The following is a 55,413-nucleotide window of genomic DNA, read 5'->3' as shown; positions in this document are numbered from 1 at the left end:
CCTGCTGATCGAGACCCGCGAACTCGGCGGGGCCACACCGGCCGCGGCACTGCGCCAGGCATCCGGCCAAGTCCGGATCGTCGTTCTCGGAAACATCCCTCCGGCCGAACTCGTGCTCCTCGCAGGGGCAGGAGTGACCGGCGTGCTCGGCCTCTACCTCGAAGCCGACGAATTCCTCACCGCGCTCGACGTCGTCTGCCGCGGCGGAATGGTCATCTCTCCCGCGCCCTCCCCGCCCCCGGCGCCCGCCCCCTCCGTGGCACTTGCGCCGCTCTCGCGGCGTGAACGCGAGATTCTCGCTCTCGTCGCCACCCAGCCGGACAACACCGCCATCGCCCACGCACTCGGCCTGAGCCCTTTCACTGTCAAGACGCACGTCCACCGGATCATGCACAAACTCGGAATCTCCAGCAGAGCCCACCTTGTGACCCTCGCCTACGAAAGCCGACTGATCGTCCCAGGAAACCGGCCCATCCCCGACGCGGCAGTGACGAGCGCGAACCACGCCCCTCTAGCGATCCGGCTCCCCCCACCTGAACCGAACGAAGAGCCCTAGCCTCGTTCGTTCACGAGTTCTCGCCGTGTTCTGACGGGAACTCTGTTGTTGCAAGGTGTTGAATCCTGAGGTCGGAACAGGCCGATTCTGCCGTCCTGACCTCATGTCTGGCGCGACGTCGGTGGGGTGTGCAGGCCGGCAAGCAGGATGTCGAGGAGAGCGGCCGCTCGCTGTCCGGCGGCTGCGGCGTTTCCCGTCAGGAGCTGGTACAGCAGAGCGCCGATCAAGGCGTCTGCGACGGCTTCCAGATCGGTGTCGGCCCGGAGGTCTCCCGCGTCCACCGCGGAACGCAGCCGTTCGGTGAGCGCCTGGTGCTGAGGGCCGGCGAGTTGCCGGTACAGCACCTCGGCATCGTCCGGGTTCTCAGCCGCCGCGGCGGTCAGCGCCAGAAGCAGTGGGACATTGCGCGGGTCCGCGGTAACCCGGGCGTACTCGCGGTGCCAGATCCTCAGGTCGTTCTCGATATCACCGGTGTCCGGCGGCTCCGCAGAGTGCCCCGGAGCGGTAGTCAGGATGTTGTGACGGAGTGCGTCGGCGACAAGAGCGCCCTTGGAGGGCCAGCGCCGATACACGGTCGGCTTGCCCACTCCGGTGCGCGCGGCGACGCCTTCCATCGACAGCCGGGCATAGCCCTTCTCGATGACCAGATCCCGGGTGGCTTCGAGGATGGCCCGGTCCGCGGTCGTGTCGCGTGGTCGGCCCGGCCGACGTACCTCTCCCATTTCTTCATCCTAAGCCCTGGTGTACGCTTCAGTTACGAAACGGGTCGTAACGTATATGGAGGGTCTTCTCATGAGCGCCAACGTCGTGGTCGTCATCGGTGTCGGTGGAATGGGGCAGAGCATTGCCCGGCGGCAGGGAGCGGGCAGGAAGGTGTTGCTCGCCGACTTCAACGAAGAGCTGCTGAGCGCCGCCGCCGAAACGCTGCGGGGCGAAGGTCATGACGTGGTCACGCGCCCCGTCGATGTTTCCTCCCGTGCGTCGGTGACCGCCCTCGCCGACGAGGCGGCGGCTCTCGGCAGTGTCGTCGAAGTCGCGCACACGGCGGGCCTCTCCCCGGTCCAGGCGCCTGTTGCCGCGATCCTGGAAGTGGACCTGGTGGGCGTGGCCCTGGTCCTGGAGGAGTTCGGCCGGGTCGTCGCTCCGGGAGGGGCGGGAGTGGTCATCGCCAGCATGGGCGGCTACATGATCGCGCCTCTCGACGCCGCGCAGGAACAGGCCCTGGCCCACGCCCCTGCCGACGAGTTGCTCAAGCTGCCCTTCGTCGCCCCGGAGACCAGTGCCGGTGCCTACAGTCTGGCCAAGCGCGCCAATCAGCTCCGCGTCCAAGGGGCCAGCGTGCAATGGGGAGTGCGCGGCGCCCGGATCAACTCCATCAGCCCCGGCGTCATCTCCACCCCCATGGGTCGTGAGGAACTCGAGAGCGGCAACGGCGCCCAGATGCGCGCCATGATCGACGCGTCAGCCGCCAAGCGGCTGGGCACGCCGGGTGACATTGCCGAGGCGGCCGCGTTCCTCCTCGGCCCGACCGCCACGTTCATCAGCGGCACCGACCTCCTCGTCGACGGCGGCGTTGTCGCCGCCATCAGGGCGAGCCGGCCGAGCGTGCGCGGCTGACCTACTGAGATTGGCCGCGTGGTGTCGTAGGGGGTGACGGCTGGCCGGTGGCTGCGGTATCACCCGAGTCATGCGGATCCACAAGGGGGCGGGCTGACCGCCGAACGGCAGTAGTTCCGCGAGGAGTTACGGCTCCAGGCTCCCGAGCGGTTCACCCAGGGTGAGGGCGGTACCGCGATCGCCAGAGATCTGCGGGCCGGTGTCCGTTCGGTCCAGCGACGGCGGCACGCGGGGGCCGAGGGCGGCCCACGATCCCTGCGGTCGCAGGGGCCGGCGTCCCTGCCGAGGCTCAGCGATCGGCAGTTCGCTCAGCTGGAGGCGGAGCTGGCCAAGGGGCCGGCCGCGCATGGCTGGGAGGACCAGCGGGTGTGGCCCCGCGCGGAAGGCTAGCGGCGGCCCGTGGAGCGTGGCTGGTCTTCGCGGACGAAGCCGGCTTCTCCATGACGCCGCCGCACGCCAGGACCTGGTCACCACGCGGCCGCACCCCGGTGGTCCGGGTCCGCGGCCGTCCCCGCCGCCGACTCTCCATTGCCGCGCTGACCTGCTACGAACCCGGCCACCGATCGAAGCTGATCTACCGCCGCGACGGGACGACGGCAACCGTGACGGGCGCAAAAGTTTCTCCTGGCGCGACTACCGGGACCTGCTGATCGCCGCCCACCAACAACTCGATGGCCCCATCGTCCTCATCTGGGACAAGCTCAACGTCCGCAAAGCCGCAGGTCTGCGGGAGTTCGCCGAATCCCGCGACTGGCTGACCATCCACTACCTGCCGCCCTACGCCCCCGACCTCAACCCCGGCGCTGGAACGTCGCCTGTGTCGAGGCGGTTTCCCCTGCCACGGTGACGCTGCACGTGCACGAGCTCCGTCAAGCTCAGGTGTACCGTCCGGCGGACCTCATGGGCACGGTCTTCTCTGCCGAAGATGTTTCCCGGAAGCGAGGAGGGCCTCACAGCCTTCTTTGACCAGGTCCTTCTGCACACAGATCCGCGCGGCATTCGCCAATGCCCCGGCGTGAGGGCCGCGGCCCAGGCGGCCAAGCGCCGCCTGGGCAGGCACGCAGGAGGGGACAGGGCTGAGCCGGCTTGCCGGGCTCTACCTCGGGGCGTTCCTCAGTACCTACCTTCGCCTTCAACGCTTGGTGACCACGATCTGGCGATTTGTTGCCGAAGCCGGTGGGTGAAGCGACGTAGGAGGTCCAATCCCGGTGGGCTCGGGCCGTGGTCACCATCCCTTCGAGAGTCTCCCGGGCCTGCAGGAGATCGTTGATCTGCGCTGTGATCCGCTCGCGTTCGCGGGCCGTCCGCTCCAGCAGAGCCGTGAAAGGGGGGCGACTGAAGACCACGTTGGCTCCATCACGGCACAGACGTTGGACAATCGCCCGACCGATGCCGCGGGAACCACCCGTGACGACGGCTGCCATACCTTCCAGCACTGCCCCTCCCAACGACGTGCATAGAGACTATCTAGGGAGTCTGAATCACGCCGTGCGCCTGGACCTGGCCGAGCCAGGTGGAGCAGAGCAGCTCATGGAGACCGCTGAGACGCATCTTGGCGGCCTGGACATCTTGGTGAACAACGCCGCGATGTCTCATGCTCCAGTCCCGCTCGCGGAGACCAGCACCGCGGTGTTCGACAACGTGATGGCGGTGAACGCCCGATCGGTCTTCATGACCATGCGTCACGCGGCCCAACGGATGCGCGACGGCGGCCGGATCGTCAACATCTCCACGATGAACACGGTGCGGCCTGCTCCAGGCATCGGCCCCTACGCCGCCAGCAAGGGCGCCGTCGAGCAGCTGACCGCGATTGCAGCGCGGGAACTCGGGGCACGCCGCATCACGGTCAACACTGTCTCTCCCGGAGCCACGGACACCGAGATGTTGCATGCAGCCAATCCCCCGCAAGCCCTCCAGGCCGTCGCCGGCATGACACCCCTCGGCCGACTCGGACAGCCCGCCGATGTCGCCGACGTCGTCGCCCTTCTTGTCGGCCAGGACGGCCGGTGGATCACCGGTCAAAATCTGCGGGCAACCGGCGGCCTGGCCTGATCGGGAAGGTCTGCTACCTGGCGACCGTCATCGACCTCGCCTCGCGCCGTCTGGCCAACTGGGCGATCGCCGACCACGTGCGCACGGACCTCGTCACACCGACGCCCTGGCCGCGGCGATCCGCACCCGCGGCAGCCTCGCCAGATCGATCATGCACACCGACCACGGGGCCCAGTGCACCAGCAGGGCAGTCGCCGAAGCATGCCATTCAGCAGGAGTCCGGCGAAGCATGAGCGCAATCGCGGGTCCAGCGCGGACAGCGCACTCACCGAGTACTTCAAAGCGAGACACTCCAGGGCCGGAAAGGGTCGCCCGACGAGCGCCAGCCCCGACGCCTTCCGATGACTCCATCGCTACAACACCCGACGCAGACATTCCCGCCGCGGACCACGATCGCCGATCGACTTCGAGAAGGCCGGCCCGAACCGGCTGTGGGTCACCGACACCGCCGAACACGCCACGGCTGACGGAAAGTCGTATCTGTGCGCGGTCAAGGACGCCTTCAGCAGGAGGATCGATCGTGGGTTACTCCATCGACGCCCGGATGATGTCCCGCCTCGCCGTTGCAGCTCTCGACAATGCGGTTGCCCCGACGCCGAAGACAAGCCTCATCCGGCCGGCTGACCCCCGTCGAGTACGAAACCGTCATGACCACACCGGCCCTCCAAGCCGCGTGACTGACCCTGACACCCAACCCTGCATCAGACCCCTCTCCCACAGATATGACCCGTTGAACGGGCCTCAGGGTTCAGGCTTGGCGAAGCGGTGCGAGCGCGTTGGTCCAGGCGATCACTTCGGTGAGCATCTGCTGGAGCGCATTGTCGTGGCGTGCGGCAGGCTCGAACGTCGTGAATTTCTCGAAGTCGGTCGCGAGTGACAGGTTGACCTGGGTACGCACGGTTGCCAGTTGCAGCGCTCCGGCGATGAGTCGCAGGTGTTCGACGGCGCGGGCGCCACTGACGTTGCTGCCGTACGCGACGAAGCCGGCGGCTTTGTTGTTCCACTCCCTGTAGAGGAAATCTATGGCGTTTTTGAGCGCCGATGGGATCGACCGGTTGTACTCGGGGGTGACGAATACGTACCCGTCGAGCTCAGCGACCCGGGCGCTCCAGGCGCGGGTGTGGGCGTGCTCGTATTCGCCCATCAGCGGGGATCGTGGCTCGTCGAACAGGGGCAGGTCGTAGTCGGCGAGGTCGACGAGTTCGAAGTCGGCGTCCTCGCGTGCCCTGGCCGTCTTCTCGATCCACTGCGCGACCTGAGGTCCAACGCGGCCGGGGCGGGTGCTGCCAAGGATGATCCCAATTCTGGTCATGTGCATCTCCATGTCGTGGTGAGGGGGAAGGGGCGCGTGAGCACGCCAAAACTTACTATCAGTATGAACTGAGGGTGCCAGGGCTGGCCCCGGCACCTCCTTACGCACTTCGAAGTCAGTTACGCACCTTCAGGGAGGAACCTCGCTGGCGTTGGCCTGTGCGCCGCATGTCATGTGAGCGAGGTTGTCTTCCTCGGCGTGTGGGGTGATTCGAGAGCCGCTACAAGGCCGTTCAACCGCAGACGTGTCCCGCCGCGAACATGCAGTAGGTCGTCGCTTCCGTCGCCTGTCGGTGCGACGAACGCGACTTGCTCCGTCCAGGCGAGCTCGGCCCCACCCGGCTCGGCGTGCAGCTCGACGGTCGCGAGGGAGGTCCAGCGCAGCACTCCGTCGACGTGAGACTCGTAGACGTACACGATTCGGACATCTGGGGTGATGTCGATATACCGTGACCAGAACTTGAGCTGTTGCGGGGGCGTATCGAGGGTTGTGAAAGTGCTGTACGCGGTCTCACCACCGCCCACGCGGAAGTCGTGTTCGTACGTTGCTCCGCTGCCGGGGAGCTTGAACCACCGCCGCCGGAGGTCGGAGTCGGCGAACGCACGGAACACCTCGGCGGGGGACGCGGAGAGGCGCAGTGTCACCGTGAACGTATCGTGCCGGACACCGCTGGGGACCGACTCGGACGGTGTGCCATGGGTCTGCTCTACTGCGCTGTCTTGGTTTTCGGTCATGACTGTGCGCTCCTGTCTGCGAGTTACGATCAGTAGGAAACGGCATGATCCCGCGGATTAGTCCGGCGCGGAGTCACGCACTTTGACGTCACTTGCGTACGCGGGAGGAAGAATCGTATGGCCGCACCCCTCCGTTCTGATCTCGTTGCCAGGGGAGTCGCCCCGGAATGCATCGAGACCATCGAACTCGTGCGGGACGTGCTTGCCCGAGTGGGAGACAAATGGACCGTCCTGGTGATCACCGCGCTCGTGTCCGGGCCGCTACGCTTCACCACCCTGTACGAACAAGTGGCAGGCATCTCACAGAGGATGCTCAGCCAGACCTTGCGGCTCCTGACCAATGACGGGCTGGTGACGAGGACGGCGTACGCGGAAGTCCCACCCCGCGTCGAGTACGCCCTCACACCGCTGGGCCGGTCGCTCAGCGACGCCGTGGACGGCATCGTCCACTGGGTCCGGGAGCACCAAGGGGAGGTCATCCAGAACCGAACCGAGTTCGAAGCAGAAGGCCGGCGAGCCGGACGGCTGCGCTGATTTTCGGCCCAGCATGAGCCCTGCCGACATCCACGCCCTCTCAGAAACCGAGCATGCCCGGCGCACAGGCGTCACTTGCTGCAGTCACCCGCCCCAGCCATGCGGCAGCACAGAACCGCGTCGCGAACTCCTAAGCTTGTCCTACGGTTCTAGCGCGGGCGTTCGAACGACTCGTGGTGCTGGAGGCAGTAGTAGAGCTGGCCGAGCATGCGGTTGCAGAGGTTGCGTTGTGCTGCCGCGTGCCAGTCGCCGTGGTCATCGCGTCGGCGCCGGTAGTGGGCCTTGGCGCCGGCCGAGGCCGTGATGGAGACGAAGGCCCAGAGGTAGTCGGCGGCGTTGAGCCGGTCGTTCTTGACCCATCGCCGGGTGATGCTCGACTTCTTGCCGGAGGCCCTGGTGATGGGCGAGGCGCCCACGTAACGCTTTCAGGCCGCGGGCGTCGGCGAAGCGGGTCTTGTCGTCTCCGATCTCGGCAAGCACCCGGGTGCCGAGCTGGACGCCGAGGGCGGGGAAGCTGAGGATGATCTCAGCGCCCGGGTGCTGAGGGAAAGCCTCTTCGACCGCCTCGGCGAGGTCGTCGGCGGTGGGCGTCGAGAAGCAACGTGCTTTTGACCTCAAGGTCAAAAATGGTGCTACGGTAGCGCCATGGGCAGGCCGAAGCAGTTCGATCCGGATGTGGCGGTGGAGCGCGCGATGGGCGTGTTCTGGCGCAAGGGGTACGCGGCGACGACGCCGCAGGACCTCGTGGACGAGGTCGGCATCGGTAAGGGCAGCCTGTACAACACCTTCGGCAGCAAGCATGCCTTGTTCGAGCGGGCGCTCATGCGCTATCGCGACTCGCAGGCCGCGTGGCTGGAGTCGCTTCTCGATCATCCCGGTTCGGCGAAGGATCGACTGAGGGGTGCGCTGGAGGCGTTGGTCGAGCTCGACTTGGGTGACCCGGATCGGCGCGGCTGCATGGCGGTCAACACTGCCGCCGAGTTGGCTACCTCGGACGCCGGGGCGGCTGAGACGGTGCGCAAGATGTTCGCGCGTACGGAGAGTGCGTTCCGGGCGACCGTTGAGGAAGGTCAGCGGGCCGGCGAGATCGCTGGTGGCCGCGACGCGGCGGCGATGGCCGCCTGGCTGCTCGCGACGGTGATCGGCATGCGGGTGTTGGCTAAGACCGCCGAGGACGCGACGCAGTTGAGGCGGGTCGTGGACGCGGCGATGGCGTCGCTGTAGTCCGGCACCGCCGGTCAGCGGCTCTCTCTTTTTGGCCTAATTTTGTACCTGTAATTCAAATATATTCAAGGAGTCCGACATGGAGCTCGATCTCGCCGGGAAGACCGCGGTCGTCACCGGGGCCAGCCGAGGCGTGGGCCTCGCGATCACACGGCAGCTCGTCGCCGAGGGGGTCCGCGTGGTGGGTGCGGCCCGTACGATCACGGCCGAGCTGAAGAAGGCCGGCACGCACCCGGTCGCGGTCGACCTGAGCACGTCGGGAGGTGCCGAGGAGTTGGGGGCACAGGCGCTCGCGAAACTCGGTGGGGTGGACATCCTGGTCAACAACCTGGGCGGCGGCGACACGTTCACCCTCAACGGGTTCCTCGCGACCGACGACGCCCTGTGGGCGCAGAGCTTCGAGGTCAACCTGTTCGGCACGGTCCGGGTTACCCGTCGACTGCTGCCGAGCCTCTTGGTGCGCCGCGGTTCGGTGGTGAACATCTCGTCGATGAGCGCACGCCTGCCGGGCACGGGCCCCATCGAGTACGGCGTCGCGAAGGCCGGTCTCAACGCGTTCGGCAAGGCGCTGTCCGAGGAGTTCGGGCCCCAGGGTGTACGTGTGAACACTGTCTCTCCCGGTCCGACGCGTACCGGTATGTGGGAGGACGCCGACGGCTTCGGTGCCCGCCTCGCAGAGGCGAACGGTATCGGGCACCGCGACTTCGTGGCCGGGGTGCCCGCGGCGATGGGCATGACCACTGGCCGTATGGTCGAGGCCGATGAGGTCGCGGCCGTCGTCGCGTTTCTCGCCTCGGGCCGCGCGGCAAGCGTCACCGGCGCCGATTACGTCGTCGAGGGCGGCGGCATCAAGACGGTGTGAGACGACTGCTGCGCTGGGACGGTGAGGAGACGTCCGCCCCAGCGGATGCCCTTCTCGCTGCGGACGCGGGCGCGTTCGCGTCGTTGTGCGGCAAGGACGTCGGGGTGCCGGGCATTCTGGTTGCGCCAGCGCAGATACCGGTGCAACTCCCGTGTCTGCACGGTGTGGTTGGGGTGGTGGGAGTTAGCGAGGGTGAACTGCCGTAGTGGCCCGAAGCGCTCCTCGGTCGGGTTCGCCCAGGACACGTTCGTCGGTGTGAAGCACAGCTCGACCTTGTTCCGGACCGCCCAGCGTGGAACGCGCACGATCTTGTGGGCGGACAGGTTGCCCAGGATCACGTAGATCGGGGCGCCGTCGGGACTCGCTGCCCGGATGTTCTTGAGCGCGGCCCAGGTCGGAGCGATGCCCTTACGGCGCCGGTTGATGCCCGAGAGCGGCGCCGGCGGCGTGTTTCGGCCGGCTTCCGACGATCACGTCGCACCGGGACGGGCAGTGGTGCCGGCATGCTGGTGCCGGCGCACCATGGAGTTGGCGATCGCGATCCTCCGTCCCCAGCTGGACCGGATCTTCGCGCGGGGAGCGAGGGGAGTGACGGAGGCTGATGGCGCATCGCGGTGCTCAGCGCTCGGCCGCGGCCTGCTTCAGCGCCCTGTGCGTGGGCGAGTCTTCTTCCGCGGTGAGCACGACGAGCTCGAGGGGCTGGGCGCCAGGGACGACGTAGGCGGTGTAGCCAAGGTCGAGCCGGCCCGCTTGCGGGTGGCGGAAGCCATGGACCCCGGTGGTCGGTCCACGTACCTCGTGTTCTTCCCAGATCGCGGCGAAGTCGCCACTACACGCGGTCAGTTCGGCGACGATCCGATGGCCGCGTCGGCTGTGAGGATCGGCGGCCAGCGCGTGGCGCAAGCGATGCACGTTGCTGCGGGCCACTTTCTCCCAGTCAGCGAGGAGGCGCGGGGCGCGGGGGTCGCAGAAGGTGAACCAGGCGAAGTTCCGGTGCTGGACCGGTAGCTCGGCGTAATCGAAAAGCAGCCACGTTTCCGGATCGTTCCAGGCCAAGATGTCGCGCATGGGGGTCACGACGTGCGCGGGCCAGAGAGTCAGCGAGTCGAGCAATCGCAGGGTGCCGTCCGGAACCCGCGGGGTTTGGGCGGTGGCCGGGCCCGTCTGCTGCGCCGGGGCGCCGGTGAGATGGTGCAGGTGGTGGCGGGCGTCGATGTCGAGTTGCAAGGCGGTGGCGATAGCATCCAGGACTCCGGGCGACGGGTGACGCTGGCGGCCTTGTTCGAGACGGGTGTAGTACTCGGGACTGATGCCGGCCAGCGCGGCGACCTCAGCACGGCGTAGTCCCTTCAGCCGTCGTGTGTCACTGCGGGGAAGTCCGGCTGCTTCGGGGGTCAGGCGCGCTCGGCGTGAGCGCAGATAGTGAGCCAGGTCTGGCAGGGGTGCGGGCGATGCCATGCGTCGATTATCGGTACGCCATCTGTCTTCTTCACGTGCTGGGGGTGGTCCTGCGAGGGCTACCCCCGGCGGGGCTTGCCCGCAGCGGTGTCTCGTGGCGCGTGAGTGGTGCGACAAAGACTGGCCGCAGACAGTGACCGCGACGCGATCGGCACCACCAACGAGGATGGGCTCGACCTGCGTTGCGACCTCCGCACGCTCTCTTGGAGCCCTTTCATGTCCACACCTTCTGACGAAGGGCTTTCGTCGGCCCTGTCCTGCTCGCCTGCGCCCGCTGCTCCGGTACGAGCGACGCGGCCGGGCCGGGGCGTGCCCGTAGGGCCACGGCTGAGCCGGTACACGCCGCTGGCTGTGCTGAGCGCGGCTGCCGGACTGGATGCCGGTGGTGTCGCCGTACTCAACAGCGCTCTGCCCTCTGTGGGCGCGCGGTTCGCCACATCGGCACAGAACCTGTCCTGGGCCGTGACCGGGTACGCGCTCGCCTTCGCCGGCCTGCTGTTGTGCGGGGGAGCCCTGGCAGACCGGCTGCGACGCCGGCGTGTGCTGGTCTGGGGTCTGGCGGTGGTCGTGGCGGGCGCTGTGCTGGCCTTGATGGCGTCGGCCTTCTGGATGGTTGTGGCGGGACGCGTTCTGCAGGGAGTTGGTGCGGCGGTCACCATGCCGGCCGCTACCGCGCTGCTGATGTCGGTGTATTCCAGCGGGCCGATGCGCTCGCGGGCGTTGGGCGTGTTCTCCGCCGCACAGGCGAGCTGCTACGGGACTGGTCTGGTCCTCGGGGGGATGATCACCAGCGCGCTGGGTTGGCGTTGGGTGTTCGCCCTGCAGGCCGGCGCAGCCCTGACCACGGCTCTGGCCGCGCTGCGCCTGCTACCGCCGGGAACCCAGGAACACCGGACCGGGCACCTGGACATGACAGGAGCCGGCGCGCTGGTCGCAGCCCTCGTCATGACCGTCCTGAGCGCAGACACGGCGACCCGGCCGGGAGGCGGCCTGCCCGCGGTGGCGATGATCGTGGCCGCCGCGGCCTGCGGATATCTGTGGTGGCGCCGCGGCCGCACCCGCACGGGGGAGTCAGTCCTGCTGGACCGGAACCTGCTGCGCGAGCGCGGCGTACGGACCACCGCGGTGGTGGCTGTCGCCTTCTACTTCTGCGTCACCGGATCGCTTTTTCTGCTGCCGCTCTACCTCCAGCAGTTGCGCGGCATGTCCCCGGCCACGTCAGGTCTCGCTGTTCTCCCGGTCAGCCTCGCCGTGGCGGCAGCCGCGCTCCTTTCCGGCCGTCTGATGAAAACCCGCGGCCCGCGCTCGCTCCTGGCCGTGGGCCTCCTCCTCACTGCCGGTGGCGTACTGCTGTGGTGCACAACCGGAACGCACAGTCCCTACGCGGGCCCGGTCATGGTCGGCCTGATCGTCACCGGCATCGGCCAGGGCCTGGCCTTCCCCGCTCTCACGGCCATCGGCCTGCGCAACGTCCCGACCCATGCCCACGGCACCGCCTCTGCGATCACGACCACCGCGTTGCAGATCGGCAGCGCAATCGGGCCCGCCGTCCTGGCCGCAACCGCTCAGGCCACCACTGGATCAGCGCGCCACGGCACACTGTCCCTCTCCGGTCACCACCTCGCCTACGCTGCGGCAGCCGGGCTGCTGCTCATCGTCGGCTTCGGAGTCATCGCGCGCCGGGGAGGGCGGGTGGCTCGCGCGGGAGGGGCGTAGTCAGGTACCTGGGCCGCGGATCGATGCACCACAATCCTCGCTGGACAGACACCCCAGGGCTTTAACTCGTCAAGCTTCGGTGCTCAGGCCGCCATGTGTTCTGTCGATCTGTTCGAAAGAGGCCACGGTCAACCGTGTAGACGGAGCCAGCAGGGGAGTTGACCTGCTACGCCGTCGCCGGCGCCAAGGGTGCGGGTGGTACTGCGCTGCGCTAGCGTCCGTCATTATGACGGATGCCTCCTTGAAGGAATTGCGTTCCGAGCTGCGGGATCTGGCGGAGCCGAATGTCCGCGCCCAGCAGGTGAGGGTTCTCAGCCCCGCAGACGACGACGAGCTGCTCGGCGTACGTGTTCCGGTGATACGCAAACTGGCCCGGAGGTACCGGGAGTTGTCCCTGGAAGATGTCGATGTTCTCCTGCACAGCCGGGTGCACGACGAGCGGTTCGGCGGTCTGCTGATCCTGGCCGAGCAGGTGCAGATCTCTCGGGGCGCCGACCGGAAGGCACTGGTCGATTTCTATCTGGCGCGCACCGACTGCGTGGACAACTGGGATCTGGTGGACGGTTCCGCGCATGTCGTGCTGGGTCCCTGGCTCCTGGACGGACCGTTGGATGTGCTGGACGAGCTGGCCGGGTCGGCTTGGCTGTGGGACCGCAGGATCGCGGTGCTGGCCACGCTGGCGCTGATCCGTGCGGGCCGCTTCGAGCCGACGTTCCGTCTTGTTCTCACACTGCGCCGGGATCCTCAGCCGCTGATCCACAAGGCGTTGGGGTGGATGCTGCGGGAGATCGGCCGCAGGGATGAGCGGCTGATGGTGGACTTCCTCGACCAGCATCTGGCCGAGCTGCCGCGGATCACCGTGCGGTACGCGACCGAACGGCTGACGCCGGGCGAGCGGGCCCGGTTCGTGAAAAGGCGTTAGCACGCCGGACCCGATCGGCCCGGAACGGACGCCAACGGAACTCAGCCCCAAGTCAGCACGAGCCTTGACGCGGCCGCTGGCCGTCTGTCACGTCAAGCCTGCGACCTGCATGGTTGTGCGGGAGGGTGCCACGTGCTGAGTGGCGCCCTCCCATGGATCTACCCCGCCGTCTGCGAAGAGCCGGTACAGCCGGGGTGGAGCCTGATGCCGTCGGTGAGTTCGGTGACGGGCTGGAGGGCGGCTCTGGGGATGCCCAGCTGCCGGCGTGCCCGGTGGACGGCGGCGAGATGGGCGGCAGCCGGTGGCCCCCAGTCGAAGAGCTCCGAGGCTTGCTCGGGGGTCGCCAGGATGCGGGTGTAGGTGTGGCCTGTGGCCGGGTCGGGCCGTGCGGGGCCGACGCCGGTGAGTGTCGCGGCGTGGCGAAGGTATGCGCGCCGTCCTGGAGGGTCGGTGACGTGTCCGAGGAGCAAGGGGCTTCCGAATCGGGCTGCTGCCTCCTCCTCGGCTTCGCGGCGCAGGGTGGACACGGGGTCGCCCTGATCCTGCTCCTCGGGCTTGCCACCGGGCAGGAGGGCGCTTCCTGTGTCGGGGTCGAGGAGGATGAGGACGCGCCCGTCCGGGGCGAACAGCCATGCCCACACCTGGGCCACGGTGAGCTCTTGCGGGGCCGGTCCCTCGTGCCAGGGGTAGTGGTACTTGGGGCGGGTGGTCTGCAGGACGGCGAGGCGGTCGAGGACGGTGGGGGCGATCGGAAGGCCGTTCTCCAGGAGCACTGCGCCGGCGGCGTTGATCCGGGCGCGGAGCGCGGACAGGGCGCGGCGGGCGTCGGCCGGGGCGAGCAGCTCGGGCAGCCGGGCGGGTTCGACGAACTCGACGGCGGTGATCTCGCTCGGAGGCAGGCGGATCTCGGCGATCCGGTCGTCGTCCCAGGTGCCGCCGTCGAAGACATGCAGGATCTCGCCGGGAAACCTCATGACCGCGGGCGTGTTGACGGCGCCGGTGGAAACCCAGTCGACGGCCAGGCCCCGGTCGACGTGGGCGGTGACCCCGAGTTCCTCCATGAGCTCGCGCGTGGCGGCGTGGGCGGGGGACTCGCCCTCGTCGACGGCGCCTCCCGGCAGGAGGCAGGTGTCGCGGTAGTCGACGTGCTGGATCAGGACCTGCCCGAGCGTGTTGGTGATCAGTACGGACGTGCCGACCCACAGGGCGGCCGAGGCGCGCAGGGCACCGTAAGCCTCGTCGCTCATCGTTGTGTTGGGCGGCTCGTCGGGGATGGATTCCGTTGTCATGGTTCTCCGATCGGGGGAGGGAGCCGGCCGGGCCAGGGAGGAGGGACGCGGCGGCCGGCGCTGTCAGGTGGTGAGCTGGTGCGGGTGGTCTGCGACGGGCCCTGGCGTGAGCCGGGTGAAGTGCTCGGTGGCGATGATGCTTGCGGGCGTCGCCATACCCCTTCGGCCGGCAGGGCCTCGGCAGGGCAGTTGAGCCCCCCTTCGTGCCCACCACCCGTACCCCGTTGCCTGCCGCAACAACAGGCACTCGCGCGAGCCATGGCAGTCCGGGAGGGGTCCCGGCGGCACCCACATATGATGAGCCGCCAGTCACCGAGGTCCAACAAGGAGGCCCGCTATGACGCCGGTGCAAGTTGATTGGCTGTCCGTACTGCTCGGTCCTGTAGTCATCGTCGCGTTGCTGGTTGCCTTCTTCGCCGGGCGTTCGGCATCCAAGGCCGGTGAGCCGATGCCTGGTTGGGGAAAGGCTGTCCAAGGTGTGGCCATTGCCCTCGCGCTGTTCGTGGCCTTCATGAACATGGTTTGAGGCCGTCAGTAAGTGGACTGACGACGAAGCGTGAGGCGGACGCAGGACTCGGTCACGTGCGCTGGGTGCACGACGAGCGCTGCTGGAGGCGACGCCCTGGTGTGCCCTGAGCTCGGCGACTGATCACGGCCTACGATTTCGCGGAGCACCGCGGCAAGCAGGACAGGTACGGGCGGCGGCGCGGGCCCGGGAGAGGTTGCCGAACCAGCGTATACATCCCTCACCCCGACGGAGCAGGGCGACGTGTCATTCGCCCAACAGGCGCAGGTCTGACTTGACGATCGTCGTGGTGACCAGCAGATCGGTGATGAGGTTGTGGTTGAGCGCGTTTCCGACCGGCTGAGGGACCTCTTCCTCCAGGAGTCCGGGAACGCCATCCTCCTTGCTGAGTCGTTTGCGCGCGCCTGCGACGATGTGGGCGGCCCGCTTCGGGCTCCACCGCTCCATCGGCCTCAACTCGCCCAGTTCGAAGCTGACCTGGGCCCATGTCAGGGGCTGCGGCTGGGGATCGAGCCGCAGGTAGCGCTGAGCGAGGCAGACGAGCACCAGCTTCTCTTCCGGGCTCAGCTGCCGTACCTCGCCGTGTGTCTCCTCCTCGTGTGGCCCCTGCGCGATTGCCGGGCCGGGCGACGGTGCCGACGAGGTGATCCGGACCTCCAGGAGGTGCTCCTGTCGAGCGGAGACGACGAACAAGGGCGTGTACCCGGCCGGCAGTTGCGCCTGGTCTCCGCCGAGTACCAGCCGCGGTCCGGGAAAACGGATGGGTAGTCTGCCGGTGTTGTGCAGCATCCAGCAGGAGGATTCCCGGGTGATCAGTCCCTGCCGTCGGCTGACGCGCGTGTCGCCCGCGCCGACGCAGATGTGGACATCGGGCTTGTTGCGTCCGAACAGCAGCGTGAAGTCCGCGTCCGGCGCCACGCTCATGCCCCCGTTCGAACCGAGCGCGAAGAGCGTGCCCGGGAGGGCCGGAGGAATGGTGTGGCTGAGGCTGCCAATGTGCTTCGGCAGAAGGCTGACCCTGCTCGCCGAACTCGCCATGATGCCCTCTTCGTAGTCGGTGAGGCCGATCCTAGACGCCGGCGTCCGGGAGGGGGCCCGGGATCGCGATGGATCCGCCCATGTCCACGTCGTAGGGATAGAGGTTGGGGAAGTCGAGAGTGGCTGGTGTGGGGTAGCTGCCGTCCGTGGTCTCCGCTCCGTCCCGCAAGACGCGGATTCTCACCTTGCCCGAGGGAAAGGTGAGACGAAGTCGCCAGTCGACACTTCCCCTCGGGCGCGGCACCTCGACGGTCCGGCGCCAGGACAAGGGAACGTTCTTCAGCGTGGTGGGCCGGCCGTTCACCCAGTAGGTGAGCGAGCTGAGCGGCCCGCCGCCAGTGATCACGAATTCGAGTGTGACGGGTTTCGCCGGAGGCGAGGGTACGGGGGACGGAGACGTGGGGGCCGTGGCCGCGGGTCCGGCGTTCCGGGACTTGCGGGAGTCCTCCGCCTCCGGCTCGGACGGAGACTCCTCCCCGGTTCCGGTGAGCACGGCGCCCGCGCCCCCGGCCACGGACAGGACGATGGCCCCGCCGATGAGCAGCGTGCGCCGCCCCGGCGGCGCGGACGGGCGCATCGGCGGGTTGGCGGCGGCGCTCGCCTGCCTGTCGATCGCCGCCATCACGGGCTGCGGCAGCCGGGCGGCGTCCGAATGCTCCGCGTACGGCGTCAACGAGGCCGAACGCCTGGCCAGTTCGGCGGCGGTCGGCCGGGCGGCGTCGCTGGCCCGCCGGCAGTCCGCTATCAGTGCGCGCAGCTTCTCGTCGGTGTGCTGCGGACCGCACGCGTAGTCCAGCGTGGCGCCCAGCGAGTAGACGTCGCTCGGCGGGCCGGCGTCACCGTCCATCTGCTCCGGGGACATGAAGCCCCGGGAGCCGGCCGGGCCGTTGGAGCGCGTACGTGCGGCGATGCCGAAGTCGATCAGCCGCGGCCCGTCGGCGGTCAGCAGCACGTTCGCCGGTTTGACGTCCAAGTGAACGATCCCCGCACGATGGATCGCGGCGAGTGCCTCCGCGAGTCCGGCGGCCAGCTGCCGCACGGAGGCGGTGGGCAGCGGACCGTACCTCTCCACCGCGTCGCGCAGCGTCACCGACGCCAGGAACTCGGTCGACATCCAGGGCGTCTCGGCGTCGGGATCCGCATCCAGGACCGGCGGACTGTAGGTGCCGCCGACCGCCGTGGCGGCCGCCACTTCGCGTCGGAAGAGGGTCCGAAATCCGGGCGCACGGACGTATTCGGCATGCGGCACCTTGACCGCCACCGCCCGGCCGCCCCGGGACCGTCCGAGGTAGACCACCGCCATGCCGCCGACCGCGATACGCGCCAGGATCCGGTAGCGCCCGAGGCTGCCCGGATCGCTCTGCTCAAGCTGCTCCACGTGTACCTCCGGTGAGCCGACCGGGCGGGCTGACGGCCTCGACGTGTCCGTCCAAGGTGCCCAGGAGTACGAGCCCGCCGGCGGCCAGCGCACCGGACCCGGAGGCGGATGCCGAGCCGATGGTCGCCTGGGCACCATATGTCCACCGGACGCGCCCGTCGGCCGTGTCCAGGGCGTACACCGCCTGGTCGGGGCCCTGCACCCAGAGCGTGCCATCGGATATGCCGAGCGTGCCCGACGTGCCGTACGACGTGCTCTCCCCGCCCAGCCGACTTGACCATACCGGCTTGCCCGTACTGGCCCGGAACGCGCGTACCCGGCCGTCCACCTCACCCACGTAGAGGAGGCCGTTCCCCGCGTGCCGTACGGAACTGCGGTAGTCGAACGCCTTCTGCCACGCAACCGTCCCGTCGTCCGCGCGGACCGCGTACACGGTCCCGGCGTTGTCGCCTGCGAAGACCATGCCGTCGCTGATGACGGCGGACACAGCGGACTGCGCCAACTCGCGCCTCCACCGGATCCGGCCGCTACCCGCGTTCATCCCGGTCAGGTCGTCGCCACCCGCCACCACCAGCCCGGCACCGGCGGTGAAGGACGCGTTGGCGGTCGCCTGCGCGGTCCAGCGCCGCCGCCCGTCTCCGGCCTCCAGTGCCCTGATCTCGTTGCCGTGGGCGACGTACAGCAACGACCCGGTGGTCGTCGTCCCCCACGGGAAGAACGGCACACGCGATGTCCAGGAGGTGGCACCGGAGGCCGGGTGGACGGCGCGAAGAACGAAGTCCTGTGTGCTGTCCCCGTCCCGGGCGTCGAACAGATACACCGCATTGGTCCCGGCCGTGACGAAGTCGTCGCCGGACGTGTCGGCGGCCCGTGACCAAAGGATCCGCCCGGTCCGCGGATCGAAGGCGCGGACGTCGTTCTGCCCGCTGCTCGCGGCGACGACCACGTCGCCCGCGTTGTAGAGGTCGGGGTGGTGCCGGTCGTCGTCGACGACCCTCGTCTTCCATTGACGGGTGGCTGACGCGGGCCGGGCCGTGGTTGCGCGGGACTGCGACGGCGAGCGCGACGACGACGAACGTGATGGCGCCTGCCCGTCGTCGCTCGCCGACAGGACCGTCTCCGCCAGCGCCACCGCGGCACTGGCGGCCACGGGCATGCCGGCCGCGGCCAGGAGCAGACTGCGGCGGCTCGGGCTCCGGGAGCCCACGTTCCCGGAGCCCGCGCAAGCCCCGGCCGTCACCGCGGTCGGCTCGGCGGTCGTCTCGCTGGGCGGTGCCGCCCGCACCGCCAGGTCGGCCATCGCGGCAGCTGGGTCGGGCGGGAGATCGGGCCGCGTCACGCAGCGGTCGATCGCCTCCGCCAGTGGCGCCGGCAGCCAGCCGGTGCCGTGCACCGAGGCTGCGGGCTCGCCGAGCCGGTGCAGCACGGCGGCGGCGGAGGGGCGGCGCTCCGGCTCGCGGCGCAAGCAGGCCGTGACCAGGGCGCGCAGCCCGCGGTCCGTGATTCCGCCGAGATCCGTACGCGCCACCCGCACGCGTTCCAGCGTCGCCGCCCTGTCTTCGGCGGTGAATGGCTCCTGTCCCGTCGCTGTGAACACCAGCACCGCACCGAGCGCGAAGACGTCGCCGGCCGGTCCGGCGAAGCCGCCGGACGCCTGTTCCGGCGACATGAAGCCCGGCGTGCCGAGGAGCGCCCCGGGGAGGGTGATCGCCGTGGCGTCCTCCGGCCGTGCGATCCCGAAGTCGATCACCCGGGGGCCGCGGGCGGTCAGCATGATGTTGCCCGGCTTCAGGTCCCGGTGAGCGAGACCCGCCCGGTGGATGTCGGCGAGCGCCTCGGCCAGGGCGGCGGCCAGGAGACGCAGGGCGGTCGGCGGGAGTCCGCCGTAGGACCCGACGGCCTGCCGCAGCGACTGCCCGGGTAGGTACTCCATGACGAGCCAAGGCACCTCGGCGTCCGGAGCGGCGTCCAGCAGTGCGGCGGTGAACGCACCGGTCACCGTCTGGGCGGCGGTCACCTCCCGACGGAAGCGGGCACGGTAGTGGGCATCGCGGCTGAACCGCTCCTGCACCAATTTGACCGCGACCTGCCGGCCTCCCGGCGAGCGCCCGAGGTAGACAGTGCCCATCCCGCCTGTGCCGAGCCGGGCCAGCAGCCGGTAGCCGCCCACTTGGCCCGGATCATCTGGCTGCAGTGGCTGCACGGCCTCCCTCTCCGCCCTCACCCCGATGCGAGGAGCAGAGTAGCGGACCGGTGGCAGCTCACAGGCTGGTGCCGGGCTGCCGGGGGGCGACGTTGACGCAGAGGCGTCCGGCCTCGTTCGGGCGGTCTGTGTCAGCCAGGCGGACGTCAAAACCGGGACGGTGCTTCAGTGTTGTGGGCCCGAAGCCGCCGCCGGGAGGGGTCCCGGCGGCAGAGCCCGATGATGCGGGTACCGAGAACCGTTTTCGCGACCAGGGGAGATCAGGATGAGTGACCCGACGTACGCCGTGCCCACCGGGCCTGAGCCCGTGTCTCCCGAGGTCAGGGCACACGACCCGCTGGCCGTCGCACTCGGTAACGCTTCCATGCTCGGCGTCGGCTACCTGATGATGCGGCGGCGTAGGCTCGCCGCCGTCGCCGCACTCGTCACCTTCGTGCTCGTCTCCATGCTGGCCTCGACCAGCCGGCGGTCGTACGAGGTCGCCGTGCTCCTGTGGTGGGCGGCCGTCATCGCCCACGGGTGGTTCCTGGCGCGCAGAGGCGCCGAACGGGTCGCGGTGCGCAGCCGACGCCTGGTCGCGCTCGCTGTCACGCTGCCGGTGCTGCTGGCCGTGGGGCTCCTGCGATTCGACGCCTCCAGGATCGGGCGCAGCGTCACCGAGGCTCGTGAACGTGGCGACTGCGCACAGGTGTTCAGCGCCCAGGGCAGGTTCTGGTTGGGGCACCGGATCGCCGATGCCCCGCTGACCGCCCGCGGTGACGAGACCGTACGGACGTGCAACCGGCTGCAGGCGGCCGGGGCCGAGCTGGCCACTGCGCTGACCGGGGACACCGATGCGATGGAGGAGGGCTTCGACACGCTCGCCTCGGTCCTCACGGAACACGGCAACGAGCAGACGGTCGAAGCGACACTGAACGGGTTCCTCGGCAGTCTGCCCGCCGAGGACGCCTGCGACACCGTCGCCGTCACCGACTGGCTCCGCGACCGGAAGCGCAGCCATGACGTGCTGGACCGGGCCGTGGTCGCGGTCAAGCGGACCGCGCCCGCCGCGCTCGTCGGATGCGGTGATGACCACCTGGCGGACAGCAGCTGGGAGAAGGCCCAGACGCGCTACGAGCAGCTGCTCGACCAGTACCCTGGCGACGGCCTCGCGGACAGGGCGCGGAAGGGATCCAGGCAGGCCACTCAGAGCATCGAGCTGGCCGACGTCCGCAGCCTCCTGGTCACGCAAGGGCCCGGCTCGCAGCCCGAGTACTGTTCGAGCCCGGCGAAGTACAGCGGCGCCAAGCCATTCGGCAAGGGAACCAACCGTGCGCTGTTCTACGGCGGCGACGAGTACAGCGACCACTCGGACAAACTTCCAGGCTCCTGGAAGACCGACGACCCCACCGTCGCGGTCCTGGTGGTCTGCATGGGCGAGCAGACCTTCGGCACGTCCGTCCGGACGTGTCCGTACAAGGGCAAGACCTCGGGATCCACCACGTACGTGACCTTCTCGAAGATCGCGATCCCTGTGAAGGTCTACGAGTTGCGCACCGGCAAGCTCGTCGTCAACCGCAAGATCCAGATCGGTGGTACCAGCTGCCCAGCGGTCATCACGTACTTCACCCGCGGTGACTCCGACTCCGGGCCGCCGTCGGCCAGGTACGTCGACGCGTCCAAGTCCGACGTGCGGACGGCGTTCCGGCCGCTGGTCATCCGGTGAGCCGCGGCGCGGGGGTCGTGGTGGGCGTGCGGCGAGCACCGGTCGCTCCGGGCCCGGAGCGCCGGGGCCATCCAGGCCCGCGAGCAGGGGAACTCGCTGAGAGAGGCGGCCCGCTCCACAGTGATCACGAACGCAGACTCGCTCGAGCTGATTGTCAAGATTTCCTGCTGCAGCCTCGTTGTTGCACCGTATGTACGGATGGAACGCCACAATGTTTCCTGTCGCCGTGGGCCGCGCTCGCGCCCGCCGAACCGAGGTGGAGCCCATGCGCTCGATGACCACATCCTTGCGTCACACCACCCTTGTCGTACTGGCCTCCGCCGTCGCCCTGCTGCTCACGGGATGCGGAGGTGACGGCGACGATGATTCGGACAGCGCCGCTCCAGAGAAGTCACCCGCGCAGACCCGATCCGTTGCCCCGCCGTCCAAGGCCCCCACCTCGCCACCACCACCCGCCAAAAGCTCGTCCCTCCCGAAGGCGGCGGACGGCACCGACCTTGCTGCCTGCGGTGACGGCACCTGCGAGGTCGAGGTCAGGATTGGCGACGTGATCAGCGTCAAAAGCAGCTCCGGCGCGAAGGAGTTCATGATCACGGGTTTTGGTGAGGGAGGGGTGACGGTAGCCGTCGGCCCGTTCGACAACCCCTTGACCACGACCGTGAACGGTGGCGTAGAGATCAACGGGGTCTCGCTGGAGATCCATCCGCTGAACGACAAGCGTGCGATCGCCAAGGTCTCCTGAGGCGGTGCGAAACAGGCAGGAAGACTTCGGGCCGCGCATGTCTGCCGGTTCGCCGGTGTCGTGCTGACAGTCGGCGGGCAGCCGACGGAATCGCCCACGGGATGTCCCACAGACGCTCGCGCCGACGGAACCGTTTCACCGGGCACCTGTGAAGGGGATGAGCGCCTGGGGCAGGTACGTGAGGGGGCACGGTCAGGGGCTCGAGTCATCGGCCTGCCGCCCGTCACCGCCCCAGCCCCCGCAATGACCGGCGCAGGAAGCCACTTTGCACAGGGGAAACGCAACTTCGACGCGGCCCGCAGAGGCAGCTGCCTTCACCTGGTCCTCGACGATCGCCCACGGTCGCACAGAAGCTCCTCGAGGCTGAGCCACCCGCGAGGCCTGGACCGCGTCATCTCCGTACGGCGCGGAGCCGCCTCGACGGCGGGGATCCGGCGGTGTGAAGATGCGGGACCCGGCGAACCGAGCTGCCCGGGCGCCAGGCAGACTCTCCGTACTGTAGTTCCTTCACCAGAGGATGATCCACGCATGATTACGCTCACCAAAGAAGACGGGCCGGCCGACCTGGACGGAGTCACGCACCTGTCCATCGGCGTGTCCTGGGACCCCACCGCCGGTAGCAGCGGAGGCGTCATGGGCGTGCTCCGCCGTAAGACCGGCACCGACCTGGACCTGATCGCCATCGCCGTACAGGGCGGTGACCCCGTGCGTCTGGCTGGTCTGGACTCGCTGGACCCGATGGGCAACGGCTCCCTGGTACACAGCGGCGACAACCAGACCGGGCGCGGCGAAGGCGACGACGAGACCGTCACGGTCGAGTTCGGACGGGTCCCCGCCAACATCACGTCGATCGTGTTCATCGCCGCCGCTTTCAAGAAGGGCAGCTCCTTCCAGAAGGCCCGCAACATCAGCTTCAAGGTGTACGACGCGACCGGCGGCACCGTCCAGCAGGTGGCGGACATCTGGCCCAGCCTGCTGACCCAGGACAACGGCTGCGCCGTCGCGAAGGCCGTGCGGGCCGGCAACTCCTGGAAACTCGAAGTGATCAACACGACCGGGAAGGTCAAGCAGGGTGACGAGCACGCCCTGATGCGCTTCGCCATCAGCAAGTAGCTCTCTCGCCGTACACCGCTGGACCGGAACACCCCCGCGCGGCGGCTACCAGGTGACGGGCAGGGCGTGCAGACCGTAGATGACGGCGTCGTACTTGAACGGAACGGTGTCGAGACCGTCGACCGTTCGCAGCGTGGGGATGCGCCGGAAGAGAGTGGGATAGATGACCTGGAGCTCCATGCGGGCCAGGGGCTGGCCCACGCAGTGATGGCTGCCGGCCCCGAATGCCTGGTGGTGACGGGCGTCGCGGGTGATGTCGAGGCGGTCGGGGTCGGGGAAGACCGCCGGGTCACGGTTGGCGAGTTCGCCGAGGAGGATGACGCCCTCTCCCGCGCGGATGGTGCGACCGGCGATCTCGATGTCCTCCAGGGCGGTCCGGCGGCGGCCGAGATGGACGATGGAGAGGTAGCGCAGGAGCTCTTCGACCGCGTCGCGGACGACGGCGGGATCGTCCGTATCGCGGATCACGGCGAGTTGCTCGGGGTGCTGCAGGAGCAGAAGTGTGCCCAGGCTGATCATGTTCGCGGTGGTCTCGTGCCCGCCGAGGAGGAGGAGCACGCCCATCGCGGCGGCCTGGCGGCGGGTGAGTTCGCCGTTTTCGATCTGTGTACAGAGGCCGGAGAGGAGATCGTCGCCGGGCTCCGTGCGCTTGCGGCCGACGAGCTCGTCGAGATAGGTGGCGAGGTTGGTGTGGGCCGTCCCGCGTTCCTGGGGTGAGGCGGTGGCGGAGACGATGGACTTGCTGTTCGTCTGGAAGAACTCGTGGTCCTCGTAGGGCACTCCGAGCATTTCGGAGATGACCAGGGAGGGGAGGGGCAGGGCGAGGTCCCGGACGAGGTCTGCCGGCTCGGGGCCGTCGAGCATGGCGTCGATGAAGTCGTCGGCCATCTTCTGCACGCGGGGGCGCATCGCCTCGACCCGCTTGATGGTGAAGGCGCCGCTGACCATGCGGCGCAGCCGGGCGTGCTCGGGGTCGTCCATGCCGACGAAGCTCAGGTCCGCGCTGCCGGCATGGGCGTGGGCCGGGTCCACGGGGCTGGGAAAGCCGGGCCGGGAGAACTCCACGCTCAGGCGCGCGTCGGACAGCAGCGCCTTCTGCTCGGCGTGCCCGGTCACGGCCCAGGGGGTGCTGTCGCCCCAGGAGCGGACCTGGGTGAGCGGGCCGTACCCGGACAGCGCCCGCATGCCGGGCGAGGGGGCGAAGGGGCACTCCGAGGAGCGCGGCGGGGGGAAGCCGGGGATGTCGAGGGAGCTTGCCTCGGAGGTGGAGGGCGTGCTGGTCATGGTCGTCTCCGGTGGGGTGGGCCGCCTACGCCGTGGTGGGGACGGGAGGCGTGCGCGGATCGGTCGGCAGTGGGCGACGGAAGCGGGCGGGATCAGGGTGGGCGAGGAGTGCGGGATGCCGGGCGGTGACCGCCGGTCACCGTGGAGCGGCAACGGGGCGGGGGGTGTAACGGTCGAGGAGGTACGGGCGGTGCAGGCGGGCCTGTTTGGGCATGTTCCAGCCGAGGACGGCGACCGGGCGGCCCTCGCCGTCGAGGTACCGGGCGACGAACCGGCCCTGCTCCGTGTCGCCTTCGACGACGTGCGTGGTGGCGGTGGGCGTGGGCAGCCCGTACACCTGGATCTTCACGCCGAGCTGGTCGGTCCAGAAGTAGGGGACGGGGCTGTAGGGGCGGTCCGCGCCCAGGATGTTCGCCGCGACCGCCATCGCCTGCTCGGTGGCGTTCGTGCGGTTCTCCAGTCGCAGCGACCGGCCGAGTGCCTCGTGGTGGAAGCGGGCCACGTCTCCCGTGGCGTAGACGCCGTCGGCGGCGCGGCACCGGGAGTCGCACACCACGCCGTCCTCCAGGGCCAGCCCGCTGCCGGCCAGCCAGTCGGTGGCAGGGGTGCTGCCGACCGCCGCGACGACGAGATCGGCGGGGATGGTCTCCCCCTCGGCCGTGCGGACACCGGTGACGCGTCCGCCGGCCGTTTCCAGCGTCGCCACCAGGGTGTCCGGGCGCAGCCGAACCCCGTGCGCGGTGTGCAGCGCGGCGAGCAGTGCGGCGATGTCGTGGCCCAACTGCGCCCGCATCGGCGCCGCCTGCGGACCGGTGAGTGTTACGTCGGCGCCCATGAGACGGGCCGTCGCCGCGATCTCGGAGCCGAGCACCCCGTCGCCGACGACCACGACCCGTCGGGCCTCGAGCAGTTCCCCGCGCAGTCGCACGGCGTCGCCCAGGGTTCGCAGCACATGCACGCCCGCCACGCCTGACAGCTCCGGCAGTCTGCGCGCGTGCAGCCCGGTGGCCAGCACGACGGCTTCCGCTCCCAGCTCCGCTCCGTCCGCGGTGCGCACGGTGCGGGTGGCGGCGTCGAGGGACGACGCGCGCTCGCCGAGGACGAACTCGGCGTCCAGGGCGTCCAGGACCTCACGGGTGCGCAGTTGTGTGCGCTCGGCCTCCCATGTCCCGGCGAGTACCTGCTTGGACAGGGGCGGGCGGTCGTACGGTGCGCCGGTCTCCTCACCGAGCAATGTGATCCGCTCGCGGTAGCCCTTGCGGCGCAGGCTCTCCACCACGGCGAGACCCGCGGCGCCGGCCCCGACGACGAGCACGTCCGAGGGCGTGTTCACGCGTTCTCGTGCAGGCGGATGGCGGCGGCAGGGCAGACGTCGGCGGACTCGCGGACCGCCTCGTGCCGGTCGGCGGCGGGCATGGCGTCGAGGAGGACGACGATGCCGTCCTCGTCACGCTGGTCGAACACCTCCGGTGCGATCAGCACACACTGGCCCGCACCGCAGCACTTCTCGTCGTCCACGGTGATCTTCATGGTGTCTCCCTCTGGGGATCGGTCGGTTCCGGGCGGTCTTTCAGCGGCGGGTGGTGGGTGCGGCGAGCAGCCCCACCAGCGCGTCCTCGAGCGCGTCGCCCGTGTGCTTCCACGAGGAGCCGGGCTCGGCCCGGCCGGCGGCCAGGGCGCGCTCCTGCTCCGCGCAGGTGTGGGTGATCAGGTGGCGGGCCATCCCGGCGCGAGCCGGGCGGACCTCGGGGGGCACGACGTCGTACAGGCACCTGCCCAGCCCTCCGAGGGTGCGGCGCAGGCTGTCACGGGTGAGGGACTCGTCCTCCACCAGCGTCCGCATCAGCGGGTCGGTCATCACCTGTACGGCGAACCGGGCGTGCCAGGAGGGGACGCCGAGGGCGGCATGGTGATCGGTCACCGGGCGCAGCAGGCAGCGCACCCAGTCCCGCAGGTCGGTGCTGTCGCCGGCGGCCTCCACGTAGTGCGCGCGGATCGCGTCGACGTCTGTGCCGTGGCGGGTCATGATCGCCCGTACGAGCGTCGTCTTGCTGCCGAAGTGGTAGCTGACGGCCGTGGTGTTGCCCTGGCCGGCCGCCTCGCCGATCTGCCGGTTGGAGACGTTCGACAGGCCGTGCTCGGCGTAGAGGCGCTCGGCCGCCGTCATGATGGCCTCGCGTGTGCCGACACCGCGGCCGGTGCGAGGCTCGGTTCTGTTCACCATGTCATCGCTGCTTCCTCGGGTCCGTCTTCCCGAGCACTAGACATCAGCTCTCCGTTTAAATCAATCGACTGACTTAATCGGATGCCGTGGCTGGCCGGAAACACGCGCCGATCGGCGTGCGTCGGTCCAGCCGATGGCCGAGCGGCTGCCGGACGGGAACATGCAGGCCCCATGCAGGCCCTGCGGCAGTTCGTGAACCAGTCGCCGCGGGATCCGTCGCCGGTGCGGCGACGGATCGCCCGGAGACCGTCCGAGGCGATCACGCCACAGGTGTGGGTGATCGACGACGTGTCGTTGCCCAAGTGCGGCCGGGCCTCGGCCGGGGTCGGGCTGGGCCCGCTGACGCCTGCCCGATACCGGACGGCACCGCGAGCACTTGCCGTCCACGAGGCCGCTGCCGCCAGGCCACTTCACCGAGGTGGCCTGGCGGCAGGGCAGCAAAGGCACGATGACCTCACGGTTCGCGGTCCTGACGGTTCGAACGGCGGGCAAGCGGTCCCTGGCCGCCGCCCGGGCGGCAGGTGGCGGACGCGACCAACGGGGCGGTGTCCTGCCCACCAGGAAGCCCCGTTCCTGAGACGCGGCCCGGCCCACGACGGTGCCGCCGGGCCCCGGCTGCTACGCGCCGGACCGCACCACGATCTTGCCCGCGGCCTCCCCCGCGGCCATGCGGTGGAATCCCGACGGCACGATGTCCTCCAGGCCGATGACCGCGTCCACGGCCTCGGACGCGATGCGCGGGTGGTCTCCGAGCAGTGAGAGTGCGTCGGGGAGGTCCTGGTCGCAGATGTGGACCTTGGACGTCGAGATCCGGATCTCGTCGAGCACCAGCCGCGTCAGATCCAGCGGCGAGGGATCGCGGTGCAGCCCGACCAGCCGGATGTGCCCGCCCCGGCTCACCGCCCGCACGGCCGCTTCGAGCCCCCGCGGTGTCCCGGACGTCTCGACCACGACGCCCGCCCCCTCGCCTCCTGTGGCGCGGCGGATCGCCGCGGCGGCGTCCTCCTGGGACGCGTCGATCAGTGTCGTGGCCCCCATGCGTCCGGCGACCTCGAGGCGTGCGGCCGAGACGTCGACCCCTATCGTGTCCACGCCCCGGGCGGTGCAGGCGGCGACGACCAGCGAGCCGATCCCGCCCAGTCCGATCACCGCCAGGCTCGTGCCGGGACCGGCCCCCGTACCCCGGACGGCGTGCAGGGCCACGGCCAGCGGCTGGGCCATGATGGCGATGTCCGCCGGGAGGTCCCCGACGTGCCGGCTGATCCGCGCCGGGACGTTCACGCGCTCGGCGAGCCCGCCGTCCACGTGCAGCCCCACGGTGTAGTAGCTGTCGCACAGGTTGGTCCGCCCGGCGAGGCACAGCCGGCACGTCCCGCAGGAGACCCCGGAACCCGGCACCACGACGTCCCCGATCCGGAAGCCGGAGACCTCGGCCCCCACCGACGCCACCCGCCCGACCATCTCGTGCCCGAGCGCCAGCGGGCCGACGTGGCCGCTGGCGGGGTGGGGCGCCGTCATCGGTACCAGGTGGGGACCCGAGACGTACTCGTCCACGTCCGTGCCGCAGATGCTGGCCCGTACGATCTCCAGCTGGATCTCGTGAGCCTCCGGCGGCGCAGGGTCCGGCCACTGCTGGACCCGGATGTCTTTTTGCCCGTGGTAGACGGCAGCAAGCATGGACAGCGTTCTCCTGGTCTCGTGCGCTGTGGCGGTGGCAGGCGGGTGCCCGAGGTCATTCGATTCCGAGTGCGTGGAGCATCGGCCGGAGTTTCGCGCAGGTCTCCTGGTACTCCTCCTCCGGGTCGGAGTCGGCCACGAGCCCGCAACCCGCGTACAGCGAGGCGACGTTGCCGTGGACCAGGGCGGAGCGGATGGCCACCGCGAATTCGCCCTGGCCCGAGATGTCGCTCCAGCCGACGCCTCCCGCGTACCAGCCACGGGCGAGGCCCTCGTTCTTGGCGAGCCAGTCCAGGGAGGCCGCCCGCGGGTGCCCGCCGAGTGCCGGTGTGGGGTGGAGCCGTTCGGCGAACTCCAGTATTCCGGGGGCGTCTTCCGCCAGCTTCCCCTCGACCGGGGTGGACAGGTGCTGGACGTTGGCCAGCTTGAGCACCGTGGGTGAGGGCGCCACGGTGAGGTCCGCGCACGATCCCGTCAGCGCCTCCCGGAGCATCCGCACCACGATGTCGTGCTCGTGAAGGATCTTCGCGCTGCCTGTGAGGTCCTTCTCGTAGACGGCGTCCTCCTCGGGGGTGGCGCCGCGCGGTGTGGTCCCGGCCAGCCCGAGTGTGTGGACGGTGCCGTCGGTCAGGCGTACCAGGTACTCGGGCGTGGCTCCCACGAACTCGAAGCCGCCTTCGCGCACCGCGAACAGGGTCGCCTCCGGATAGGCCCTGCTGAGCCGGTCCATCGCCGCGGGAACGTCGAAGTCGCTGTCGGCGACGTACCGCACCTCGCGGGCGAGCACCACCTTCTCGAAGGCGCCTTCGCGCATCCGGCGCACCGCGCGGCCCACCAGGCTCTTCCAGTCGGCGGCTGACGGCAGCTCGACCGGCTCGTGCACGAGGGGCGGGTCCGTCGGGCCGCCGTCCGGTGCGCCGGGCAGCGGCGACAGGCACCGCTCGGCCAGGTCCAGCAGATTCCGCGAGACCCGCACCGGATCGCTGTCCCGGTCCACGACGGCGTTGAGCCGCAGCTCACCCAGGGGCGTGCCCCAACCGGTGGCGGCGGCGGCGGTTCCGCGTATCTGGACGGCCGGTACCCACATCAGGGCGTCGGGGAACGGAGGGCGCGCCGTGCCGGTCGCAGGGGAGAATGCCACGCCTCCCACCAGCAACGGGCCCTGTCCGGTGGGGAGTTCACCGGTGGGGCCGCCACCTGTCACAGCGCCCTCGGCCAGGTCGGCCCAGGCGGCGCGCACGGCGCCGATGCGGTCCTCGCCGTCCTCGGAGAGGTCGTGCGCCGTCCCTGCGGCGACGAGGAAGGTGCTGTCCCAAGCGGAACGCCAGAGCATCGCGCGATCCGCCACGCGCCGGGAGCGGCGCCAGACCTCGAGGGCGTCGGTGTGCGGTACCGGCATCGCCCAGCTGGTCAGCACGGGACGCCCCCGAAGGCGCGCGGCGTCGACGGCGCGCCGGCAGATGTCGAGCAGGTCCTCCCTGGAGGCGAGGTCGAGTGCCGACCGGTCGGCTTCGGGCAGAGCCGCCAGGTACAGGACGGAAGCGCTGCTGGCCATGTCAGTACACCCCTTCGACGACGGACGTCGCGCCGGCCGAGGGAAGCGGCCGTACGTCGGCCACACCGTCCTGCGGGTAGGCCGCGTTCGGCCGGATCCGCAAGGCGTAGTCGCGCTCCAGGGTCCAGGGCAGGAACAGATCGCGGGAGAGGAGGCTGATCCGCGCCTGTCCGCGTTCGCCGTAGGCGACCTGGGTGGTGGGGTGTTCCGGGTCCACCAGACGCACCCGGCTGTACGGCTCGTACGGGATGAAGACGCACTGTTCGTCGGCGTCGGCAGCGGCGGGTGTCCGGGGGCGCTGCGGGGCGATGCCCATCATCGTGTTCCCGTACAGGCCGACGACGGCCGCGTCGGGGAACAGCTCGTTCTCCAGGGTGCGCAGGGTCTCGGGGCCGATACTGGTGCCGGCCCAGATGATGCCACGGACGCGCTGCTGCACCAGGTCCAGGAGGTCGTCGCGGGCGGCGATGGCCTCGAGAACCGGAGGGGTGGCGAAGAGCACGGACACCGGCTGGGTGCTCAGGATGTCCCGTGCCTGCTCCAGCACGTGCCCCACATAGCGGACGACGTCCTCGGACCGGCCGTGCTTGGCCGCCTGCTTGACCCAGCGGGGGTCGAAGTCGATGTAGTGGCAGAAGGTCTGGCGCCTGCGGGCGAGGAGTCCGACCGATCGGCCGACGATGTGCGGTCCGGTCGGGCCGATGTGCAGCCAGTGGCCGCCGCCCTCGCCCGGGATGCCGTGGTCCTGGAGGACCTCGCTCACCCATTCGACGCCCTGGCGCCGGGAGCGGGATTCGACGATGCGCTTGGGACGTCCCGTGGTGCCCCCGGAGTCGAAGACCTGGAAGTCCTCCACGGAGCGGTCGACGCCGGCCGGCACGAGCTCGTCGACGGAGACGTCCCGCCACTCCTCGCTGACATCGGGGAAGAGGTCCAGGTCCTCCCAGGTACGGACGTCCTTGCGTGGGTCGAAGGGGAGCCGGGCGGCCCGTTCGACCCAGAACGGTGAGCCGGTGGTGGGGGAGAAGTGCCACTCCATGGCGGACCGGACGAAATCCTCCGCCGGTACGCCGCTGTGGAACGGATCGTTCGCTGTGCTGGACATGGTGATGCGCCTCCGGCGATGTCAGACCTGGGCGAGGGAGCGGGAACGGGGCCGTGCGAGCGTGCGTCCGACCGCCTCCACCACCGGCCGGAGGCGTTCCATGAGGTCGGTGAACTGGGCCGCGTCCAAGGCCTGCGCTCCGTCGCACAGGGCCCCGCGCGCGTTGGTGTGGACGTCGATCAGCAGTCCGTCGGCACCGCAGGCCGCGGCAGCGAGGGACATCGGTCCGACGAGATGCGGCTGCCCGGTGCTGTGGCTCGGGTCGACGATCACCGGCAGATGCGTGAGCCGTTTGGCCTCGGCCACCGCGCTGAGGTCCAGCGTGAAGCGGGTGCTGCGTTCGAAGGAGCGGATGCCGCGCTCGCACAGCACCACGTCGGCGTTGCCCATCTGCATCAGGTACTCGGCGGCGAGCAGCCACTCCTCGATCGTGGCGGCCATGCCGCGCTTGAGGAGTACCGGCCGCCCGGCCGCGCCCGCCTCGCGCAGCAGGGCGAAGTTCTGCATGTTGCGCGTGCCGATCTGGAGCATGTCGCTCTCCTCGGCGACACGTTCCACATCGGCCGGAGAGACGACCTCGGTGACCACCGGCAGTCCGGTCCGCACGCGCTGCTCCGCCAGCAGGGCCAGGCCCGAGACTCCCAGCCCCTGGAAGCTGTAGGGGGAGGTCCGGGGCTTGAAGGCGCCTCCGCGGAGTACCCCCGCGCCGGCTGCGGCGACTACATCCACCACAGTTGACATCTGTTGTGATGACTCCACGGCACAGGGCCCGGCCATGACCAGGAATCCGGTCCCGCCGAGCGTGGGCCCGTCCGGCCCGCCGATCGTGACCCGTGTGTCCTCCGGGTGGTAGGTGCGGCTGGTGAGCCGCTGTGCTCCGGGCACGACCACCACGCGCTCCACGCCCGCCGAGCGTTCGACGGATGCGGACAGTTCGGGTGACCCGGTTCCTTCGGACACCAGGAGAGTGGCGCCGGCGGCCTTCGCTGGGACGGACGTCAGTCCGTTCTCCCTGAGTAAGGCGCCCGCGAGCTCTGTCTGCTCGTGGGTCGCCTGGGGGCTCATTACGACGATCATGAGTGCCTTCCCTGGGGCAGTGGTGCGCGGGGGCTCTGTCGATCGGGCCGATCCTCTCCACGTAATCCTGGATTGTCAATGAGGGTTGTCAACTCAGATTAATGATGCTCCAATCGCTCTGCCCGGTGCGAAAGCGCCGAGCAGAACCGAGCGATCGACTCGAACCGTGGAGGCGTGCCGTGAAGATGATCGACATCAGCCAGGGGTGGTACGAGGGAATGCCCTCGTACGACGCGGCGTGGTACCCGAAGTTCTCGGTCCGCCGGGCGATGACCCCGCGGACCGACCCGGCCGCAGGCGGGCGAACCTTCTCCGACCTGCAGATCTTTCCGCACAACGGCTCGCACGTGGAGTCCGGTTACCACTTCTTCGAGGACCGCGAGAAGATCGGCGAAGTGCCTCTGGACACGTTCGTCGGCCGCGTCTGTGTCGCCGACCTGTCGCACAAGCGCGACCTCGACCCGGTGACCGGCGAGGACCTGGAGAAGGCGCTGCGCGACGTGTGGCAGCCGGGCGACCGTCTGCTGATCCGCACCGACCACCCCAACCGCTACCTCGGCCGCGACGACTACTGGGACAAGCCCCCCTACCTGACCGTCTCGGGTGCGGACTGGGCGGTCGACAACGGTGCCGTCCTGGTCGGGATGGACTGCATCACCGAGCGCCCCGACGACCGCAGCGGCCAGGTGCACCGGCGCCTGCTCGGTGCCGGCATCCCCATCCTGGAGAACATCCAGAATCTCGACCAGCTCGACGGCCCGGTCGGTCACCTCGTGGCGCTCCCCCTGAAGATCGAGGGCGTCGAAGCGGCTCCGGTGCGCGCAGTGGTCTTCGACGGCTGGCCGGTCTGACCGGCGCCGCCGCCGAGCCCGGAACGCACGACGACCACCGGAGGAGACGACCCCAAGTGCATCCAATTCCCCTGCTCCGCCAAGGAACAGAGAGCTCGTCCCGAGAAACGCGCGTCCTGCGGGCCGTGACCGGTGCGTCGCTCGCGACGGTCCACGAAGCACCCGCGCTCCTGACCCGGCTCACCGTGAAGCGGATGCGGGCGACGGCGGGCACGCCCTCGGCGGAGGAATCGTCGGCGGTCCTGGCCGAAGCAGGACGCCGATTCGCCAAGGACACGCTCGCCGGGCTGGGCCCCGAGGAGTACGCCGACCTCCAGGCACTCGCCTCGGGCGTGCCCGTGCGGGCCGCGCGGGGAACGCTCGGGCGACTGGAACAGGACGCGGCGGTCCTCGGGGACGTGGTGGCGCGCCAGTGCCCCGCGGGTGCCGAGGGGCACGGCCGGGCCCGCTGGTCGCGGCGCGGCGCGGTTCTCGGCGTCGTGGCCCCCAGTAACCATCCCGGTACCCACACCGCCTGGCTCCAGGCGCTGGCCCTCGGTTACAGCGTCGCTGTGCGGCCGGGGGCGCGGGACCCCTTCACCCCGCAGCGCCTGGTGCACGCCCTGCTGGACGCCGGACTCGATCCCGACAGGATCAGCATGCTGGCGGGCCCCCACGCGGCGGCCGACTCGCTGACCGAAGCGGCCGATCTCGGGCTCGTCTACGGCGGTGAGAGCACCGTCGCCCGGCTGCGGGGCAACGACCGCGTCCTGGTCCGCGGCCCCGGCCGCACCAAGATCCTGGTGGACGGCCCGGTGGACGACGCGGTCCTGGACCACCTGGTCGCGGAGATCGCCGACGACGGCGGGGTCCGCTGCACCAACACGACCGCCGTCCTCACCTCCGGCGACCACCACGCCTTGGCAGAGGCCCTGGCGGAGCGGCTGGCCGGCCTCCCCGTGCTGCCCGTGACCCACCCCGACGCGGTGCTTCCCGTACGCCCGTCCTCCGAGGCGCGCGCCCTGCGGGCGGCCGTCGAGAGCGCGGCCGAGGGGCAGCCGGACCTGGCACAGCGTCACTACGGCACGGAGTCCACGCCTGCCGTGGACGGTGACGGTGCCGCACTGCGTCCCGCCGTGGTGGCGGTGGACCGGCCCGACCACCCCGCCCTGAGCTCGGAGTTCCCCTTCCCCTGCGTCTGGGTCGCTCCCTGGCGGCCGGGCGACGGCATCGCGCCTCTCGCCGGGTCCCTGGCCCTGACGCTGCTCACCGAGGATGCCGGGCTCGTGGACGCCGCTCTGGGCGACCCCACGATCCGGACCGTCGTCCACGGCCGTGTCCCGGGCTGGTGGAAGGACCCGTACCTCCCGCACGACGGATACATCGGACAGTTCCTCAACGAAGTGCGCGGCTACGCCGCGCCGTAGACGGAGAGCAGGAATGACCCTTCAGGGAAAACGTGTGCTGATCACCGGGGCATCCGGTGACCTCGGCCGCGCGATGGCACACCGGTTCTTCGATCTGGGCGCCGACCTGGCCCTTCAGTACCGCACCGGTTCCGCCGGTGTCGAGCCGCTGCTCCTCGCCGGCAAGGAGGCCGGACGCGATGTCTTCGCGGTGGCCGCCGACCTCACCCTTCCGGACGGCCCGGAGCGTCTCGCGGCCACGGTGGCCGAGCGCTGGGAGCATCTGGACGGCCTGGTGAACAACGCCGGTGGCGCCCGTCCGCAGGCGTTCGACGAGATCACCCCGGACGAGTGGGAGCAGAGCCTCCGGCTCAACCTCACCGCACCGTTCCGGCTGATCCAGCTGTTCCTCCCGGCGCTGAAGGCCCGCTCGGGCGCGGTGCTGAACATCTCCAGTGTCGCCGCGCTGACCGGCGGCGCGTTCGGACCCGCCTACGCGGCGGGCAAGGCCGGACTCCTCGGTCTCACCCGCAGCGCCGCACGCGACCTCGGCCGCCACGGCGTCCGAGTCAACACACTCGCCCCCGGGCCGGTCGACTCCGCGATGACGTCGTCCCTGCCCGCCCAAGCCCTCGACAGCATCATCGGCACCACCGCGTTGCGGCGCCTGGTCGACCCCCAGGAGATCGCCGACACCGCCGCGTTCCTGCTGGCGTCCGGGACCGCCGTCACCGGACAGACCCTCGTCGTCGACGCCGGCCGCCACTTCGTCTGACGGACGACCAACGATACGGAGACCGTGACATGTACGTACTGGGCATCAACCTGAGCCATGACCGCGCCGCCTGCCTGGTCAAGGACGGGCGTGTCGTCGTCGCAGTGGAAGAGGAGCGGCTGGACCGCTTCAAGCACTCGGAAGGCTTCATCATCCACGGCCACTTCGAGAAACTCTCGAAGGTCCTCCCGATGAAGTCCATCACCTACTGCCTGGACGCCGAGGGCATCGGCCTCGACGACGTCGACATCGTCGTCGGCAACCGCCCGCTGAGCGACGGCGCCGAGGACCGCATCCTGCGTGAGCTGCCCATCCGGGACAAGAGCAAGATCCACAGCCTGCCCATGCCGTCGCACCACCTGAGCCACGCCTACGCCGGCTACCTGGCCTCGCCCTTCGAGGACGCCGCCGTCCTCGTGGTCGACGGAGTCGGCAGCAAGGTGCCCGGCACCGGCCGGATCGAGAAGCACACCATCTTCGACGGCGAGGGCACCGGCCTGCGCGCCGTGCACGCCGAGACCTTCCCGGAGGACTGGAGCGAGGTCGGACTCGGCCTCTTCTACAGCTTCTTCTCCGCCAAGCTGGGCTTCGTCACCCGCTGGGGCCACCCGACGTTCGGTGACTTCGGCTGCGGCGGCTACACCGAGGCGGGCAAGACCATGGGCCTGGCGCCCTACGGACGGCCCCGTCCGGAATGGGGCACCCTGCTGACGGTCAAGGGCGGCAACGTCTCCGCGCGCGTCGAGGACCTCGAGCGGGCCTGGGAGAGCTGGCTCGCCTCCGACGGGGACGGTTACGACGCGTCCGCGAAGGACTCCTGGACGTCGCAGTTCGCGAAGGACGTGGCGTACAAGATCCAGCAGGAGACAGAGGAGGCCATGCTGCAACTCGCCCGGCACGCCTACGAGGTGACCGGCCGCAGCAAGCTCTGCCTCACCGGAGGGGTCGCCCTCAACTCCGTCGCCAATCAGCGCATCGCGGCCGAGGGGCCCTTCGACGAGGTCTACATCCTCCCGCCGGCCGGGGACGCGGGCAACGCCATCGGCGCCGCCTACTACGGGTACTACGCAGTCGGGGGCGGCACCGAACGGCACACGCTGCGCTCCGGTTCGACCGGCCGCACCTACACGGCCCAGGAGATCGAGCAGGCCGTGCAGGAAGTGGGCGACCGTCTCGAATCGCGCACGGCGACCGTCGCCGAGGTCGCGGGTCTCCTGGCCGAGCACCGGCTGATCGGCTGGTTCCAGGGCGGATCCGAGATCGGCCCCCGGGCTCTCGGCCACCGGAGCATGCTCGCCGACCCCCGTCACCCGGACTCCCGCGACTACCTCAACCAGGTCGTCAAGCACCGTGAGGTATTCCGCCCCTTCGCCCCCTCGGTGCTCCATGAGGAGGCAGCCCAGTGGTTCGACATGCGGGGCGGCGACAGCCCGTTCATGCTGCTCGTGCCCGACGTCCTGGAGCAGCGCCGTGAGACGGTGCCGGCCATCACCCACGTGGACGGGACCGCGCGCGTCCAGACGGTCGAGGCCGATGTGAACGCCCGCTACCACGAGTTGATCTCTCGCTTCGGTGAGCTGACCGGAGTGCCGCTGGTGCTCAACACCTCGTACAACGACGCCGGCGAGCCCATCGTCGAGACGCCCCAGGACGCGGTCAGGACCTTCCTCAACACGGAACTCGACCATCTCTACATCGGGGACCTCCTCCTGACGAAGCCCGGGCGGGAGCTGCCGGACCGGCACCCGAGCCGGCGGCCACTGGCATGACGGCGACGTCACAGCTGCTCGGCGACCTGCTGGCCGAACTCCATGAAGTGACCGACAGCGGCGACGCCCTGGACTCGGCCATCGTCGCCGCCGTCGAAGGGGCCCAGATGATCGCCGTGGCCGCGGAGGCTGCCAGGGAGGGTGCCGGCGCGGGCACGCCGCTGGAGCTGGCCCGGGAGGCCCTCGGCGCGATGAGGGCCTCAGTGGTCGCGGCCACGGTGTCGGTACGGACGCTCGAGGACCGCCGCCGGACGCAGGGCGTCGGCTCGCCATGAGCGAGCGATGGCCCGCACTGCTTCCGGCCGGCGGGGAGGAGTGGCCGGAGGCGGACGAGCGCCCCCTGGCCCTGGTCGTCTCGGTGGTGTGCGACGGACAGGTGGACCCCGTGTTCGTCGCACGCCCCGAACACGCCGCCGGGCGCGACCCGTTCCGCGGCTACGTCGTGGAAGCGGCCGACCCGCTGCTCCACCGGCCGGATGCCGTCGGCCTCGTCCGCGCCATGCACTGCGGCACCGGGCCCGGCCGAGGGGTCACCGCCACGGCCCTGCGCCTGAAGGACGGAGACCTCCAGGGCGTACGGATCGCCGAACTGCGGGAAGGGGCGCTCGTGCTGCGGGCCGGATGGCTGGCCACGGGTACGGACCTGGTCCGTGCCCGCATGGCCCTCGCCGCCGGCGGCGACCCGGACCTCGTGCCGCGCCGCCGGTGCGCCGCCGGCGCACGGCTCCTCTACCCTCCGGCGGCCGTAGCCCTGGAGGGCGTCGAGGTCGAGGTGGCGGCCCTTCCCCCGGGCATCTGGGAAACCGAAGTCCTCGCCCGCCCGGGGGAGTCCGCCCGTCCACCCGCGGGGGCCGGTGCGGGTGAACCACTGGTGCTGGGGCTCGCGGCGGGAGAGGACGGCGCGGCGTGCCGCCGCGCCCTCGATCTGCTGCCCGGGGCGCTGCGCGTCCACGAACTCCGCTCCTGACCGGAGCGCACGTGTGTCAACAACCATCGGAGGAAACCATGTCCGAGTCCCGGACGCTGCTGCTCATCGCGTCGTCGGCCAACCCCGACCTCCTGCGCGCCCCGCGCGAACTGGGGCTCCGGGTCGTGCTCGCCAACGCCGTACCGCCGGCGGACGGTGAGGTCTACGACCTCCATCTGCCTGTCGACGAGTTCGACGAGGACGCCGTCCTCGCCGCCGTGCGCGGGCATCTCGCGGAAGGCGGCCGGATCGACGCGGTGGCCACCTTCCAGGAGGGGGCGCTCCACGTGGCCGCGCGCGTCGCCGCCGAGCTGGGCCTGCCCGGCAACTCGCGGGAGGCCGTGCGCGCGATGCGGGACAAGTTCGAGACGGGCCGTCAGCTGAAGGAGGCCGGGGTGCCCACCCCGGCCACACGCGTCGCGACGACGTACGCCGAGGCCCTGGCGGCGGCCGAGGAGCTGGGATTCCCGCTGGTGCTCAAACCACAGGCCAGCGCGGCCAGCCAGGGCGTGACCAAGGTCGGCGACGAGACCGAACTGAAGGCTGCCTTCGACAACATCAGCGGCATCTACGCGTACGACACCTTCGGCAAGGACGGGTACTCGGTGCCGAACGTGGCGAGGGTGTACGCCTACCCCGAGGCCGACGGCGTGTTGATCCAGGAGTACGCGAAGGGCGACGAGTTCGCCCTGGACTTCGTCTACGGGGGAGGGGAGTACCGGCTGCTGGCGATCCACGACAAGCCCTACCCCTTCGTCGAGCCCCACTTCATCGAAGGTGCCTACGCCACGCCTTCCCTGCTGCCGGAGGCGGACCAGAAGGCGCTGGTCGCCACGGCCACCGACGCGCTCAAGGCGCTGGGCGCGACGGTGGGCGGCGCCCATGTGGAGCTTCGGCTCACCTCCTCCGGTCCCACGATCATCGAGGTCAACGGACGGCTGGGCGGCACCAACGCCTTCGTCCAGGAGTCGATTCGGGAGTCCACCGGCGTGTGGGGGCCGCGGGAGTACCTGCGTGCGGTGCTCGGTGAACCCGTGGACTTCACCGCGAAGGAACGCCCGACGCCGGCCGGGTTCACCCCCGTGCTCGCCGACCGCACCGGCGAACTCGCGGGCTTCGAAGGCGTCGGGGAAGCCGAAGCCCTGTCAGGGGTCGTGGCGCTGCGGTGGATGGCCGCCCCGGGCGACCACGTGGTGATCAAGTACCCGGAGAACCCCGTCTCCTGCTTCGTCCTCGTGCTCGCCCGCGGCGAGCGGCGGGACGACGTGCTGTCGACGCTGCAGTCGGCGGACCAGCTCCTCAAGCCCGTCTACGCCAACTGATCGCAGGGACACAGCCATGTCGAGTCCGACGAAGAACAGACCGCCCGCCACCACCGCGCAGGCCTCGTCCACCGGGCGGCCGTCGGCCCTGGGCACCAGGCATCTGACCATGATCGGCCTCGGCGGAGCGATCGGCGCGGGCCTTTTCGTGGGGTCCGGCGCCGGTATCGCACTCGCCGGTCCGGGCATCCTCATCAGCTTCCTCGCCGCCGGGCTGCTCGCGGTCCTGGTGATGCGCATGATGGGGGAGATGTCGGTAGCCCTCCCCGCTTCGGGATCCTTCTCCGCACATGCCGAGCGGGCGCTGGGCAGCTGGGCCGGATTCACGGTCGGCTGGCTCTACTGGGCCCTGATATCGGTCGTGCTGGCCATCGAGGCCACCGGCGCCGCCGTCATCGTCCACGCATGGGTGCCCGGAGTGCCGACATGGGCCTGGGTGCTGGTCTTCATGGCCGGACTGACCGTAACCAATCTCGCCGCGGTCAGGCTGTTCGGGGAGTTCGAGTTCTGGTTCGCGGTCCTCAAGGTCGTGGCGATCGTCGCCTTCCTCGTCCTGGGAGCCCTGGCCGTGACCGGAGCGCTGCCCGGCGAGGGCGCCATCGGGCTGGACAACCTGACGGCGCACGGCGGCTTCCTTCCCATGGGATGGGACGGCGTCCTGTCCGGACTGCTGGCCGTGGTCTTCGCGTTCGGCGGTATGGAGATCGTCACGCTCGCCGCGGCCGAGTCCGAGGACCCGGTGCGTGGTCTGAGCAGCGCGATGCGCAGCGTGGTGTGGCGGCTCCTGGTCTTCTACGTGGGGTCGGTCGCGGTGGTTGTCCTGGTGCTGCCGTGGAACGACAGCAAGGTCGGGGAGAGCCCGTTCGTCGCGGTCCTGGAGCACATCGGGCTGCCGGCCGCGGCCCAGGTGATGAACGTCGTCCTCCTCGCGGCGCTGCTGTCCGCGCTCAACGCGAACCTCTACGCCGCCTCACGCATGGTGCACTCGCTCGCCGAACGTGGCGAGGCGCCGAAGGCGCTTGCCACCCTCTCGGCGTCCGGGGTGCCCCGCCGGGCCGTGCTGGTGTCGGTGGCGTTCGGCTTCGTGTCCGTCCTGCTGAACATCTGGTGGCCCGACAGCGTGTTCCTGTGGATGCTCAACGCGGTCGGGGCGATCGCCCTGGTCGTATGGATAGCCGTGGCGGTGTCGCAGCTGCGGCTGCGCGTCGAACTGGAGCGCGAGGCGCCGGAGCGGCTCAAGCTGAGGATGTGGGGGTTCCCCGGGCTGACGATTCTCTCACTGGTCGTGATGGGCGGCGTGCTGGTCCTCCTGGCCGTCGACGACTCCTCCCGGCCCCAGGTGATCGGGACCGGCGTACTGACCGCCGTGGTCCTCGCCGCCGGGATCCTGAGGCAGTGGAGGCGGGGCTGAGAGCCTGAGCTCCGGCCCGGCCGGTCGCGCAGGAGGGGCCCGCCCCGGAGGCGGAGACCGGGGTCCGGGTCTCATGCCTCCGGGGCACGGGCCGCGGCGTCATCGTCGGACAGCTCCCGGAGGGTCTGCTCCAGCCAGGAGCGCTCCGCCTGCCGCGCGGCCCTGGCCATGATCAGCATGCCCTTGCGATAGCGGTCGTCCACGTCCTTGATCCGGGCGGGGACACCCGAGTGGCTGAAGAAACTGGCCGGTTCGGTGAGGAAGTCCAGCCGGCGCCGGAGCACGGCCCGTTGCTGCTCCGTGTCGGGCAGGTGGCTGAGGAACGCCAGCAGGGTGAAGAACGAGCCGCCGTCGGTGATCTCGGTGGTCCGGGGCTCGGCGAGCTGCCGCAGAAGCTCCGCCCTGCCGCTGTCGGTGATGTGGAGCATCTGGCGGGCCGGCGCCCCGCTGCCCGGCTCGGCCTGCCGCTCGACGTGTCCGGCCTGTCTGAGCCGGGTGAGCGCGGGGTACAGGGCTCCGTCGCTCACCGGCCGGTTGTGCCCGATGAGGTCGGACAGCCGTTGCCGGAGTTCGTAGGCGTGCATGGGCCGTTCGGCCAGGAACCCGAGGATGGAAAGTGTCAGCACGGCCCTCCTGCCAGCGTCTGTTTCCAGACTATCTCTTCTCGACGCACTCTAATCGAGGTAGTATCCCGGCACGGGACGGTGGCTGTCCCCTGTGGAAGGTGACGTGGACATGCGCGCGATGACGCTGGAGCGCCCGGGCGGGCCGGAGGCCCTGTACCTCCGTGAGGCCCCGAGGCCCGAGGCCCGTGAGGGCTGGACCCTCGTCAGCGTGCGGGCGTTCGGCCTGAACCGCTCCGAGCTCTTCACCCGTCGCGGATCGTCTCCGGGGGTCGCCCTCCCCAGGATCCTGGGCATCGAATGCGTGGGCACCGTCGAGCAGTCGCTCGATCCCCGGTTGCCCGCCGGCACTGTCGTGGCGGCGGCCATGGGGGGGATGGGCCGGCAGTTCGACGGCAGCTACGCCGAGTTCGCACTGCTTCCCACCGCACAGCTGATCCCGGTGAGGACCGAGCTGCCCTGGACCACCCTGGCCGCACTCCCCGAGTCCTGGCTGACCGCGCGGGGGACTCTCGACACACTGGACCTGAGGCCCGGACACCGCCTGCTGATCCGTGCCGCCACCTCCTCCGTGGGGATGGCGGCAATCGCCCTGGCGGCGGGGGGCGGGACGGAGATCGCGGCCACGACCCGCGATCCCGGCAAAGAGGCACTCCTGCGGGAACACGGCGCCGACCATGTGCTTCTCGACACCGGGGACGGCATCGGTGACGCGGTCCGCTCGGTATGGAGGGACGGCGCCGACCGCATCGTCGACCTCGTCGGCGGCACGGCCGTCCTCGACTCGCTGAAGGCCCTGGCCCCCGGAGGCCGCGTGTGCAATTCGGGGATCCTCTCAGACACCTGGACCATCCCCGGATTCCAGCCACTCGAGGACATCCCCTCCGGGGCCACGCTGACCACCTACTCCAGCAGCGAGATCAACCAGGGCGACTGGGCGCAGGGCGCGCTCGACGGCATCGTCCGCCGGGTCGAGTCCGGCGACTGCCGGGTCCTGATCGACCGGATCTTCCCCCTGGAGGAACTCGTGGCGGCGCACCGCCACATGGAAGCCAACCGCGCCACAGGAAAGGTCGTGGCCGTTGTCCACCACACCTGACACCCGGACCGCCTCCGGGAAGTCCTCCGTCCTCACTCCGGCGGCGACCCGCTGGTCACTGCTGGGTCTCGGCATCCCGGTCTACCTGGAGCTGCTCTCCGGCGTCGTCGCGGGAGTCATCGACACGATCTGGGTGTCCCGGCTCGGTGGGGCCGCCGTAGGCGCGGTGGCGGTCGCCACGACCCTGGAGAACGTGCTCCTCGGCGTCATCCTCATGGCCAATGTCGGGGCCACCGTGATGATCGCCGACGCGATCGGGGGGAACCGGCGCGCCGAAGTCCCGGTGATCATGCGCGCGGGGCGGGTGCTGTGGCTCGTCATCACCCCGGTCGTCGCCGTGGGCGGCTTCCTTCTCCGCGAGCCCATCGCACGACTGCTCGTCGGCGGTGAGGGCGACGTGCTCCGGCTCACCACGCAGTTCTTCGCCATCTCCTTTCCCGGGATCGCGGTCTTCTTCGCGCAGAACGTCGTCGACGGCATCTTCAAGGGCACCGGCGACACCAGAACCCCGATGCGGACGGCGATCCTGGCCAACGCCCTCATCCTCGTCCTCGATCCCCTTCTGATCTACGGCGTGGGGCCGCTGCCGCACATGGGCGTGCAGGGTGCCGCACTCGGCATGCTCCTCGGCCGTGCGATCGCCCTGTGCGTCAGCCTGGCGATCCTGCGCCGGAAACGGCTCACGGACATCGGTGAGGCGGAACCGACGGCCCTCCGATGGCCGCGCGCTCTGCGACGGCTGCTGGACATCGGTCTGCCGGCTTCCGGGGACTTCGTCCTGCGCATGGGGATCAGCATGACCCTGGTCGGCATCGTGGCCCGGTTCGGCGAGGACCCGCTGGCTGCCTACGGCATCGGTTTCAAGGTGCTGTTCTTCGTCACCATGGCCTTCTACGCCGTACGCCAGGCGGGCAGCATCCTCACCGCACGCACCCGCGGAGCAGGTGAACCCGCGGAATTCATGATCGGGCGGCAGAGCGCCGTGCTCGCCACGCTCGTCGGCGCCGGAGCGGGGCTCCTGCTCGCTCTCGGCGGGCGTTTCCTCATGGGGCTCTTCAGCGATGCTCCAGGAGTCGTGGACTCAGGTGGAGTGCTCTTCCTGTACCTCTTCCCCTACCTGCTTCTCCTGGCCGGGGTGGTGGGCCTGGGCGGAGTCTTCACCGGCGGTGGCCGCTCGCAGGCACTGTTCTGGGTGACGCTCCTGGGAGCAGTGGTACAGATTCCCCTCGCCTTCTATCTGAGCTCCTGGCCTGCGCTCGGAGTGGAGGGAGTCTGGCTGTCGATGATCATCGGCACCGGGGCGCAGTACGCTATGTCCTACGCGCTCTTCCGACGATACTTCGCCAAAACTGGTTGAATCTTGTGCGGTCAGGTATGGCAGGCACCTGCTGGCTCTGGTTAGAGTTGACAACTAAGGAGGACCTCATGCGGAGGGAGGCTGGCCGATCATGAGCGATGAGCCTGAACAGAGCCCGGGAGAGCAAGGGGGGCGCCTTGCCGAGAAACTGGAGCGCCTGCTGCGCATGACGGCGCCCGCGGGTCAGAAAGCCCCCTCGAACGAGGACGTCGCGACGGCGATCAACATCGCCGCCGGCGAGAAGACGATCAGTGCCACGTACGTCTGGCAGCTGCGAACGGGCCGCAAGACGAACCCGACGATGCGCCACCTCGAGGCACTCGCGCACTACTGCGGGGTGAACGCCGCCTACTTCCTCAGTGACGAGGAGTCGGCGAAGGTCGACGAGCAACTCGCCCTGCTCGACGCCCTGAAGGACTCCGACGCGCAGAACATCGCGCTGCGCTCGACCGGGCTCTCCGAGTCCAGCCGGCGCGCGGTGTCCAACATGATCGACCAACTGCGCAAACTCGAAGGACTTGTCGACCTGGAGCAGGGTCAGGAGGAGAAGCCACGCTGAGCTTGGGGCCTCCTCTTCCGGGGTTTCTCGCTGTCGAGCCGGCGGTACGCCCTGGAGACCCGCGTGAGCTGGTGGATCTCCTGCGGCAGGCTGATGTCCGACGTACGACGGCTGGGCATCAGCTCCTCATCCGCCGAGCGTCCGGCGGCCCCGCACACCGCTGATTTGAGCAGGGCGGCCTCGAAGACCGCCTCGTGTTCCGACCGGCGTGCCTGTTCGAGCCGGTGGACGGCGATGGGATCCGCCAGGCAGGAGAGCAGCAGCTGCCCGTCCCGGATCTCGATCACCCTCCGGTACAGGCGGTATTCGAGATCGCGGGGCGGCATCCAGTCCAGCAGGCGGTGGCGGGTCGGCTCCAGCGTGACCTCGGGGGCCGCCTGTGTCACGGCGCGCCACAGAGGTGCGAGCCCGAGGTAGGCGCGGTAGTGCCTGAACCAAGGTGTGCTCAGGCCGGGCCCCCAGGAGGGGATGGTCCAGCCGAGTACCTGGAGCAGGGTCCCGATGTCGGCGATGAGCCAGAAGAGGAACTTCCAGGGCGCCGTGGTGACGAGGGGTGTGTGCAGAGCGAGGATCTGCCAGTAACGGACGGCGCAGTAGACCAGGATGAGCGCGGACCCGCCGGCCACGAACCGCATGCCCAGCCGCAGCCAGAACTCCTGGATGGCACGGGCGTAGCGGACGGCGAACACGACCGTCTGATACCTCCCGACAGCACAGATCGCCAGGTAGTAGGACATGTAGAGGGCGTAGTCCGCGTCCTGGATGTTCAGATACACCGTCTCCTGTGCCGACGACACCTTGCCGGGAAGTATCGCCACGAACAGGGCGACGAGCACGGCGAGCGCGAGGGCGAAGCCGATCATCTGACGCTTCGCCACCCGCTTCGCCTCCTCGGGCGGCAGGGTCAGGTACACGACCGAGATCTGCTGGGCCGCGGTCAGCGTGACCACTGACACCTGGACGATGATGATCGTGATGTTGGGGTAGTCGCAGAACGCGATGATCCGTTCCCGGAAGACCTCGAGATCGACCCAGTAGGACAACCCGTTGAAGAAGAAATAGGTGCACAGGGCGAAGAGGGCGGCGCTCCGCCCGTTCATCCGTAACGCGGGAGCTTTGTAGCAGAAGGCAATCAGGTTGGCGATGGCGCACGACCAGGAGAGCCAGAGGAACAGAGGGTCCATCAGAGCCCCATGGGGGCGCGTTCGGGATGGTAGTCGCCGGACACTGCCATCCGGAGCCGGCCGATGACATCGCCGTGGGTGCTGAGGGGCGGGGGGATTTCGGCCTGTGGGCTGATGTGGGCGCAATAGAGCGAGGCGATCATCTCGGCCTCTTGCTCGTTCCGGTCGGAGTACTTGTTCCGCTGCAGAACCCGCCTGACAATCATCGGTGATATGTCGGGGAAGAGTTTTGTGAGGATGTCGTCGTCCATGCTGGACAAGGACTGATGGTCACACATGATGTGGCCGAGTTCGTGAGCGATGATGTGCTCTTGATGGGGTCGGCTCGCGGAAGCGGCGTAGACGACGAAATCAGCCGCGCCGGTGGCCAGCCACATGCCGTTCACCGAGTTCTGGGGGATGGCCATCGGTACGAGATGGATGGGCCTGCCGCGCTTCTCGGACAACCGGTCCCTGAGGGTGAGCACGTTCCGGCCACCGCCGGGTATCTCCAGGTCTGCCAGCCGGGTACTGCACTGCCGCCTGAGCTTTCTGAAATAGCGTTTCGAGGGGACGGCAGAAGGTGCGGGGGACTCGGACTTCGCCGACGTGTTCATTGAGTCTCGGTCAACTTCCGCTCGGATGGTCACGTGCAGAACGTGCGCCCGGAAGGTGGAAGAAAATCTCCGGGACGCGGGAGTGTTCCGGGCCGAGGGCCGGCCTCGGTTCGTTGATCACTGCGGTGCGGGAAAAGGCCTCGCCCCTCCGGCCGGAACAGCGGGCCGGAGGGCACGCCTGTCCCTACGGTTTTTCCGGAGGTGTGCGCGGCGAGATCCGCGGCTCCATGCGCCGCGAGGACAGCCTCAGCCTCCGGAAGGAAGGACTGTGCGGCACTCCGGACAGGGCGGCGGGAGGTACCGGACGCCTTCGGCCCGCCCATGCGTACTGAATGAGGCCGAGCCCCCGTGAGTCGTCTCTCGCGCTCGCTCCTCCATGGCCATCCCCTCTATGGCGCGACGCATGTGCCCCGGTCAGATTGCCCTCACCTGTCGAACATGGCAATCAATGCGAACCAGCTCGGCTCAAACGATGCCCCAAACGGCCAGATCCATGGAACCGGTTGGCCGAAAATCTTTAAAGATCTTCCTCAAGCGGAACTTGCGTAGCGACAGAACCCGAGCTCCGATGCTGCGGGTTCTGTCGGGCCGCCCGTTTAACGGGACGTTGCCGAAGAACGGCGTTCCAGCACTCTCCCCTCGGCTTCACCGGTTGGCTGCCGCCCCACCTTCCGGCAAAAACGTTGACAATTCACGGTGATATCGGTGTGGGGCCCTTCCGGGAGCCGGCCCGCGCACCGTGCCCCGGCCGGTGCGGAACGGCGCTGGTGGACCGGGGCACCGTCGATGGCCGAATAGGAGTACGGGCCTGGGAGCGTCCGGCGGTCCGTGGGCTCCTGCTCTCGTCGGGCGGAGGCGTGGCGTCCCCGCGCACCCCGCGCACACGGACGGCCTGACGGCTGCGCTCGGGCCGCCAGGCCGTCTACCGCCGAGGCGTGGGTGCCCCGCCCCCGGCAGGGCATCGGCACGATGACCGGCGTCGGTCGTGGCGGCGTTCGTCCCGGCCGCCACGCGGCGCTGTGGTGTCCCCCACAGCGGGCGCCGCCCGCCGCACGGCCGCGATCCCGCTCTCCCCGTGCGGCAGAGGGGAGAGGGGCGGCTGTCCGCGGGGACGGGGCCTCGCCGCTGTGACCGGGATCTCTACCGCGCCGCCCGTCTCCGCTGGCACTGTGGTCGGGTCACGGGCGACGCCCACTGCCGACCGACCGAGCGAGATGCCATGACCGCGACCGCAGCCGAGAACCGCACCCACACCCGCGCCCGCACCGGCGGCCCGAAGGACGGGCCGAAGATACTGGAGCACATTCTGGGCTGGACGCTCGTCGTCGTCCTCGCCATGTTCGTCACTCAGGCGGGGCTGATGTGAGATGACCTGCGACGGCCCCTCACGACCGATGGGGTGAGGCGCCCGCCCGGCACCCCACCCCTGACCCGCCCTGAGGGGCGTGTACCCCGCAGGGGCTAGTTGATGGCCCGGATCAGCTCACCGTCAGTCGTGTCGCCGCTGAGCTCCCAGAAGAAGGTGCCTCCCAGGCCCTGCTCGTTCTTGTAGTCCATCTTCGTGGCGATGGTGGACGGGGTGTCGTAGCTCCACCAGTTGGTGCCGCAGAGGGCGTACGCCGTGCCGGCGACCGTGCTGGTGGCCGGGCAGCTGTCCTTCAGGACCTTGTAGTCCTCGATCCCGGCCTCGTACGTCCCCGGGGCCGCCCCTGTCGCCGTGCCACCAGGCTCCTCCTGGGTGACGCCGGTCCAGCCACGGCCGTAGAAGCCGATGCCCAGCAGGAGCTTCTCCGCGGGGATGCCCAGGCCCTTGAGCTTGGAGATCGCCGCGTCGCTGTTGAAGCCCTCCGTCGGGATGCCCGGGTAGGAGGTCAGCGGTGAGTGCGGAGCCGTCGGCCCCTGGGCCGCGAACGCGCCGAAGAAGTCGTACGTCATCGGGTTGTACCAGTCCAGGTACTGCGCCGCCCCCGCGTAGTCCACGGCGTCGATCTTGCCGCCGTCGGACCCGTCAGCGGTGATCGCCGAGGTGATCAGGCTGTCGCCGCCGAACTTCGACCGCAGCGCCGACAGGAGCTCGCCGTACGCGTCGCGGCCACTGGTGTCGCAGGTCAGCCCGCAGGCGTTCGGGTACTCCCAGTCGATGTCGATGCCGTCGAAGACATCGGCCCAGCGCGGGTCCTCGACCAGGTTGTAGCAGGACTCGGCGAATGCGGCGGGGTTCTGCGCGGCCTCACCGAAGCCGCCGGACCAGCTCCAGCCACCGAAGGACCAGATGACCTTCAGGTCGGGGTGCAGCTTCTTCAGCTTGCGCAACTGGTTGAAGTTGCCGCGCAGTTCCTGGTCCCAGGTGTCCGCGACGCCGTCCACCGACTGGTCCGCCGTGTAGGCCTTCTCGTAGTCGGCGTAGCTGTCGCCGATGGTGCACTTGCCGCCCTGGACGTTGCCGAAGGCGTAGTTGATGTGTGTCAGCTTGTCGGCCGAGCCCGACGTCTCGATGTTCTTCACGTGGTAATTGCGGTCGTAGACGCCCCAGTTGGTGAAGTAACCGACCACCTTGTCGCCGGCCGCGGTGGGCGCGGCTTCGGCGGCTTCCGGCGCGGAGGCCTCGGCAGCGGCAGCGGCGGCACCCGCGGAGGACGTACCGGCGACGCCGAGCAGAGCGGCGCCGAGCGCGGCGGTACACAGGGTGGCGGCGAGCGCCCGGAGACGGGCGCGAGGACGGTGAAGTCCGGTCATTGTGGCTCCTCGTGGGGGAGGGCTTGGGTGTGTGGGGTGCCTGCCCCTGCACCAGCCGGAATTGGCATGGACGCGATGAGGCATCGGGGGAGACCGTAGAAGGACTAGACCAGTTGGGTCAATGGTTCGGACCAATTTCGCTGACCGTGGCTCCGGCTGCCCGGTGACGCGTGCGCTCCGATCGGGCATACTCAACGCGCCACAGCCGCTGGCCAGCATCTCCCGTGATCCGGGAAGGCAGGATCGGCTGCGGAGCCGTAGATTTCCGGGCATCGCCCGGGACCACCCGGCGGTGCGGCGCACACCCCGCGCGCGACCGCCGTCACGCCCGACAGGGAGGAGAGCGCCGTCATGTCCGACCGTGCCCCGCAGCCGGTGGAACGCCGTCTGCCCACCGAGGAGTCCCGGCAGCTCGTCGAGCTCGTACGCGACATCGTGTCGAAGGAAATCACTCCCCGGGCGGCCGAGGAGGAGGAAGCGGGCCTCTTCCCGCGCCCGGTCTTCACGCTGCTCTCCGAAGCCGGTCTGCTGGGACTGCCGTACGGCTCCGCGCACGGCGGCGGCGACCAGCCGTACGAGGTCTACCTCCAGGTACTCGAAGAGCTGGCGGCCGCCCGGCTCACCGTGGGCCTCGGCGTGAGCGTCCACTCCCTGGCCTGCCACGCGCTGGCCGGATACGGCACCGAGGCGCAACAGGCCGCCCACCTCCCGGCGATGCTCTCGGGCGGCCTGCTCGGCGCCTACTGCCTCTCCGAGCCGTCCTCGGGATCCGACGCCGCCTCGCTCCGTACGAAGGCGGTGCGGGACGGCGAGGGCTGGGTCCTCACCGGGACCAAGGCCTGGATCACGCACGGAGGCATCGCCGACTTCTACACGGTGCTGGCCCGCACCGGGGAGGACGGCCCCCGCGGTATCACCGCCTTCCTCGTGCCCGGTGACGCCGAGGGCCTCGAAGCAGCCCTGCCCGAGAAGAAGATGGGCATGAAGGGCTCGCCCACCGCCCAGCTGCACTTCGACGGTGTACGGATCTCCGGCGACCGCCGCATCGGTGACGAGGGGCAGGGCTTCGCCATCGCGCTGTCCGCGCTCGACTCGGGGCGGCTGGGAATCGCCGCCTGCGCCATCGGCGTCGCCCAGGCGGCCCTGGACGAGGCGGTCGGATACGCCACCGACCGGCGTCAGTTCGGCCGCCCCATCGCGGACTTCCAGGGGCTGCGCTTCATGCTGGCCGACATGGCCACGCGGATCGAGGCAGGCCGGGCGCTCTACCTGGAGGCGGCACGGCGCCGCGACGCCGGCCTGCCGTTCTCGCGGCAGGCCGCGATGGCGAAGTTGTTCTGCACGGACGCGGCCATGGGGGTGACCACCGACGCGGTCCAGGTACTCGGGGGGTACGGCTACACCCTCGACTTCCCCGTCGAGCGGCTGATGCGCGAGGCCAAGGTGCTTCAGATCGTCGAGGGCACCAACCAGATCCAGCGCATGGTCATCGCGCGGCATCTCGCGGGTCCCGAGACGCACTGACCCGGACGGGCCGGTCCGACCAGACAGGTGTCGTCATGATCCGGTTCCACTCCTGGTCATGACGGCCCGGCAGGGTCCGGCCCATACTCTCCCAATGACGCAGCATGGCCCGGTAGACGGGCGGGTCGGTGGAGTGCGGCGCGGACGGTCCCGCCGGCTCCCCGGACGGCGGCGCGGGCAGAGGAACCGATTCTCCGGACGTCGGTGCGGCGAGACGGCGGCGTCCGGGGGCGGCCGTTGAATGCGGCGTGGTCATACAGAGCCAACGCGGCTACGGGCCCCGGGTCACTGCCCTGCCGATTCGCGCGCCCGTTCCTCGGGTGCCGCCGCGGCCGGCGGCCGGCAACTGTCCGCACCACGCCGGCCCGGCCGTCGTGGTGCGCGCAGGGACGCGCCCCGGGGGCGCGGAGGCGTCAGGCGGCGTGACGCCGCGCCTGAGGGCCGGACCGCAGGGGGCGCGAGCCAGGACCAGCGGCGTGCGAGAAGGGCTGCATCCGCCAGTCGAGCCCCTGGGGGAGCGTCAACAGCAGCGCCGTCTCCTGCTCCTGGGCCTCGAGCGACTCGTCGGCGGGGCGCGCCCGGGAGGCGTCACGGTTCGTACCCGGGCAGACGGTGAGGACGAACGGGTTCCACGGGGTGGGGCACAGCGCGTGCTCGGGAAGCACGTCCTCGTCCGCCAGCAGGGCGATCGGCTGGGCACAGTCCGGGCAGATCACGCGGTACATCTCGAGTGTGTCGTACACGTCGGGAACGGCGTCCTCGTCGGGAGCCGCGTATGCGGCGTCCACGGCGTCCTCGTCGGGCTGCGGTCCGGTACGTCCGGTGAGCTTGAGGCTCTGCATGGTTCTTTCCCCCCTCGGTGGGCCGGCAAGGCGCCACGGCCTCGGCCACAGCAAGCACTTCCCGTCGGAAGTCGGCCGTAACCGCGAGGCCCCCGGCTACCCATCCGTAAACCTGTGGCATTCATCACATGCCTCGTGAACGTGCCCTTCCGGGCCTTCCACGGCTGTGCCTGGAGGGACCGGGGGCATAGGTTGATCCGCATGGAGGAGCTGGACCGTCAGATTGTGGAGTTGCTCGTCAAGGACGGGCGGATGAGCTACACCGACCTGGGCAAGGCCACCGGCCTGTCCACCTCGGCCGTTCATCAGCGCGTCCGCCGGCTGGAGCAGCGCGGGGTGATCCGGGGCTACGCCGCGGTCGTCGACCCCGAGGCTGTCGGCCTGCCCCTCACCGCGTTCATCTCGGTGAAACCCTTCGACCCGAGCGCACCCGACGACATCGCCGAACGGCTCGCCGGTGTGCCGGAGCTCGAGGCCTGCCACAGCGTCGCGGGCGACGAGAACTACATCCTCAAGGTGCGCGTCTCCAGCCCTCTGGAGCTGGAGCACCTGCTCACCCGCATCCGTACGCTGGCCGGCGTCTCCACCCGTACGACCGTCGTCCTCTCCACGCCCTACGAGGCGCGTCCGCCGCGCGTCTGAGGGGTCCGCCCGGCGTTGCGGAGGGGGCGGGGGAGAAGCGGGTCCCGGCAGGCGCGAGACTGGTCCCATGACCGAGAGCACCGCCCCCCAGAGCGAACATCGCACCGTGCTGCTGCGCGGTGGAGACGTCCACAGCCCCGCCGATCCGTTCGCCACCGCGATGGTCGTCGAACGCGGCCATGTCGCCTGGGTGGGTTCGGAGGGGGCGGCCGACGCCTTCGCGAGCGGCGTCGACGAGGTGATCGACCTGGAAGGGGCCCTGGTCACCCCGGCCTTCACCGACTCCCACGTCCACACCACGTCCACCGGACTCGCCCTCACGGGGCTGGACCTCTCCGGTGCTCGCACGCTTGCCGAAGCCCTCGGGCTGGTGCGTGCTTTCGCGAACGGTCACGAGGGAACCGGGGTGATCCTCGGGCATGGGTGGGACGCCGCCCGCTGGCCCGAGCAGCGGCCCCCGTCGCGTGGCGAGCTCGACGAGGCGGCCGGCGGCAGGGCCGTCTATCTGCCCCGTGTGGACGTCCACTCCGCCGTCGTGACCACCGCGCTCCTCGACCTGGTCCCGGGCGTCACCGGACTGACCGGATACCACCCCGACGCCCCGCTGACAGGTGACGCCCACCACGCGGTGCGTGCGGCCGCCCACGACGCCGTCACACCGGCGCAGCGGGCCCGGGCCCAGCGTGCGGCCCTGGAGCACGCCGCGTCGCTCGGTATCGGCACCGTGCACGAGTGCGCGGGCCCCGAGATCTCGGACGAGGAGGACTTCACCGGGCTGCTGAAGCTCGCCACCGAGCAGCCGGGCCCCCGGGTCTTCGGATACTGGGCCGAGCCCGTCGAGGACGAGAAGGGCGCCCGCCGGATCCGTGAGCTCGGCGCCATCGGCGCGGCCGGTGACCTCTTCGTCGACGGCTCGCTGGGCTCGCACACGGCTCTCCTGCACGAGCCGTACGCCGACGCCCCGCACACGGGCACGGGCCGGCTCGACGCCGCGCGGATCGCCGTACATGTGGCCGCCTGTACCGAGGCGGGCCTCCAGGCCGGATTCCACGCCATCGGCGACGCGGCGGTGTCCGCCGTGGTGGCCGGCGTCCGGGCCGCCGCCGAGACCCTCGGGCTCGCCCGGATCAGGGCCGCCAGGCACCGCGTGGAACACGTCGAGATGCTCACCCCGGAGACCGTGGCCGCCTTCGCGGAACTGGGCCTCACCGCCTCCGTCCAGCCCGCCTTCGACGCCGCCTGGGGCGGTCCCGACGGAATGTACGCCCGCCGCCTGGGCGCGGAGCGCGCAGCGACCCTCAACCCTTACGCGGCCCTGCTGCGCGCGGGCGTGCCACTCGCCTTCGGCTCGGACAGCCCGGTCACCCCCCTGGACCCCTGGGGAACCGTGCGGGCCGCCGCCCATCACCGCACACCCGGGCACCGTGTCTCCGTACGCGCCGGGTTCACCGCCCACACCCGGGGCGGCTGGCGGGCAGTCGGGCGCGACGACGGCGGTGTGCTCGTCCCCGGAGCCCCGGCCGACTACGCGGTCTGGCGTACCGGAGAACTGCTGGTCCAGGCCCCGGACGACCGGGTGGCGCGGTGGTCCACCGATCCCCGCTCCGGCACCCCCGGACTGCCCGATCTCACGCCCGGCGCGGAGCTTCCGGTCTGTCTCCGGACGGTGGTTTTCGGACAAACTGTCTACGCGCGACCGAACGAGTGACGTCGGGACATTTCGTACCGCCGATCGAAGTCGCCCGGACTCTGCCACGACCTGCGGGTCCTCGGCGCTGACCAGGCGTTTTCGGGAGAAGCAGCAGGTAGAGCGACTGTTGACAGAAAGCGCCCACGGGCCGGTAGGTTCGGCCGGGTCCACCACTGGACGTCCGACCGGTCAAACCTCCACGCAGTCGTCGAACGCCGCTGGGTCATGGGGTGGTGTGCCGCACCGGCGCACCACCACTGACAGCCAGGTTCAGCGCCCGCGCCTCGGGGGCGAGGGAAGGTTTCGTCCGGACGGCAGGTGTGACCCGGGTGGGGCCCGGAGGTTCAGTAGACAACGGCTCTCGGTCGACCCGCAGCCAGCGGGTCCCAGGTCGGCCCGAAGGACACCGGGCCCCGATCCGCAGTGCTGCCCTTCTGTCCCCAGTTACCTGCTTCTGTCCATGCGCCACGCGCCACCCTGTGACCGCGTCGGAGCCGGGCCGTGTCGTGCTGGATATGGTGTGCACCTGCGTACGGACTTTAAGGGGCAGTAGTGAACGACGGCGGTCAGAGGCAGTTCGGCCCGCTCGGCACAGTCTTGGTGATCATTCCGACCTACAACGAGGCCGAGAACGTCAAGCTGATCGTCGCCCGGGTACGTGCCGCCGTCCCGGATGCGGACATCCTCGTCGCCGACGACAACAGCCCCGACGGCACCGGCAAGGTCGCCGACGAGCTCGCGGCCGGCGACAGCCAGGTGCACGTCCTGCACCGCAAGGGCAAGGAAGGGCTCGGCGCCGCCTATCTGGCCGGGTTCCGCTGGGGCACCGAGCACGGCTACGGCGTCCTGGTCGAGATGGACGCGGACGGCTCGCACCAGCCCGAGGAGCTGCCCCGCCTGCTCACCGCGCTGAAGGGCGCCGATCTGGTCCTCGGCTCGCGCTGGGTCCCGGGCGGCCGGGTGGTCAACTGGCCCAGGCACCGCGAGATGATCTCGCGCGGCGGCAGCCTCTACTCCCGGATGCTGCTGGGCCTCTCGGTGCGCGACGTCACCGGTGGTTACCGCGCCTTCCGCACCGGAACCCTGGACGGCCTCGGTCTCGACCAGGTCGCCTCGCAGGGCTACTGCTTCCAGGTCGACCTGGCCCGGCGAGCCGTCGAGGCGGGCTATCACGTCGTCGAGGTGCCGATCACCTTCATGGAGAGGGAGATCGGCGACTCCAAGATGAGCCGCGACATCCTCGTCGAGGCCCTGTGGCGGGTCACCGCCTGGGGCGTCACCGGCCGGGCCAACAGGGTGCTGGGCCGCAAGGCCACCTGACCGCCCCTGCCGAGGTCCCATGATCACCCCCTTACGCCGCCCGGACGCCCGTACAGGCACACTGGGGGCATGACGACCGGCACACCGCCTCCGAACCGTCCACGGCGCTCACGCGCCCGTACCCTCCTGCCGCTGGGCATCGCCGCCTGGCTGGTGCTGGAGATCTGGCTGCTGACCGTGGTGGCCGGTGCGGCGAACGGCTTCACCGTGCTGCTGATCCTGGTCGCCGGTGCCGTGCTCGGCGCCGCGGTGATCAAGCGGGCAGGCCGGCGGGCCTTCCGTAACCTCACCGAGACGCTCCAGCAGATGCCGGGGCAGCCCGGCGCCCCCGCCGAGCCGGCCGCGGCCCCGGCCGGCAGCAAGGGCAACGGCTTCCTGATGCTGGGCGGCCTGCTCCTGATGATCCCCGGCGTGATCTCCGACGCGGCGGGACTCCTGCTCCTGCTGCCCCCGGTCCGCTCCGTGCTCGGACGCTACGCGGAACGCTCCCTGGAGCGCAGGATGCGGGCGGCGGCGCCGGGAGGCCTCTCCGACGCCTTCCAGCAGGCCCGGATCCACCGGCCGGACGGAAAGGTGGTCCCGGGCGAGATCGTCCGCGAGGACGGCACGTCAGCGCCGCCACACCCCGACGACGGCGAGGGCACGGGCCGCCCGCCCCTGACCCCCTGAGGCCTCGCCGCCCCTGAGAAGCCCCGGGCAGGAATGAAGAGCCTGACGAAGAGCCTGGGGAGGCGACGAAGAGCCGCGGGGGGGGGGGGGGGGGGGGGGTGGTGGGGGGGGGGGGGGGGGGGGGGGGTGGGGGGGGGGGGGGGGGGGGCCCCCCGCCCGGCCGGGGGGGGGGGGGGCGGGGCGGGAGTT

The 55,413-nt window shown here is 70.0% G+C and carries 50 protein-coding genes and 6 pseudogenes (1 of these 56 cut by a window edge); 32 read left to right on the top strand and 24 right to left on the bottom strand.

The features are described 5' to 3' along the window. On the top strand, positions 1 to 556 hold the 3' portion of the coding sequence (locus ACIREO_RS37380) for a response regulator transcription factor (protein WP_404118882.1). The gene continues 149 nt to the left of window position 1, outside the view; only the last 556 of its 705 coding nucleotides appear in the window; the start codon falls outside the window, past its left edge; it ends in the stop codon at positions 554 to 556. Positions 557 to 657: 101 nt separating this feature from the next. On the opposite strand, the gene ACIREO_RS37375 is transcribed toward ACIREO_RS37380, so the two are convergent. Further along, positions 658 to 1,278 carry a TetR/AcrR family transcriptional regulator gene (locus ACIREO_RS37375; protein ID WP_404118879.1) on the bottom strand — a complete coding sequence of 207 codons (621 nt, stop codon included), beginning with the start codon at positions 1,276 to 1,278 and terminating at the stop codon, positions 658 to 660. A 70-nt stretch (positions 1,279 to 1,348) separates the two neighbouring features. Here ACIREO_RS37375 and ACIREO_RS37370 point away from each other — a divergent pair, with 70 nt between their 5' ends. Next, positions 1,349 to 2,173, top strand: a complete 825-nt coding sequence (locus ACIREO_RS37370) for an SDR family oxidoreductase (RefSeq protein ID WP_404118877.1) — start codon at positions 1,349 to 1,351, stop codon at positions 2,171 to 2,173. 440 nt (positions 2,174 to 2,613) lie between these two features. Beyond that, positions 2,614 to 3,002: pseudogene (locus ACIREO_RS37365) on the top strand (transposase); the annotation flags it as partial. Between the two features lie 121 nt (positions 3,003 to 3,123). Here ACIREO_RS37365 and ACIREO_RS37360 read toward each other — a convergent pair. After that, positions 3,124 to 3,597: an SDR family NAD(P)-dependent oxidoreductase gene (locus tag ACIREO_RS37360; protein WP_404118875.1), complete on the bottom strand. Its 474-nt coding sequence runs from the start codon at positions 3,595 to 3,597 to the stop codon at positions 3,124 to 3,126. Positions 3,598 to 3,658: 61 nt separating this feature from the next. Between ACIREO_RS37360 and ACIREO_RS37355 the strand changes: the two are divergent. Both ACIREO_RS37355 and ACIREO_RS37350 read left to right on the top strand, forming a co-directional pair. Further along, positions 3,659 to 4,225 (top strand): annotated as a pseudogene (locus ACIREO_RS37355) (SDR family oxidoreductase); the annotation flags it as partial. Positions 4,226 to 4,585: 360 nt separating this feature from the next. Continuing rightward, positions 4,586 to 4,902: pseudogene (locus ACIREO_RS37350) on the top strand (DDE-type integrase/transposase/recombinase); the annotation flags it as partial. A 71-nt stretch (positions 4,903 to 4,973) separates the two neighbouring features. Here the strand turns inward: ACIREO_RS37350 and ACIREO_RS37345 are convergent. Continuing rightward, entirely contained in the window at positions 4,974 to 5,537 is a 564-nt protein-coding gene (locus tag ACIREO_RS37345; protein WP_404118873.1) for an NADPH-dependent FMN reductase, read from the bottom strand. A 170-nt stretch (positions 5,538 to 5,707) separates the two neighbouring features. Further along, positions 5,708 to 6,271 carry an SRPBCC domain-containing protein gene (locus ACIREO_RS37340; protein WP_404118870.1) on the bottom strand — a complete coding sequence of 188 codons (564 nt, stop codon included), beginning with the start codon at positions 6,269 to 6,271 and terminating at the stop codon, positions 5,708 to 5,710. Positions 6,272 to 6,388: 117 nt separating this feature from the next. On the opposite strand from ACIREO_RS37340, the gene ACIREO_RS37335 reads away from it, so the two are divergent. Next, positions 6,389 to 6,805 carry a winged helix-turn-helix transcriptional regulator gene (locus ACIREO_RS37335; RefSeq protein ID WP_404118867.1) on the top strand — a complete coding sequence of 139 codons (417 nt, stop codon included), beginning with the start codon at positions 6,389 to 6,391 and terminating at the stop codon, positions 6,803 to 6,805. A 149-nt stretch (positions 6,806 to 6,954) separates the two neighbouring features. Here the strand turns inward: ACIREO_RS37335 and ACIREO_RS37330 are convergent. Continuing rightward, a pseudogene (locus ACIREO_RS37330) lies at positions 6,955 to 7,387 on the bottom strand (transposase); the annotation flags it as partial. 63 nt (positions 7,388 to 7,450) lie between these two features. Here ACIREO_RS37330 and ACIREO_RS37325 point away from each other — a divergent pair. Further along, the gene (locus ACIREO_RS37325) at positions 7,451 to 8,029 is read left to right on the top strand and encodes a TetR/AcrR family transcriptional regulator (RefSeq protein ID WP_404118865.1); all 579 of its coding nucleotides are present in this window, start codon (positions 7,451 to 7,453) and stop codon (positions 8,027 to 8,029) included. 79 nt (positions 8,030 to 8,108) lie between these two features. Next, positions 8,109 to 8,891 carry an SDR family oxidoreductase gene (locus ACIREO_RS37320; RefSeq protein ID WP_404118862.1) on the top strand — a complete coding sequence of 261 codons (783 nt, stop codon included), beginning with the start codon at positions 8,109 to 8,111 and terminating at the stop codon, positions 8,889 to 8,891. Here the strand turns inward: ACIREO_RS37320 and ACIREO_RS37315 are convergent. Both ACIREO_RS37315 and ACIREO_RS37310 read right to left on the bottom strand, forming a co-directional pair. After that, positions 8,855 to 9,319 (bottom strand): annotated as a pseudogene (locus ACIREO_RS37315) (IS630 family transposase); the annotation flags it as partial. The gene ACIREO_RS37320 and the pseudogene ACIREO_RS37315 sit on opposite strands and share 37 nt — an antisense overlap. Before the next feature lie 190 nt (positions 9,320 to 9,509). Next, entirely contained in the window at positions 9,510 to 10,349 is an 840-nt protein-coding gene (locus tag ACIREO_RS37310) for a helix-turn-helix domain-containing protein (RefSeq protein ID WP_404118859.1), read from the bottom strand. Positions 10,350 to 10,565: 216 nt separating this feature from the next. Here ACIREO_RS37310 and ACIREO_RS37305 point away from each other — a divergent pair, with 216 nt between their 5' ends. Together ACIREO_RS37305 and ACIREO_RS37300 are read left to right on the top strand one after the other, a co-directional pair. Further along, on the top strand, positions 10,566 to 12,065 hold the full coding sequence (locus ACIREO_RS37305) for an MFS transporter (RefSeq protein ID WP_404118857.1): 1,500 nt from the start codon (positions 10,566 to 10,568) through the stop codon (positions 12,063 to 12,065). 241 nt (positions 12,066 to 12,306) lie between these two features. After that, positions 12,307 to 12,987, top strand: coding sequence for a DNA alkylation repair protein (locus ACIREO_RS37300; protein WP_404118854.1), 681 nt, complete (start codon positions 12,307 to 12,309; stop codon positions 12,985 to 12,987). Between the two features lie 158 nt (positions 12,988 to 13,145). On the opposite strand, the gene ACIREO_RS37295 is transcribed toward ACIREO_RS37300, so the two are convergent. Next, entirely contained in the window at positions 13,146 to 14,276 is a 1,131-nt protein-coding gene (locus tag ACIREO_RS37295; RefSeq protein WP_404118852.1) for an NUDIX domain-containing protein, read from the bottom strand. A gap of 337 nt (positions 14,277 to 14,613) precedes the next feature. On the opposite strand from ACIREO_RS37295, the gene ACIREO_RS37290 reads away from it, so the two are divergent. Beyond that, positions 14,614 to 14,802 carry a hypothetical protein gene (locus tag ACIREO_RS37290; RefSeq protein ID WP_404118850.1) on the top strand — a complete coding sequence of 63 codons (189 nt, stop codon included), beginning with the start codon at positions 14,614 to 14,616 and terminating at the stop codon, positions 14,800 to 14,802. Positions 14,803 to 15,048: 246 nt separating this feature from the next. On the opposite strand, the gene ACIREO_RS37285 is transcribed toward ACIREO_RS37290, so the two are convergent. Genes ACIREO_RS37285 through ACIREO_RS37275 form a run of 3 tightly spaced genes read right to left on the bottom strand, consistent with a single transcriptional unit; the run spans position 15,049 to position 19,421 of the window. Continuing rightward, positions 15,049 to 15,840, bottom strand: coding sequence for a hypothetical protein (locus ACIREO_RS37285; protein ID WP_404118848.1), 792 nt, complete (start codon positions 15,838 to 15,840; stop codon positions 15,049 to 15,051). Positions 15,841 to 15,871: 31 nt separating this feature from the next. After that, a complete protein-coding gene (locus tag ACIREO_RS37280) occupies positions 15,872 to 17,218 on the bottom strand; it encodes a serine/threonine-protein kinase (protein ID WP_404118845.1) in 1,347 nt (448 codons plus the stop codon). Beyond that, positions 17,205 to 19,421 carry a PQQ-binding-like beta-propeller repeat protein gene (locus ACIREO_RS37275; RefSeq protein WP_404118842.1) on the bottom strand — a complete coding sequence of 739 codons (2,217 nt, stop codon included), beginning with the start codon at positions 19,419 to 19,421 and terminating at the stop codon, positions 17,205 to 17,207. The genes ACIREO_RS37280 and ACIREO_RS37275 overlap by 14 nt, the downstream gene beginning before the upstream one ends. 265 nt (positions 19,422 to 19,686) lie before the next feature. On the opposite strand from ACIREO_RS37275, the gene ACIREO_RS37270 reads away from it, so the two are divergent. The 3 genes from ACIREO_RS37270 (at position 19,687) to ACIREO_RS37260 (ending at position 22,981) form a co-directional block, all read left to right on the top strand. Further along, a complete protein-coding gene (locus ACIREO_RS37270; RefSeq protein WP_404118840.1) occupies positions 19,687 to 21,126 on the top strand; it encodes a hypothetical protein in 1,440 nt (479 codons plus the stop codon). A gap of 265 nt (positions 21,127 to 21,391) precedes the next feature. Next, positions 21,392 to 21,868, top strand: a complete 477-nt coding sequence (locus tag ACIREO_RS37265; protein ID WP_404118838.1) for a hypothetical protein — start codon at positions 21,392 to 21,394, stop codon at positions 21,866 to 21,868. A 528-nt stretch (positions 21,869 to 22,396) separates the two neighbouring features. After that, positions 22,397 to 22,981, top strand: a complete 585-nt coding sequence (locus ACIREO_RS37260; protein WP_404118835.1) for a TerD family protein — start codon at positions 22,397 to 22,399, stop codon at positions 22,979 to 22,981. 45 nt (positions 22,982 to 23,026) lie between these two features. On the opposite strand, the gene ACIREO_RS37255 is transcribed toward ACIREO_RS37260, so the two are convergent. From ACIREO_RS37255 to ACIREO_RS37240, 4 genes are all read right to left on the bottom strand, one after another. Next, positions 23,027 to 24,265, bottom strand: a complete 1,239-nt coding sequence (locus tag ACIREO_RS37255; RefSeq protein ID WP_404118833.1) for a cytochrome P450 — start codon at positions 24,263 to 24,265, stop codon at positions 23,027 to 23,029. A 136-nt stretch (positions 24,266 to 24,401) separates the two neighbouring features. Further along, positions 24,402 to 25,598: an NAD(P)/FAD-dependent oxidoreductase gene (locus ACIREO_RS37250; RefSeq protein WP_404118831.1), complete on the bottom strand. Its 1,197-nt coding sequence runs from the start codon at positions 25,596 to 25,598 to the stop codon at positions 24,402 to 24,404. Continuing rightward, complete coding sequence (locus ACIREO_RS37245) at positions 25,595 to 25,795, bottom strand: ferredoxin (RefSeq protein ID WP_404118829.1); 201 nt, start codon at positions 25,793 to 25,795, stop codon at positions 25,595 to 25,597. Before ACIREO_RS37245 ends, ACIREO_RS37250 begins: the two co-directional genes overlap by 4 nt. Before the next feature lie 40 nt (positions 25,796 to 25,835). After that, positions 25,836 to 26,489 carry a TetR/AcrR family transcriptional regulator gene (locus tag ACIREO_RS37240; protein ID WP_404118827.1) on the bottom strand — a complete coding sequence of 218 codons (654 nt, stop codon included), beginning with the start codon at positions 26,487 to 26,489 and terminating at the stop codon, positions 25,836 to 25,838. A 112-nt stretch (positions 26,490 to 26,601) separates the two neighbouring features. On the opposite strand from ACIREO_RS37240, the pseudogene ACIREO_RS37235 reads away from it, so the two are divergent. After that, positions 26,602 to 26,816 (top strand): annotated as a pseudogene (locus tag ACIREO_RS37235) (transposase); the annotation flags it as partial. Between the two features lie 291 nt (positions 26,817 to 27,107). Here the strand turns inward: ACIREO_RS37235 and ACIREO_RS37230 are convergent. Genes ACIREO_RS37230 through aroF form a run of 4 tightly spaced genes read right to left on the bottom strand, consistent with a single transcriptional unit; the run spans position 27,108 to position 31,903 of the window. Further along, on the bottom strand, positions 27,108 to 28,166 hold the full coding sequence (locus ACIREO_RS37230) for a zinc-binding dehydrogenase (RefSeq protein ID WP_404118825.1): 1,059 nt from the start codon (positions 28,164 to 28,166) through the stop codon (positions 27,108 to 27,110). 55 nt (positions 28,167 to 28,221) lie between these two features. After that, positions 28,222 to 29,721, bottom strand: coding sequence for an isochorismate synthase MenF (locus ACIREO_RS37225; protein ID WP_404118823.1), 1,500 nt, complete (start codon positions 29,719 to 29,721; stop codon positions 28,222 to 28,224). Between the two features lies 1 nt (position 29,722). Next, positions 29,723 to 30,826, bottom strand: a complete 1,104-nt coding sequence (locus ACIREO_RS37220) for a phenazine biosynthesis protein (protein ID WP_404118821.1) — start codon at positions 30,824 to 30,826, stop codon at positions 29,723 to 29,725. Positions 30,827 to 30,847: 21 nt separating this feature from the next. After that, positions 30,848 to 31,903: a 3-deoxy-7-phosphoheptulonate synthase gene (gene aroF / locus ACIREO_RS37215; protein ID WP_404118818.1), complete on the bottom strand. Its 1,056-nt coding sequence runs from the start codon at positions 31,901 to 31,903 to the stop codon at positions 30,848 to 30,850. Between the two features lie 185 nt (positions 31,904 to 32,088). Here aroF and ACIREO_RS37210 point away from each other — a divergent pair, with 185 nt between their 5' ends. Genes ACIREO_RS37210 through ACIREO_RS37175 form a run of 8 tightly spaced genes read left to right on the top strand, consistent with a single transcriptional unit; the run spans position 32,089 to position 40,383 of the window. After that, positions 32,089 to 32,754, top strand: coding sequence for a cyclase family protein (locus ACIREO_RS37210; RefSeq protein WP_404118915.1), 666 nt, complete (start codon positions 32,089 to 32,091; stop codon positions 32,752 to 32,754). A gap of 56 nt (positions 32,755 to 32,810) precedes the next feature. Next, complete coding sequence (locus tag ACIREO_RS37205; protein WP_404118816.1) at positions 32,811 to 34,160, top strand: aldehyde dehydrogenase family protein; 1,350 nt, start codon at positions 32,811 to 32,813, stop codon at positions 34,158 to 34,160. A gap of 13 nt (positions 34,161 to 34,173) precedes the next feature. Next, positions 34,174 to 34,914 (top strand): SDR family NAD(P)-dependent oxidoreductase, encoded by a 741-nt coding sequence (locus ACIREO_RS37200; RefSeq protein ID WP_404118814.1) that lies wholly within the window; start codon positions 34,174 to 34,176, stop codon positions 34,912 to 34,914. Between the two features lie 29 nt (positions 34,915 to 34,943). Continuing rightward, complete coding sequence (locus ACIREO_RS37195; RefSeq protein WP_404118812.1) at positions 34,944 to 36,683, top strand: carbamoyltransferase; 1,740 nt, start codon at positions 34,944 to 34,946, stop codon at positions 36,681 to 36,683. Continuing rightward, positions 36,680 to 36,958, top strand: a complete 279-nt coding sequence (locus ACIREO_RS37190; RefSeq protein WP_404118810.1) for a hypothetical protein — start codon at positions 36,680 to 36,682, stop codon at positions 36,956 to 36,958. The genes ACIREO_RS37195 and ACIREO_RS37190 overlap by 4 nt, the downstream gene beginning before the upstream one ends. Then, the gene (locus tag ACIREO_RS37185; protein ID WP_404118808.1) at positions 36,955 to 37,650 is read left to right on the top strand and encodes a hypothetical protein; all 696 of its coding nucleotides are present in this window, start codon (positions 36,955 to 36,957) and stop codon (positions 37,648 to 37,650) included. Before ACIREO_RS37190 ends, ACIREO_RS37185 begins: the two co-directional genes overlap by 4 nt. A gap of 38 nt (positions 37,651 to 37,688) precedes the next feature. Continuing rightward, positions 37,689 to 38,972 (top strand): ATP-grasp domain-containing protein, encoded by a 1,284-nt coding sequence (locus ACIREO_RS37180; RefSeq protein WP_404118805.1) that lies wholly within the window; start codon positions 37,689 to 37,691, stop codon positions 38,970 to 38,972. Positions 38,973 to 38,988: 16 nt separating this feature from the next. Further along, a complete protein-coding gene (locus ACIREO_RS37175; protein WP_404118803.1) occupies positions 38,989 to 40,383 on the top strand; it encodes an amino acid permease in 1,395 nt (464 codons plus the stop codon). Positions 40,384 to 40,454: 71 nt separating this feature from the next. Here ACIREO_RS37175 and ACIREO_RS37170 read toward each other — a convergent pair whose 3' ends face one another. Continuing rightward, positions 40,455 to 41,009, bottom strand: coding sequence for a PadR family transcriptional regulator (locus tag ACIREO_RS37170; protein WP_404118801.1), 555 nt, complete (start codon positions 41,007 to 41,009; stop codon positions 40,455 to 40,457). A gap of 109 nt (positions 41,010 to 41,118) precedes the next feature. Between ACIREO_RS37170 and ACIREO_RS37165 the strand changes: the two genes are divergently transcribed. The 3 genes from ACIREO_RS37165 (at position 41,119) to ACIREO_RS37155 (ending at position 44,021) form a co-directional block, all read left to right on the top strand. Beyond that, entirely contained in the window at positions 41,119 to 42,105 is a 987-nt protein-coding gene (locus tag ACIREO_RS37165; RefSeq protein WP_404118798.1) for a zinc-binding dehydrogenase, read from the top strand. Further along, positions 42,089 to 43,462 (top strand): MATE family efflux transporter, encoded by a 1,374-nt coding sequence (locus ACIREO_RS37160; protein ID WP_404118796.1) that lies wholly within the window; start codon positions 42,089 to 42,091, stop codon positions 43,460 to 43,462. The genes ACIREO_RS37165 and ACIREO_RS37160 overlap by 17 nt, the downstream gene beginning before the upstream one ends. Before the next feature lie 91 nt (positions 43,463 to 43,553). Then, entirely contained in the window at positions 43,554 to 44,021 is a 468-nt protein-coding gene (locus ACIREO_RS37155) for an XRE family transcriptional regulator (RefSeq protein ID WP_404118793.1), read from the top strand. Here ACIREO_RS37155 and ACIREO_RS37150 read toward each other — a convergent pair. Both ACIREO_RS37150 and ACIREO_RS37145 read right to left on the bottom strand, forming a co-directional pair. Then, complete coding sequence (locus ACIREO_RS37150; protein WP_404118791.1) at positions 44,000 to 45,205, bottom strand: MAB_1171c family putative transporter; 1,206 nt, start codon at positions 45,203 to 45,205, stop codon at positions 44,000 to 44,002. The two genes, ACIREO_RS37155 and ACIREO_RS37150, sit on opposite strands and share 22 nt — an antisense overlap. Next, the gene (locus ACIREO_RS37145; RefSeq protein ID WP_404118788.1) at positions 45,205 to 45,834 is read right to left on the bottom strand and encodes a toxin; all 630 of its coding nucleotides are present in this window, start codon (positions 45,832 to 45,834) and stop codon (positions 45,205 to 45,207) included. Before ACIREO_RS37145 ends, ACIREO_RS37150 begins: the two co-directional genes overlap by 1 nt. 1,186 nt (positions 45,835 to 47,020) lie before the next feature. On the opposite strand from ACIREO_RS37145, the gene ACIREO_RS37140 reads away from it, so the two are divergent. Further along, positions 47,021 to 47,167: an SCO1431 family membrane protein gene (locus ACIREO_RS37140; RefSeq protein WP_404118786.1), complete on the top strand. Its 147-nt coding sequence runs from the start codon at positions 47,021 to 47,023 to the stop codon at positions 47,165 to 47,167. A gap of 95 nt (positions 47,168 to 47,262) precedes the next feature. On the opposite strand, the gene ACIREO_RS37135 is transcribed toward ACIREO_RS37140, so the two are convergent. Next, on the bottom strand, positions 47,263 to 48,537 hold the full coding sequence (locus ACIREO_RS37135) for a glycoside hydrolase family 18 protein (protein WP_404118784.1): 1,275 nt from the start codon (positions 48,535 to 48,537) through the stop codon (positions 47,263 to 47,265). A gap of 351 nt (positions 48,538 to 48,888) precedes the next feature. Between ACIREO_RS37135 and ACIREO_RS37130 the strand changes: the two genes are divergently transcribed. Then, entirely contained in the window at positions 48,889 to 50,061 is a 1,173-nt protein-coding gene (locus ACIREO_RS37130) for an acyl-CoA dehydrogenase family protein (RefSeq protein WP_404118781.1), read from the top strand. A gap of 413 nt (positions 50,062 to 50,474) precedes the next feature. On the opposite strand, the gene ACIREO_RS37125 is transcribed toward ACIREO_RS37130, so the two are convergent. After that, a complete protein-coding gene (locus ACIREO_RS37125) occupies positions 50,475 to 50,903 on the bottom strand; it encodes a hypothetical protein (RefSeq protein ID WP_404118778.1) in 429 nt (142 codons plus the stop codon). Positions 50,904 to 51,104: 201 nt separating this feature from the next. Here ACIREO_RS37125 and ACIREO_RS37120 point away from each other — a divergent pair, with 201 nt between their 5' ends. The 4 genes from ACIREO_RS37120 (at position 51,105) to fxsA (ending at position 55,224) form a co-directional block, all read left to right on the top strand. After that, positions 51,105 to 51,545, top strand: a complete 441-nt coding sequence (locus ACIREO_RS37120; protein ID WP_014157449.1) for an Lrp/AsnC family transcriptional regulator — start codon at positions 51,105 to 51,107, stop codon at positions 51,543 to 51,545. 67 nt (positions 51,546 to 51,612) lie between these two features. Then, positions 51,613 to 53,253, top strand: coding sequence for an amidohydrolase (locus ACIREO_RS37115; protein ID WP_404118775.1), 1,641 nt, complete (start codon positions 51,613 to 51,615; stop codon positions 53,251 to 53,253). Positions 53,254 to 53,787: 534 nt separating this feature from the next. Continuing rightward, positions 53,788 to 54,555, top strand: coding sequence for a polyprenol monophosphomannose synthase (locus ACIREO_RS37110; RefSeq protein ID WP_404118773.1), 768 nt, complete (start codon positions 53,788 to 53,790; stop codon positions 54,553 to 54,555). Between the two features lie 69 nt (positions 54,556 to 54,624). Beyond that, positions 54,625 to 55,224 (top strand): FxsA family membrane protein, encoded by a 600-nt coding sequence (fxsA, locus tag ACIREO_RS37105; protein WP_404118771.1) that lies wholly within the window; start codon positions 54,625 to 54,627, stop codon positions 55,222 to 55,224. The last annotated feature ends 189 nt before the right edge of the window (positions 55,225 to 55,413 follow it).

The organism is Streptomyces sp. NPDC102441 (genome assembly GCF_044765585.1).
Classification (GTDB): domain Bacteria; phylum Actinomycetota; class Actinomycetes; order Streptomycetales; family Streptomycetaceae; genus Streptomyces.
This window is presented reverse-complemented; position numbering and strand designations above follow the sequence as displayed.

Bases quoted from the DNA above. Each gene is read 5' to 3' on its own strand.
- ACIREO_RS37375 (WP_404118879.1), bottom strand. From the start codon at position 1,278: ATGGGAGAGGTACGTCGGCCGGGCCGACCACGCGACACGACCGCGGAC.
- ACIREO_RS37370 (WP_404118877.1), top strand. From the start codon at position 1,349: ATGAGCGCCAACGTCGTGGTCGTCATCGGTGTCGGTGGAATGGGGCAG.
- ACIREO_RS37360 (WP_404118875.1), bottom strand. From the start codon at position 3,597: ATGGCAGCCGTCGTCACGGGTGGTTCCCGCGGCATCGGTCGGGCGATT.
- ACIREO_RS37345 (WP_404118873.1), bottom strand. From the start codon at position 5,537: ATGACCAGAATTGGGATCATCCTTGGCAGCACCCGCCCCGGCCGCGTT.
- ACIREO_RS37340 (WP_404118870.1), bottom strand. From the start codon at position 6,271: ATGACCGAAAACCAAGACAGCGCAGTAGAGCAGACCCATGGCACACCG.
- ACIREO_RS37335 (WP_404118867.1), top strand. From the start codon at position 6,389: ATGGCCGCACCCCTCCGTTCTGATCTCGTTGCCAGGGGAGTCGCCCCG.
- ACIREO_RS37325 (WP_404118865.1), top strand. From the start codon at position 7,451: ATGGGCAGGCCGAAGCAGTTCGATCCGGATGTGGCGGTGGAGCGCGCG.
- ACIREO_RS37320 (WP_404118862.1), top strand. From the start codon at position 8,109: ATGGAGCTCGATCTCGCCGGGAAGACCGCGGTCGTCACCGGGGCCAGC.
- ACIREO_RS37310 (WP_404118859.1), bottom strand. From the start codon at position 10,349: ATGGCATCGCCCGCACCCCTGCCAGACCTGGCTCACTATCTGCGCTCA.
- ACIREO_RS37305 (WP_404118857.1), top strand. From the start codon at position 10,566: ATGTCCACACCTTCTGACGAAGGGCTTTCGTCGGCCCTGTCCTGCTCG.
- ACIREO_RS37295 (WP_404118852.1), bottom strand. From the start codon at position 14,276: ATGACAACGGAATCCATCCCCGACGAGCCGCCCAACACAACGATGAGC.
- ACIREO_RS37290 (WP_404118850.1), top strand. From the start codon at position 14,614: ATGACGCCGGTGCAAGTTGATTGGCTGTCCGTACTGCTCGGTCCTGTA.
- ACIREO_RS37285 (WP_404118848.1), bottom strand. From the start codon at position 15,840: ATGGCGAGTTCGGCGAGCAGGGTCAGCCTTCTGCCGAAGCACATTGGC.
- ACIREO_RS37270 (WP_404118840.1), top strand. From the start codon at position 19,687: ATGAGTGACCCGACGTACGCCGTGCCCACCGGGCCTGAGCCCGTGTCT.
- ACIREO_RS37265 (WP_404118838.1), top strand. From the start codon at position 21,392: ATGCGCTCGATGACCACATCCTTGCGTCACACCACCCTTGTCGTACTG.
- ACIREO_RS37260 (WP_404118835.1), top strand. From the start codon at position 22,397: ATGATTACGCTCACCAAAGAAGACGGGCCGGCCGACCTGGACGGAGTC.
- ACIREO_RS37255 (WP_404118833.1), bottom strand. From the start codon at position 24,265: ATGACCAGCACGCCCTCCACCTCCGAGGCAAGCTCCCTCGACATCCCC.
- ACIREO_RS37245 (WP_404118829.1), bottom strand. From the start codon at position 25,795: ATGAAGATCACCGTGGACGACGAGAAGTGCTGCGGTGCGGGCCAGTGT.
- ACIREO_RS37240 (WP_404118827.1), bottom strand. From the start codon at position 26,489: ATGGTGAACAGAACCGAGCCTCGCACCGGCCGCGGTGTCGGCACACGC.
- ACIREO_RS37230 (WP_404118825.1), bottom strand. From the start codon at position 28,166: ATGCTTGCTGCCGTCTACCACGGGCAAAAAGACATCCGGGTCCAGCAG.
- ACIREO_RS37225 (WP_404118823.1), bottom strand. From the start codon at position 29,721: ATGGCCAGCAGCGCTTCCGTCCTGTACCTGGCGGCTCTGCCCGAAGCC.
- ACIREO_RS37220 (WP_404118821.1), bottom strand. From the start codon at position 30,826: ATGTCCAGCACAGCGAACGATCCGTTCCACAGCGGCGTACCGGCGGAG.
- aroF (WP_404118818.1), bottom strand. From the start codon at position 31,903: ATGATCGTCGTAATGAGCCCCCAGGCGACCCACGAGCAGACAGAGCTC.
- ACIREO_RS37210 (WP_404118915.1), top strand. From the start codon at position 32,089: ATGATCGACATCAGCCAGGGGTGGTACGAGGGAATGCCCTCGTACGAC.
- ACIREO_RS37200 (WP_404118814.1), top strand. From the start codon at position 34,174: ATGACCCTTCAGGGAAAACGTGTGCTGATCACCGGGGCATCCGGTGAC.
- ACIREO_RS37195 (WP_404118812.1), top strand. From the start codon at position 34,944: ATGTACGTACTGGGCATCAACCTGAGCCATGACCGCGCCGCCTGCCTG.
- ACIREO_RS37190 (WP_404118810.1), top strand. From the start codon at position 36,680: ATGACGGCGACGTCACAGCTGCTCGGCGACCTGCTGGCCGAACTCCAT.
- ACIREO_RS37185 (WP_404118808.1), top strand. From the start codon at position 36,955: ATGAGCGAGCGATGGCCCGCACTGCTTCCGGCCGGCGGGGAGGAGTGG.
- ACIREO_RS37180 (WP_404118805.1), top strand. From the start codon at position 37,689: ATGTCCGAGTCCCGGACGCTGCTGCTCATCGCGTCGTCGGCCAACCCC.
- ACIREO_RS37175 (WP_404118803.1), top strand. From the start codon at position 38,989: ATGTCGAGTCCGACGAAGAACAGACCGCCCGCCACCACCGCGCAGGCC.
- ACIREO_RS37165 (WP_404118798.1), top strand. From the start codon at position 41,119: ATGCGCGCGATGACGCTGGAGCGCCCGGGCGGGCCGGAGGCCCTGTAC.
- ACIREO_RS37155 (WP_404118793.1), top strand. From the start codon at position 43,554: ATGAGCGATGAGCCTGAACAGAGCCCGGGAGAGCAAGGGGGGCGCCTT.
- ACIREO_RS37150 (WP_404118791.1), bottom strand. From the start codon at position 45,205: ATGGACCCTCTGTTCCTCTGGCTCTCCTGGTCGTGCGCCATCGCCAAC.
- ACIREO_RS37140 (WP_404118786.1), top strand. From the start codon at position 47,021: ATGACCGCGACCGCAGCCGAGAACCGCACCCACACCCGCGCCCGCACC.
- ACIREO_RS37135 (WP_404118784.1), bottom strand. From the start codon at position 48,537: ATGACCGGACTTCACCGTCCTCGCGCCCGTCTCCGGGCGCTCGCCGCC.
- ACIREO_RS37130 (WP_404118781.1), top strand. From the start codon at position 48,889: ATGTCCGACCGTGCCCCGCAGCCGGTGGAACGCCGTCTGCCCACCGAG.
- ACIREO_RS37125 (WP_404118778.1), bottom strand. From the start codon at position 50,903: ATGCAGAGCCTCAAGCTCACCGGACGTACCGGACCGCAGCCCGACGAG.
- ACIREO_RS37120 (WP_014157449.1), top strand. From the start codon at position 51,105: ATGGAGGAGCTGGACCGTCAGATTGTGGAGTTGCTCGTCAAGGACGGG.
- ACIREO_RS37115 (WP_404118775.1), top strand. From the start codon at position 51,613: ATGACCGAGAGCACCGCCCCCCAGAGCGAACATCGCACCGTGCTGCTG.
- fxsA (WP_404118771.1), top strand. From the start codon at position 54,625: ATGACGACCGGCACACCGCCTCCGAACCGTCCACGGCGCTCACGCGCC.